Raw genomic sequence first — 57671 nt, forward strand, 5'->3', positions numbered from 1 at the left:
AAGAAGACCGGCGGCGGCGACCGGGCCCGGCCGTGGCGACTCCACGTCCTCGACCTGAAGACCATGCGCGAGCATCCCCTGGCGGAGACCCGCGGCGTGGACGACCAGGCGGCGTGGCTCGACGACGGCACGATCGCGTATGCGCTGCCGCGGGAGGACGGGCGGGGCACCGACATCTGGACGGTCCCCGCCGACGGCACGGGCCGGCCCCGTCTGCACGTGGCACGGGCGTCCTCCCCGACGCCGGTGCGGTGACGGGCGCGGGGGGCAACTCAAGCCCGTCCGGGGCCTTCCGGCCCCGCCAGGGGCGGGGCCGGAAGCCGCGGGCAGCCGCCACGCCCCTACGCCCGGGCCAACGCCCTGTGTACCGCCAGTCCGGCCATCGGCAGCAACAGCACCACGCCCACCGCGTTCAGCCACCCGTACCCCGCCTGCGCCACCACCAGGCCCGCCGCCGCGCCGCCCACGCCGGCCGCCGTGTTCATCGCCAGGTCGGACAGGCCCTGGACCGCCGCCCTCGTGGGCTGCGGGACGGACTCGGTGAGCAGCGTGGAACCGGAGACGAGTCCCGCCGACCAGCCGAGGCCGAGCAGGAACAGCCCCGCCGCGGTCTGTTTGTGGTTGCCGCCGGCGGTTCCGGCCAGCACCGCGGCCGCGCACAGCAGGCCCGCCGCCACCCCGATCACCGCGAGCCGTCCGACGCGGTCGGCGAGCCGGCCCATCACCGGCGAGAAGGCGTACATGCCCGCGATGTGGCCGCTGATCACCAGGCCGATCAGCTCGATGCCGGCCCCGTGGTGGCCGAGCGCGACGGGGGTCATCGACATGATCGACACCATGGCGGTGTGCGACACGGCCACGGTCACCAGCGCCAGCCGCGCCATGGGGGACTCGCGCACGGCGAGCAGCCCCGCCTTCAGCGACCGGCCTTCGGGGGAGCGGTCGGCCGGCGACATCGCCCGTGCCGTGAGCAGCGGGTCGGGCCGCAGGAGGACGAGTACGAGGACGGCGGAGACGAGGAACACCCCCGCCGCCCAGAGGAACGGACCCGCGGCAGGCGGGATGCCGAGGCCCGACACGCTGCGGCCGGCCGGTGAGGCGATGTTGGGTCCGAGCACCGCTCCGATCGTCGTCGCCCATACGACGGTGGAGATGGCCCGGCCGCGCCGCTCGGGCTCCGCCAGGTCGGCGGCCGCGAACCGGGCCTGCAGATTGGCTGACGACGCGGCTCCGAAGCCCGCCATCCCGACCAGCAGGAGCGGGAAGTGGCCGAGGACCGCGGCGACCACGACCAATCCCGCACCGAGCGCGCCGATGAGGTAGGCCAGCACCAGTCCGGGCCGGCGGCCCCGCGCGGTCATCAGGGCGGCCAGCGGCACGGAAAGGAGGGCGGTGCCGGCGACGGTGGCGGTCGGGGCGAGCCCGGCCAGGGCCTCGGTGCCGCTGACCTCGTGGGCGAGCACCGTGGCCAGTGCGATACCGGTGGCGACCCCGAGCCCGCCGAGGATCTGGCTGGCGATCAGCACAGCGTTGATGCGCCTGCGTATCGCGGGCAGTTCCTCCGCCGCCACGGCGGTCTTGGAAGCCTCGGGTATGTCAGGAGCGTCGGGCGGCATGGTCACCGACGCAGTGTCTCAGAACGGATCGCGGGGGCGGGCCTGCCCGTGAGATCCGGGAAGCAGCCCTTGTCAGGGGCCCCCTCCGCCCCCTCAGAACAGCGGCTGCGGCAGCACACCCTCAAGGGCCAGCAGCTGCCGTTTGGTCTCCAGCCCGCCGCCGAAGCCCCCGAGCCCGCCGTCCGTCTCGACCACCCGGTGGCACGGCACGACGACCGGCAGCGGGTTGGAGCCCATCGCCGCGCCCACCGCCTGTGCCGCGCCCGGCTGGCCGACGCGGGCCGCGAGCTCCCCGTATCCCACGACCGCGCCGTAACCCACGCCGGCCAGCAGTTCCCGCAGCACCTGCCGGTTGAAGCCGGCCGAGAGCGACCAGTCCAGCGGCAGGTCGAAGGTGCGCAGTGTGCCCGCGAAATAGGCCTGGAGCTGGCGTATCGGCTCGGCGAGCCGGCCCGCCGGGTCCTCGACGGGCTCGGCCCCCAGCCGGTCCGCCAGCTGCGCGGGCATCCGGTCCCGTACCGCCGGCCCGGCGTGGAAGGCCACGCTCACCAGGCCCTCGTCGGTCGCGGCGAGGAGCAGTGGGCCGATGTCCGTGCCGGTCACGGCCCACTCGAAGGTCTTCATACCGACCACCGTACGGCGGGCCACTGACAGTCGGGCCCTGCACGGCCGCCGTACGGTCACGGATGGCCGGGCGGCGTCGGTCAGCCGACGGCGTCCCGCACGATGTCGGGGTTGTTGGTGATGATCCCGTCCACGCCGAAGCCGGCCACGCGGGTGGCGGCCGCGGCATCGTTGACGGTCCAGGTGCTGACCCGCAGCCGCTTGCCGTGCGCGCCCTTGAGAGCGTGCACCGCGGCGACGTACTCGGCGCTGAGGGAGGCGTGCGGGGGGTTGATCTGGTCGGTGAACGCCGCGTACGAGGGCAGGTCGGCGACCGCCGGGGTGCCGAGGAAGCCGGTCGTGATGTCGGGGCGCTGCTGGTGCACCGCCCTGACGCTGTCCACGCCGAAGCTCTGGATGACGAGCCTGCTCCGCACGTGGCTCCGGTCGAGCCAGCCCTCCTGGCCCAGCACGCGCAGGGTGTCCCTCTCGATGCCGGGGTAGAGCTCCGGCTTCTTGATCTCCAGGAGCAGCTTCTGGTTGTTCTCGTCCACGCGTTCGAGGTACTGCTTCAGTGTCGGCACCCGGGCGCCCGCCCACTCGGCGCCGCGCCAGCTGCCCGCGTCCAGGGTGGCGATCTCCGCGGCGGTGAAGTCCTTCACCTTCCACGGCGCGCGGTCGGGGAAGCGCTGCTCCACGTCTGTGGTCCTCGCGAGTGAGTCGTCGTGCATGACGACGAGCTCCCCGTCCTCGGTGCGCTGGACGTCATTCTCGACCCAGGCGAAGCCCATCTCGTCGGCGAGGTCTATCGCCGCGAGGGTGTTCTCCGGTGCGTAGGCGGACGCGCCGCGGTGAGCGATCACCCGCGGAGTGTCCTCATGGCCGACGGCGGACTGCTCGGTTGCTGCCGCGGTGCCGGGCAGCACCAGCGCGGTGAGTCCCAGAGTCGTGGCGGCCAGTACAGCGACGGGGCGTGCGTACACGGATTCTTCCTCACGTCGTCGGATCACGGACGGGCCGAGAGTGGCATCTCCCGGCCAACGAGGCACAGGCGAAGTATGGCCACAAGGTGAACGGGCCCGCCCCCGGGCGGCCTTGGGCGTGGGGCCGAGTGGGCGGACGCGGTGCCCGGGTCGACAAATCTCTGTGAAGACGTCTGCCCGTACTTCCATGTGCGGTTCCGGGAGCCGTACGCTCGCCCAGAACCAGACGTTCCATCCAAGATCGCGGGGATCGTAGGGCGCCGGGGATCGCACGGGACGAAGGGTGCACGGGATGCAGGGCACGGTGGACGGTTTCGGCTACGGCCTCGTCACCCCGGTGGCGGCCTACCTCATGGCATGCCTCGGAGGAGCACTGGGACTGCGCTGCACCACGAGGTCCGTACGCGGGGAGGGCTCGTTCCGGCCGGGCTGGCTGGCGCTCGGCGCGACGGCGATCGGCTCGGGCGTCTGGAGCATGCATTTCATCGCGATGATGGGCTTCACCGTCGAAGAGGCCCCCATCGGCTACGACAAGGCGACGACCTTCGCCAGCCTCGCCGTGGGCATCGTGATGGCGGGCGTCGGGATCTTCATCGTCGGCCAACGCGGCGCGACCCGGATGTCCCTCGTCACCGGCGGGACGATCACCGGACTCGGAGTGGCCTCCATGCACTACCTGGGCATGAATGGCATACGACTGCCGGGACGCATCGAGTACGACACCCTCACGGTCGCCCTGTCCGTCGTGGTCGCCGTCGTCGCGGCCACCGCGGCGCTCTGGGCAGCGGTGTCCGTCCACGGCTTCATGGTCAGCCTGGGCGCCAGCCTGCTCATGGGCCTCGCCGTGAGCGGAATGCACTACACCGGGATGGCCGCCGTGAACGTCCACGTCCACGAAGCGGTGGACGCCGCGGTCGCCGGCGACACGCCGGCCGAACTCCTCGCCCCGATGCTCGTCGGCCCCGCCGTGTTCCTGCTGATCGCCGGCATCGCGGTCCTGTTCGACCCGCTGCTCGTGACCGGCGGTGCCGACCGGCCCGGGCGCGGCGACGGCAGGGCGCTGCGCCCCGACCTGCCCGCGCCGAGGGTCCGGCGGCCCCTCGCCCGGACCTCCGGACGGGGGCCCGGGCGGGACCCCTGGGGAGCGGACCGCCGCTGAGGCGGGCGGTCCGCCACCGTTCACGCCCCGACTGTCAGTGGGTGGTCGTACGGTTGTTGCATGCGGCCCGTTTCCAAGATCGAACGTACGGTGGCGCCTTTCGAGGTCGTCAGCCACTTCCAGCCCAGCGGCGACCAGCCGACGGCCATCGCCGAGCTGGAGCGACGCATCCGTGCCGGTGAGAAGGATGTCGTCCTGCTCGGAGCGACGGGCACGGGCAAATCGGCGACCACTGCCTGGATGATCGAGAAGCTTCAGCGGCCCACCCTGGTCATGGCACCGAACAAGACCCTGGCCGCCCAGCTGGCGAACGAGTTCCGCGAGCTCCTGCCGAACAACGCGGTGGAGTACTTCGTCTCGTACTACGACTACTACCAGCCCGAGGCGTACGTCCCGCAGTCGGACACCTACATCGAGAAGGACTCCTCGATCAACGAGGAGGTCGAGCGGCTGCGCCACTCCGCGACCAATTCCCTCCTCACCCGGCGCGACGTCGTCGTGGTCGCCTCCGTCTCCTGCATCTACGGCCTCGGCACCCCGCAGGAGTACGTGGACCGGATGGTGCAGCTCAACGTCGGCGACGAGATCGACCGCGACCAGCTGCTGCGCCGCTTCGTCGACATCCAGTACACCCGCAACGACGTGGCTTTCCAGCGCGGCACCTTCCGGGTGCGCGGCGACACCATCGAGATCTTCCCGGTCTACGAGGAGCTCGCTGTCCGGATCGAGATGTTCGGCGACGAGATCGAGGCGCTGTCCACGCTGCACCCGCTCACCGGCGAGATCCTCAGCGAGGACCGGTCGCTCTACGTGTTCCCCGCCAGCCACTACGTGGCGGGCCCCGAGCGTATGGAGAAGGCGGTCAACGGCATCGAGGCGGAGCTTGAACAGCGCCTCGCCGAGCTCGACAAGCAGGGCAAGCTGCTGGAGTCCCAGCGGCTGCGCATGCGGACCACGTACGACATCGAGATGATGCGCCAGATCGGCTCCTGCTCCGGCATCGAGAACTACTCGATGCACTTCGACGACCGCGAGCCCGGGTCCCCGCCGAACACCCTCCTCGACTACTTCCCCGAGGACTTCCTCCTCGTCATCGACGAGTCGCACGTCACGGTTCCGCAGATCGGCGCGATGTACGAGGGCGACGCGTCCCGTAAGCGCACACTCGTCGACCACGGCTTCCGGCTGCCGTCCGCCCTCGACAACCGCCCGCTGAAGTGGGAGGAGTTCACGGAGCGGATCGGCCAGACCGTCTATCTGTCGGCGACACCGGGCACCTACGAACTGTCCCGCGGCGACGGCTTCGTGGAGCAGATCATCCGCCCCACCGGGCTCATCGACCCGCAGGTCGTCGTCAAGCCCACCGAGGGCCAGATCGACGACCTCGTGCACGAGATCCGCGAGCGCACGGAGAAGGACGAGCGCGTCCTGGTCACCACACTCACCAAGAAGATGGCCGAGGACCTCACCGACTACTTCCTCGAGCTCGGCATCCAGGTCCGCTATCTGCACAGCGACGTCGACACGCTGCGCCGCGTCGAGCTGCTGCGGGAGCTGCGCTCCGGCGAGTACGACGTCCTGGTCGGCATCAACCTCCTGCGTGAGGGTCTCGACCTGCCGGAGGTGTCGCTGGTCGCGATCCTCGACGCCGACAAGGAGGGCTTCCTGCGCTCCGGCACCTCCCTGATCCAGACCATCGGCCGAGCGGCGCGCAACGTCTCCGGCCAGGTCCATATGTACGCGGACAAGATCACGCCGGCGATGGAGAAGGCCATCGAGGAGACCAACCGCCGCCGGGAGAAGCAGATCGCGTACAACACGGAGAAGGGCATCGACCCGCAGCCGCTCCGCAAGAAGATCAACGACATCGTCGCGACCATCGCGCGCGAGGAGATCGACACCGAGGAACTGCTGGGCACCGGCTACCGCCAGGCGAAGGCCGAAAAGCCGGGCAAGGCCGCCAAGGCGCCGGTCCCGTCCCTCGGCGCCGGAGCGGGCCGCAAGGGCGACATCCTCACGGACCGCCCCGCGGCCGAACTGGCCGGGATCATCGAAGAGATGACGGACCGGATGCGCGCGGCCGCCGCGGAGCTGCAGTTCGAGGTCGCCGCCCGACTGCGCGATGAGGTCGGCGAGTTGAAGAAGGAGCTGCGTCAGATGAAGGAGGCCGGGCTCGCCTGAGCCCGGTGGGCGGGATGTGACGGGCGCACACACCTGGTGTGTTGCAAGACCGACACAAAAACCGGCGACCTTGCCGCGCTGTCGGTGCGACTGCGTAGGGTGCTTGAACAACCGCACACATGGGCGGTGGCAATTCGCGAGAAGGGGACAGCGCGTGACGGTCAACATGACCAAGGGCCAGGCCATCAGCCTGCAGAAGAGTGACGGGGGCACCCTCACGGCGGTGCGGATGGGCCTCGGCTGGCAGGCAGCGCCCCGCCGCGGTCTGTTCGGCTCGCGCACCCGGGAGGTCGACCTGGACGCCTCCGCGGTGCTGTTCGCCGACAAGCAGCCGGTGGACGTGGTCTTCTTCCGCCACCTCGTCAGCGACGACGGCTCCGTCAAGCACACCGGTGACAACCTGGTCGGCGGCGCCGGTTCCGGCGGTGACGACGAGGCGATCCTCGTCGACCTGCAGCGGGTCCCGGTCCACATCGACCAGATCGTCTTCACGGTGAACTCGTTCACCGGCCAGACGTTCCAGGAGGTGCAGAACGCCTTCTGCCGCATCGTCGACGAGACCAACGGCCAGGAGCTGGCCCGGTACACCCTCGACGGCGGTGGCCAGTACACCGCGCAGATCATGGCGAAGGTGCACCGCGCCGGCGCCGGCTGGCAGATGACGGCCCTCGGCAACCCGGCCAACGGCCGTACGTTCCAGGACCTGATGCCCGCAATCCTGCCGCACCTGTAGGAACCGGCGGCATTCACAGTCGGACCGCAGCTCCCGGAGGCCCGGCCGCCGGGAGCTGCCCGCGTACCAACCGCAACAGCAGCGCACCGAGGGGACAGAGCGATGACGGCCGAGCTGGTCCGGGGGCAGAACCACCCCTTGCCCGACAGCCGACTTGAGATCCGCGTGTCGGCCGACCATCCGGTCGTCGCCTGCGCCACCTGCTCCGACGAGCGGGGGGCCGCGCGCGAGGAGTGGGTGGCCCGTCCCGGCGCCACCGGCCTGCCCGGTGTCGAGGTGCCGGAACGCGCCGAGCGGTCCCCCCGGTTCGCCGTCGACCTGGACGCGGTGCCCGCGGAGGTGCACCAGGTCAACGTGCTGCTCGCGCTCCCCGTGGGCGCCGGCGGCCCCGACCGCTTCGGAGTCACCGCCGCGCCCTTCGTGGCGGTCATCACCAAGGACGGCTCCGAGCTGGCCAGTTTCACCATCACCGGCCTGGACACCGAGACCGCGCTCGTCGCCGTCGAGCTGTACCGCCGGCAGGGTGCGTGGAAGGTCCGCGCGGTGGGCCAGGGATACGCGGGCGGGCTCGCCCAGCTGCTGGCGGACCAGGGCATGGCCCAGGCGGACCGGACGGCGGCGGCCATACAGGAGACCGCCGCGCCACGCGCGCACCGCGCGGAGCCGGCCCGGCTGCACACGGCCGCCGACGCCGCGGGAGCGGTGTCCGGCCCGGACCAGCCGTCCCCCGCGGACGCCACGCTCACCGGCGGCCTCACCGCCCCCCAGCCCGCCGCCGACTCCGCTCCACCGCAGGCACCCACGCCCGACGCCCCGCAGATGCCCGGCGGCCCCATCAACTACGCCCATCCGCGCAGGCAGTCGGCGCCGCCCCCGCCGGCCCCCGCGGCGCAGCCCGGGGAGCCCGGCCGGCCGCCCGCCCCGGTGGCGGGCGACGCGAGCGGCTGGTCCATGGAGGAGCGGCTCTACAACCAGGTCTGGGGCATGTTCGAGGACCTCGCCCGGGCCGTCGCGGCGTACCGCAGCGCCGTCGAGTTCGCCGAGTCCCGGATGGACAAGGAGCTCGACAGCGTCCTGTCCGACCCGCGCAGCCGCATCGGCAGCACCGGGGACGCCGCGAGGACCGCCGCACGGGCCAAGTGCGAGCAGCTGACCGACCAGGCCCGCCAGGTCCTCGACCGTGACCTCGCCCAGCTGGCCGCGGAGTCCGCGGTCGTCGAGCCCGCGCTGCCGCCCGCGTTCGCCCGCTGGGACAACCCCTGCTGGCACGCCTACCGCGTCCCCATGGAGATTCCGATGGCGCTGCGCCTCGGCGATCTCCATCTGCCGGAGAGCCCCGAGCTGCGGATCCCGTGCCTGGTGCGGCTGCCGCTGGAGCGCGGCCTGTGGGTGGACAGCGGCCGCTCGAGCTCGGACGCCGCGATGGCGCTGGACGAGGCGCAGCTGCGCCGGCTCGCGCTCGACTCGGCGGTCGCGCTCGCGGCCCGGCTGCTCGCCGTGTACCCGCCCGGCGAGTTCACCGTCCATGCCATCGACCCGGCCGGCTCGGCCGCCGCCTCACTGGCGCCGCTGGTCGACTCCGGGGCCCTCGCCGGTCCGCCGGCCGCGGGCGCTCAGGGCGTGAGCACCGTGCTCGCCAAGCTCACCGAGCGGGTCGACCTGGTGACGATGGCGGTGCGGGGCGGGGCAGCCGACTCGCTCCCCCCTGGCCTCGACACCGGCGAGCAGCTGCTGATCGTCAACGACTTCCCGCACGGTTTCGACGACCGGGCGGTCACCCAGCTTCGTTATCTGGCCGACGAGGGCCCGGCCGTCGGCGTCCATCTGATGATGGTCGCGGACCGGGAGGACGCCACGGCCTACGGTCCGGTCCTCGATCCGCTGTGGCGCTCGCTGCTGCGCGTCACACCGGTCCCCGACGACCACCTCGCCGACCCGTGGGTGCGGCACGCGTGGACGTACGAGCCGCTGACCGTGCCGGACGGCAGTGACGTGCTGCGGCAGGTGCTGACCCGCGTGACGGAGGCCCGGAGGTCCTGGAACCGCTGACCGAGCGGCGGGCTGCGCCGCCGACCTGGTGACTTGACCCTTCCTTTGCCTCGGCCTTTACCTTTCCTTGGCCTTTCATGTACGGTTCTTTACGCGGAGGGGAGTACTCCCGACTCGCGGCGTGCCCGTCAATACGGACCGACAGAGAGGTCCCGGGGCGCCGGCCCGTGGCACGGCCCGGGTGGAGGAGACCTCCGGCAGCGACGACGCTGATCAGTAGCCGTACGACGCCGGAGGCGCAGTGGACGTTTCAATGACCATCTGGGTGCTGACCATTCTCGGTCTCAGCGCCCTCATCGCGGTCGACTTCTTCATCGGGCGCAAGCCCCACGACGTGTCGATCAAGGAAGCCGGCATCTGGACCGTGGTCTGGATCGTGCTGGCCGCGCTCTTCGGTCTCGGCCTGCTGTTCGCCGGTGAGAGCCAGGCGTCGGGCGAGTTCTTCGCGGGCTTCATCACCGAGAAGTCGCTGAGTGTCGACAACCTCTTCGTCTTCGTCCTGATCATGGCGAAGTTCGCGGTGCCGTCGCATCTTCAGCAGCGGGTGCTGCTGATCGGTGTGCTCATCGCCCTGGTGCTGCGAGCCATCTTCATCGCGGCCGGTGCGGCGATCATCGCCAGCTTCTCCTGGGTCTTCTACATCTTCGGCGCGTTCCTGATCTACACCGCCTGGAAGCTCATCCAGGAGGCGCGGTCGGACGAGGAAGAGGAGGAGTTCGAGGAGAACAGGCTCCTCAAGTCGATCGAGCACCGCTTCGGCGTCGCCGACAAGTACCACGGCACCAAGCTCTTCATCCGTAACAACGGGAAGCGCGTCCTGACGCCGCTGATGGTCGTCATGCTCGCCATCGGCACCACCGATGTGCTCTTCGCGCTGGACTCCATCCCCGCGATCTTCGGTCTGACCCAGGACCCGTACATCGTGTTCACGGCCAACGCCTTCGCCCTGATGGGTCTGCGGCAGCTGTACTTCCTCATCGGCGGACTGCTCAGGAAGCTGGTCCACCTCAGCTACGGCCTCTCGGTGATCCTCGGATTCATCGGCGTGAAGCTGGTGCTGCACGCTCTGCACGAGAGCGGTGTGCACGTCCCCGAGATCTCCATCCCGGTCTCGCTGGCGGTCATCTGCGGCGTGCTCGTCATCACGACCATCACCAGCCTGATCGCTTCCAAGAAGCAGGCCGAGCGGGAGGCGGCGGAGGACGTGAAGAAGGACAGCGTCGAGGCCTGACGGACCGCGCGGCACCGCGGCACGCGGAGCACGCACCGGCGGGTGCGGACGGAAGCACCGTCCGCACCCGCCGTCGTCCGTTCCCGGCATCTCGTACCGTGACCCACGACAACACCCGGCCGGGACAAGGGATGTGACCGCCATCGCCGTACGGACAGACGCGAAGGAGCCGCTGCCCGCGCTGCGGCTGTACAGGGCCGCCCAGGAGCCGCTGGCCGCCGTCCTGCTGCTGCACGGAGGCCGCGCCGACGCACTGGAGCCACCGCCCGCCCTCAACCTCCCGCTCGCGCGGATGAAGCCGTTCGCGCGGGCCATAGGCCGTGCCACGGCCGGACAGCGGGTGGCGCTCGGCCGGGTCCGCTACGGCCACCGCGGCTGGAACGGGGAGCGCGCGGACGCGGCCCGTGACGCCCGCCTGGCTCTGGAAGAACTGGCCACGCTGACCGGGGCGGTGCCGACGGTCCTGGTGGGCCACTCCATGGGCGCGCGGGCCGCCCTGCACGCGGCGGGACACCCGCAGGTGAAGGCGGTCGTCGGGCTCGCCCCCTGGTGCCCGCCGGAGGACCCGGTCGACCACCTCGAAGGCAGGACCGTGGTACTGCTGCACGGCGACCGCGACCGGATCACCGACCCGGCGGAGACCTGGGCGTTCGCCGCACGGGCGCGAGCGGCGGGCGCCGACGTCCGCGAACTGCCGGTGCCCGGCGGCGACCACGCGATGCTCCGCGGCGCGGCCGGCTGGCACGCGCACACCACACGCCTGGTGCTCGAACTGATCGGCACCACCGGCTGACCGAGCTTGTGGGGACAGGCTCCGCGCCGGCCGTGGGGCCGGCGCGGAGCCCGGCGGTCTCACCAGCCGCGTGCGCGCCACTCGGCCAGGTGCGGACGCTCCTCGCCCAGACTGGTGTCCTTGCCGTGCCCCGGATAGACCCATGTCTCGTCGGGGAGACGGGCGAACAGCTTCTCCTCCACGCCGTCGAGCAGGCTCGTGAACGCCTTCGGATCGTCGTGGGTGTTGCCCACACCGCCCGGGAACAGGCAGTCACCGGTGAAGACGTGCGGGTGGCCGTGCGGGTCGTCGTAGACGAGCACGATCGAGCCCGGGGTGTGACCCACCAGGTGACGGGCGGTCAGCTCCACGCGGCCCACCCGGATCGTGTCGCCGTCGTCGACGGGCACGTCGGTGGGGACGGGGATGCCGTCCGCGTCATGACGCCCGGCGTAGGTGCGTGCGCCGGTCGCCCGCACCACCTCCTCCAGCGCCTGCCAGTGGTCGCCGTGCCGGTGGGTGGTCACGACCGCGGCGATGGAGTCGTCACCGATCAGCTGCAGCAGCGTGTCCGGATCGGCCGCGGCGTCGATCAGCAGCTGCTCGCCGGTGGCCCGGCAGCGCAACAGATAGGCGTTGTTGTCCATCGGTCCGACCGCGACCTTGGAGATCATCAGGTCGGCGAGTTCGTGCACGTCCGCCGGGCCGCCGACCTTCACCGCTCCGCTGTATGTCATGCGTCTCAGCCTATAGCGGGGGCAGTACGGGCAGCGGGCCTCCGGCGCACTCCAGGGCCGAGCCGTCACGGCGGCCGGACAACCAGCCCAGGACGTCGGCGGGGGAGCCGGAGACGGTGACCGGCGTCCCCTCGGAACCGCCCGTCCGCCACTCGCCGCCTGAGGCGAGGATCGTGGTCGGCGGCACGTCGGAGCGGCCGCTCCAGCGCTCTGCCAGGAACTCGGTCTCCCGCTCGGTGAAGTCCTTCGGCAGGTCCTCCAGCTCGTAGCCGGCTCCCAGGTCGACATGGTGCAGCTCGACCTCGACGAGGCGGCGGAACGGGACCCGGGCGGCCCGGTCGGTCACGCCGTTGCGCAGCTCCACGGTGCGCTCCCAGTCGCCGGAGGCGTGGCCGGCCTCCTGGAAGCGTTCTGCGGAGGCCCGCAGGTCGTCGAGCTGCTCGGGGAGCGGACGGGGCGCGTCGCGCTCGATGTCGGCGTCGCGCGCCTCACCTGTGACATACATCGGCCGGCCTTCGAGAACATTTACGAGCGCGTCGGCGTTACGGGAGATATGGGCCAGTACGTGCCCGCGGGTCCAGCCCGGCAGCCGTGACGGTCCGGCCACGGCCGCGTTGTCCAGTCCGGCGGCTGCGGTGAGGAGCCGGTCCGTCGCTTCACGTACAGAGCGCAGGTCGCTCACAGGATCGATCATGAGGTCGACCCTAGCCCCGCCCACTCGATCGGGTGAAGGTCTCGACCGACGGCCTGAAATCGAATGCGCGTGCTATACGCTCGGTGGAGGCATCCTTGAAAGTCAGGCATTCATCTTCTGGCGGCCCCCTAGGCTGGGAATCAGCCTCGGACGGGGGCTGTGCCTCCGCTTCTACTCAGAAAGGTGCGGACCGGCGTGGCCGACCGTCTCATCGTTCGTGGCGCTCGCGAGCACAACCTGAAAAACGTCTCGCTCGACCTCCCGCGTGACTCCCTCATCGTGTTCACCGGGCTCTCGGGGTCTGGCAAGTCGTCCCTCGCGTTCGACACGATCTTCGCCGAGGGGCAGCGTCGGTACGTCGAGTCGCTCTCCTCCTACGCCCGGCAGTTCCTCGGACAGATGGACAAGCCGGACGTCGACTTCATCGAGGGCCTCTCCCCGGCCGTCTCGATCGACCAGAAGTCCACCTCGCGCAACCCGCGCTCCACGGTCGGCACCATCACCGAGGTCTACGACTATCTGCGTCTGCTGTTCGCGCGCATCGGCAAGCCGCACTGTCCCGAGTGCCGCAGGCCCATCTCGCGCCAGTCGCCGCAGGCGATCGTCGACAAGGTGCTCGAGCTGCCCGAGGGCAGCCGCTTCCAGGTGCTCTCGCCGCTGGTGCGCGAGCGCAAGGGAGAGTTCGTCGACCTCTTCTCCGACCTGCAGACCAAGGGCTACAGCCGGGCGCGGGTCGACGGGAAGACCATCCAGCTCGCCGAGCCGCCCACGCTGAAGAAGCAGGAGAAGCACACCATCGAGGTGGTCGTCGACCGCCTCACCGTGAAGGACTCCGCCAAGCGCCGGCTCACCGACTCCGTCGAGACCGCCCTCGGGCTCTCCGGCGGCATGGTCGTGCTCGACTTCGTCGACCTCCCCGAGGACGACCCAGAACGCGAGCGGATGTACTCGGAGCACCTGTACTGCCCGTACGACGACCTGTCCTTCGAGGAGCTCGAGCCCCGCTCCTTCTCCTTCAACTCGCCCTTCGGCGCCTGCCCCGACTGCACCGGCATCGGCACGCGCATGGAGGTCGACCCCGAGCTGATCGTCCCCGACGAGGAGAAGTCCCTCGACGAGGGTGCGATCCACCCCTGGTCGCACGGCCACACCAAGGAGTACTTCGGCCGCCTGATCGACGGGCTCGCCCAGGCACTCGGCTTCTCCACGGACATGCCCTGGGCCGGGCTGCCCGCCCGCGCCAAGAAGGCCCTGCTCCACGGCCACAAGACCCAGCTCGAGGTCCGCTACCGCAACCGCTACGGCCGCGAGCGCGCCTGGACGACCCCGGCCTTCGAAGGGGCCGTGCAGTTCGTCAAGCGGCGGCACTCCGAGGCCGAGAGCGACTCCAGCAGGGAGCGCTTCGAGGGGTACATGCGCGAGGTGCCGTGCCCCACCTGTGAGGGCACCCGGCTCAAGCCGATCGTCCTCGCGGTCACCGTGATGGAGAAGTCCATCGCGGAGGTCTCCGCGATGTCCATCAGCGAGTGCGCCGAGTTCCTCGGCCGCCTCAAGCTGAACGCCCGCGACAAGAAGATCGCCGAGCGGGTCCTCAAGGAGGTCAACGAGCGGTTGCGCTTCCTCGTCGACGTCGGCCTGGACTACCTGTCGCTCAACCGCGCCGCCGGCACCCTGTCCGGCGGCGAGGCCCAGCGGATCCGGCTCGCCACCCAGATCGGCTCCGGCCTCGTCGGTGTGCTCTACGTCCTCGACGAGCCGTCCATCGGTCTCCACCAGCGGGACAACCACCGGCTGATCGAGACCCTCGTCCGCCTGCGCGACATGGGCAACACGCTCATCGTCGTGGAGCACGACGAGGACACGATCAAGGTCGCGGACTGGGTGGTCGACATCGGCCCCGGCGCGGGTGAGCACGGCGGCAAGGTCGTGCACTCCGGGTCGCTGAAGCAGCTGCTGTCCAACAAGGAGTCGATCACCGGGCAGTACCTGTCCGGGAAGCGGTCCATCCCTACCCCGGAGCTCCGCCGCCCGGTCGACCCGTCGCGCAGGCTGACCGTGCACGGCGCCCGGGAGAACAACCTCCAGGACATCGACGTCGCGTTCCCGCTCGGCGTCCTCACGGCCGTCACCGGGGTCTCCGGATCCGGAAAGTCGACCCTGGTCAACGACATCCTCTACACCCACCTCGCGCGCGAACTGAACGGCGCGAAGTCGGTGCCGGGCCGTCACACCCGGGTCGACGGCGACGACCTCGTCGACAAGGTCGTACATGTCGACCAGTCGCCCATCGGCCGCACCCCGCGGTCCAACCCGGCGACGTACACCGGCGTCTTCGACCACGTCCGCAGGCTCTTCGCGGAGACGATGGAGGCCAAGGTCCGCGGCTATCTGCCCGGCCGGTTCTCCTTCAACGTCAAGGGCGGCCGCTGCGAGAACTGCTCCGGCGACGGCACCATCAAGATCGAGATGAACTTCCTGCCGGACGTCTACGTCCCGTGCGAGGTCTGCCACGGAGCGCGGTACAACCGCGAGACGCTGGAGGTCCACTACAAGGGCAAGTCCATCGCCGAGGTCCTGGACATGCCGATCGAGGAGGCGCTGCACTTCTTCGAGGCCGTCCCGACGATCTCCCGCCATCTGCGCACCCTCAACGAGGTGGGACTCGGTTACGTGAGGCTCGGCCAGTCCGCGCCGACGCTGTCGGGCGGTGAGGCGCAGCGTGTGAAGCTGGCGTCCGAACTGCAGAAGCGGTCCACCGGCCGCACGGTGTACGTCCTGGACGAGCCGACCACCGGTCTGCACTTCGAGGACATCAGCAAGCTGATCAACGTCCTGTCCGACCTCGTCGACAAGGGGAACTCGGTGATCGTCATCGAGCACAACCTCGATGTCATCAAGACGGCGGACTGGGTCGTGGACATGGGCCCGGAGGGCGGCAGCGGCGGCGGGCTGGTGATCGCGGAGGGCACACCCGAGCAGGTCGCCGGCGTCCCGGCGAGCCACACCGGCAAGTTCCTGCGCGACATCCTCGACGCGGACCGGATCAGCGACGCGGCGGCGGCGGTGCCGGCGGCGCGTAAGCCGGCGAAGGCGGCGAAGGTGGGGGCGTCGGTGGCGAAGCCTGCGAAGAAGACAGCGGCACGGGCGGCGCGGAAGGGGTGACGACGGGGGGTCTGCTGCATCGGGCCGTTTCCCCACCCCGCCCCTTCCCGGAACGGGGGCTCCTCCCCCTACGCCTGGCGGCGTGGGGGGACCCCCACCGGGCCCCCGCGCCTCGAATGACGGCGAGGCTGAAGTTGCCGGGCAACTTCAGCCTCGCCTTCATTTGCCCCGTGCAGCGGACCCGCACCGACCCGCCCGACGTCGCGGCGATCTCCGCCGGTATCGTCGGGTCTGTCGGGGCAGCGATGCCACCGGCCGAACCGGATCACACCCGACTCGACCCACCCATGGAGTCCCCCATGTCCCCGACCGCCCGCCGTACCGTCCTGAAGGGCGCCGCCGTCGCCGGGGCCGCCGGGCTGGGGGTCGTCGGATGTTCCACCGACTCCAAGCTGGGGCACGCGGAGGTACCCACCCCCACTGCGCCCGTGGACCTGGGTCCGGCGGACGCCGTTCCCGTCGGCGGGACCAAGCTGTACCGGGAGCAGCGTCTGATGGTGCACTGCCCCGCCGAGGGCCAGTACAAGGCCTTCAGCGCCCAGTGCACCCACGCCGGCTGCGTCCTCGACAAGGTGGAGGGCGGCGAGGGCAACTGCCCCTGCCACGGCAGCCGTTTCGATGTGACGACCGGCAAGGCGCTGAAGGGCCCGGCCACCGTGCCGCTGCCCGAGGTGCCGGTCAGGGCCGAGGGCGGCAAGCTCGTCGCGGGTCCCGGCGCGTAACGCCGCAGGACGGACGCCCGCGGGACGGGCTCAGTCCCAGTCCCAGGCGATGCCCAGGACCCCCGGGCGGACCCCCTGCTCCACGAGGTGCACCGTGCGGTGCCGCGCACCGGGCGTGAGTTCCGTGCGGGCGCCCCGCGGCGCCCCTGTCGTGGCCCGGGAGAAGCGGTGGCACCGTTCCGGCAGGGCACCCTGCTCGAAGCGCACCTGCAGCATGTAGTGCCCGCCCGCGGAGCTGAAGCCGCGTGCGTACTCGGTGCTCGGGCCGCCGGTGCCGTCCTCGAAGCCGTAGCCGAAGACGTATGTCTCGCCCTCCCGCAACGGGGCGTCGAAGAGCAACTCGGCGACCACGACGCCGCTGGCCCGGTCCCACCGCACCCGGCCCGGGCGGCAGTTCTCCAGGGCGCTCACCTCGACGGCCGCCGGGTCGCAGCCCGTCCCGCCGCGGTGGACGGCGAGACAGCGGTCGACGCCGTCGCGGTGGGCGCGCACGACCTGCTGCGAGTCACGTCCCAGAAGCTGCCGCCCGGCACCGATCCGCACCCGTTCCTGGTGTCCGATGGTGTGCAGGCCCCGGCCCTCGGGGGAGCGTAGACCGGTGAGGAGCCGTTCCGCCGCGTCCAAGGAGTCCACGAGCGCGTGGTGGGAGCTGCCGGCGGGCCGCTCGGTCTCCGCCGTCGCGCCGTCCTCGCCGCTGCCGAGCAGCCGCACCAGGGAGCGGGCGGGGAGGCCGAGGACCTCCTCCAGGGCTCGCACCGCCCGTAGCGACTCGGGGCGCTGCGGGCGCCGGGCACCCTGCTGCCAGTAACTGAGACTCGTCACGCCGACCTTGATCCCCCGGTGGGCGAGGTGGTGCTGCACGCGCTGGAGCGGCAGGCCCCGTACGGCGAGGGCGGCGCGGAGCGCGAGATGGAAGGGGCCGGTGTTCAGCACCCGCGCCAGGTCGGCCTCGGTGTGACCCATGGATTCCTCCGGGGACGTGGAGCGCCGGACGGAAGTGTTCACATCCGGATCGGGCCGTTCACAGCGGCGCGTAACCCCGCATTGAAGCGTGTTGACCTGCCCGCGACAAGAGCCGTCGGGCCATCGGCGTCCGGCGCCCCCGTGGCGGGACAAGGAGGGGCGATCACGTCCCCGACGGGAGGGGCCGGGCTGTCACTGTCCGCCAGTAGGGTGGACGGCATGGCCGACCCCTCCAGCTACCGCCCCAAGCCGGGACAGATCCCCGACTCACCGGGGGTCTACCGGTTCCGCGACGAGCACCGCCGGGTGATCTACGTCGGCAAGGCCAAGAGCCTGCGCCAGCGCCTCGCCAGCTACTTCCAGGACCTGGCGAATCTGCACCCGCGCACGCGCACCATGGTGACCACCGCGGCCTCCGTGGAGTGGACGGTCGTCTCCACCGAGGTGGAGGCGCTTCAGCTGGAGTACTCCTGGATCAAGGAGTACGACCCCCGGTTCAACGTCAAGTACCGCGACGACAAGAGCTATCCGTATCTGGCGGTCACCCTCGACGAGGAGTTCCCGAGGGTGCAGGTCATGCGCGGCGCCAAGCGCAAGGGCGTGCGGTACTTCGGTCCTTACGGGCACGCCTGGGCCATCCGCGAGACCGTCGACCTGATGCTGCGCGTCTTCCCCGTGCGCACCTGCTCCGCGGGCGTCTTCCGCAACCACGTGCAGAAGGGCCGCCCCTGCCTGCTCGGTTACATCGGCAAGTGCTCGGCGCCCTGCGTGGGCCGCGTCACCCCCGAGGAGCACCGCGAACTGGCCGAGGAGTTCTGCGACTTCATGGCCGGACGCGCCGGCACCTACATCCGCCGCCTCGAGAAGCAGATGATGGCCGCCGCCGAGGAGATGGAGTACGAGAAGGCCGCCCGGCTGCGGGACGACATAGAGGCCCTCAAGCGCGCCCTCGAGAAGAACGCGGTGGTGCTGGCCGACGCGACCGACGCCGACCTCATCGCGCTCGCGGAGGACGAGCTGGAGGCCGCCGTGCAGATCTTCCACGTCCGCGGCGGCCGCGTCCGCGGCCAGCGCGGCTGGGTCACCGACAAGGTCGAGAACGTGGACACGGCCGGCCTGGTCGAGCACGCGCTCCAGCAGCTGTACGGCGAGGAGAGCGGCGACGCCGTCCCCAAGGAGGTCCTGGTCCCCGCCCTGCCGGAGGACACGGAGGCCGTCACCGAGTGGCTGGCCGGCCGGCGCGGCGCGGCCGTCTCCCTGCGCGTTCCGCAGCGCGGCGACAAGAAGGCCCTGATGGAGACCGTCGAGCGCAACGCGCTCCAGGCCCTCGGGCTGCACAAGACCAAGCGCGCCAGCGATCTGACCACACGCTCCCGCGCCCTGGAGGAGATCGCCGAGGCGCTCGGCCTGGACTCGGCGCCGCTCCGCATCGAGTGCTTCGACATCTCGCACCTCCAGGGCGAGGACGTGGTGGCGTCCATGGTCGTCTTCGAGGACGGCCTCGCCCGCAAGAGCGAGTACCGCCGCTTCCAGATCAAGGGTTTCGAGGGGCAGGACGACGTCCGGTCCATGCACGAGGTGGTCACCCGGCGTTTCAAGCGCTATCTCGCGGAGAAGGACCGCACCGGAGAGTGGATCGGCGGCGACGACCCGGCGCACGAGGCGCTGGAGGACGACGGCCGGCCCAAGAAGTTCGCGTACCCGCCGCAGCTGGTCGTCGTCGACGGCGGGCAGCCGCAGGTCGCCGCGGCCAAGCGCGCCCTGGACGAGCTCGGGATCGACGACGTAGCGGTCTGCGGTCTCGCCAAGCGGCTCGAGGAGGTCTGGCTGCCGCACGAGGACGATCCCGTGGTCCTGCCGCGTTCGAGCGAGGGCCTGTATCTCCTCCAGCGGGTGCGTGACACGGCTCACGACTTCGCCATCCGCTATCAGAGGTCCAAGCGGTCCAAGCGCATCAGGACCAGCCCACTGGACGCGGTCCCCGGTCTCGGGGAGACCAGGAAGCAGGCCCTGATCAAGCATTTCGGCTCGGTCAAGCGTCTGCGGCAGGCGACAATCGAGCAGATCTGCGAGGTTCCCGGCATGGGCCGCAAGACCGCCGAGTCGGTGGTGGTGGCGCTGGCGCAGTCGGCGGCGCCCGCGCCCGCCGTGAACACCGCGACAGGAGAGATCATTGAAGACAGCGACGGGGGCAGCACGACATGACTGAGCACGACGGAGACGGAGCAGCAGACGTGAGTACGGGCAACGGCACCGAGCCCCGTGAGACCGCGGCGGACGTGGCCATCCCGGAGCTGGTGATCATCTCCGGTATGTCGGGCGCGGGCCGCAGTACGGCAGCCAAGTGCCTGGAGGACCTCGGCTGGTTCGTCGTCGACAACCTGCCGCCCGCCCTGATCCCCACGATGGTGGAGCTCGGCGCTCGCTCCCAGGGCAACGTCGCCCGGATCGCGGTCGTCGTCGACGTACGCGGCCGGCGTTTCTTCGACAATCTCCGCGAGTCCCTGGCCGACCTGGACGCCAAGCAGGTCACGCGCCGGATCGTTTTCCTGGAGTCCTCCGACGACGCCCTGGTGCGCCGTTTCGAGTCGGTCCGGCGCCCGCACCCGCTGCAGGGCGACGGCCGGATCGTCGACGGCATCGCGGCCGAGCGCGACCTGTTGCGGGAGCTGCGCGGCGACGCCGACCTGGTGATCGACACCTCCGGCCTGAACGTCCACGAGCTGCGCGCCAAGATGGACGCCCAGTTCGCGGGCGACGAGAAGCCCGAGCTGCGGGCCACGGTGATGTCGTTCGGCTTCAAGTACGGCCTGCCCGTCGACGCGGACCTCGTCGTGGACATGCGCTTCCTGCCGAACCCGCACTGGGTGCCGGAGCTGCGTCCCTTCACCGGCCTGAACGACGAGGTGTCGAACTACGTCTTCAACCAGCCCGGCGCCAAGGAGTTCCTCGACCGCTACACGGAGCTGCTCCAGCTGATCGCCGCCGGGTACCGCCGTGAGGGCAAGCGCTATGTGACCGTCGCCGTCGGCTGCACCGGCGGCAAGCACCGCTCGGTCGCCACCTCGGAGAAGCTCGCCGCCCGTCTGTCCGCCGCCGGTGTCGAGACCGTCGTCGTCCACCGGGACCTGGGGCGCGAGTGACCGGACGCAACCTCCGGCTGCGACGGCTGCGCAGAACCACGCGCACGCCGTCGGCCCGGAAGCGCGGAGCCCAGCCCAAGGTCGTCGCCCTCGGCGGCGGGATGGGGCTGTCCGCCTCCCTCACGGCCCTGCGCCGTATCACCGGCGACCTCACGGCGGTCGTCACGGTCGCCGATGACGGTGGTTCCAGCGGCCGGCTCCGTGAGGAACTCGGCGTGCTGCCGCCCGGCGACCTGCGAAAGGCCCTGGCGGCGCTGTGCGGCGACGACGACTGGGGTCAGACCTGGGCGCGGGTCATCCAGCACCGTTTCCAGTCCCAGGGCGAGCTGCACGAGCACGCCGTCGGCAATCTGCTGATCGTGGCGCTGTGGGAGCAGTTCGGCGACCATGTCCAGGCACTGGACCTGGTCGGCAAACTGCTCGGCGCGCACGGGCGGGTGCTGCCCATGTCGGCCGTGCCACTCGAGCTCCAGGCGCTGGTGCGCGGGCACGACCCGAGCCGCCCGGACGAGGTGGACACCGTGCGCGGCCAGGCGACCGTGGCGCTCACGCCGGGTGAGGTGCAGTCCGTGCATCTCGTGCCGAACGACCCGCCGGCCGTCCCGGAGGCCGTGGAGGCCGTGCTGGACGCCGACTGGGTGGTCCTCGGTCCCGGCTCCTGGTTCTCCTCGGTGATTCCGCACCTTCTCGTGCCCGAGCTGCTCGACGCGCTGGTGCAGACCAAGGCCCGCCGGGTGCTCTCGCTCAATCTCGCGCCCCAGCCCGGAGAAACTGAGGGCTTCTCCCCGCAGCGTCATTTGGAGGTTTTGGGACGACACGCGCCTAAACTCGCCCTGGACGTGGTGCTGGCCGACGAGGCCGCAGTGCCCGACCGCGAGTCCCTCGCCGACGCCGCCAAGCGGCTGGGCGCCGCGGTCGAGCTGGCTCCGGTGGCCTCTCCCGACGGACTTCCGAAGCACGACCCGGAGCTGTTGGCCGCCGCGTACGACCGTATTTTTCGGATGCATGGAAGGATCGGCCCATGGCGATGACGGCAGCGGTGAAGGACGAGATCTCCCGGCTCCCCGTCACCCGGACCTGCTGCAGAAAAGCGGAGGTCTCGGCCATCCTGCGGTTCGCGGGCGGTCTGCACCTGGTGAGCGGCCGCATCGTGATCGAGGCGGAGCTGGACACCGGCATCGCCGCGCGTCGGCTCAAACGGGACATCCTGGAGATCTTCGGCCACAGCTCGGAGCTGATGGTCATGGCGCCCGGCGGTCTGCGCCGCGGCTCCCGTTTCGTCGTGCGGGTGGTGGCGGGCGGTGACCAGCTCGCCCGCCAGACGGGTCTGGTCGACGGCCGGGGGCGCCCGATCAGGGGCCTGCCGCCCCAGGTGGTCTCGGGTGCGACGTGCGACGCGGAAGCCGCCTGGCGGGGCGCGTTCCTGGCGCACGGTTCGCTGACCGAGCCCGGCCGGTCGTCCTCCCTGGAGGTCACCTGCCCGGGGCCGGAGGCGGCCCTCGCGCTGGTGGGCGCCGCCCGTCGGCTCTCGATCGCCGCGAAGGCGCGCGAGGTGCGGGGCGTGGACCGGGTGGTGGTCCGTGACGGTGATGCGATCGGCGCGCTGTTGACGCGGCTCGGGGCCCACGAGTCGGTGCTGGCGTGGGAGGAGCGGCGGATGCGGCGCGAGGTGCGCGCCACCGCCAACCGCCTGGCCAACTTCGACGACGCCAATCTGCGCCGCTCGGCCCGTGCGGCCGTGGCGGCGGGCGCCCGGGTGCAGCGTGCTCTGGAGATCCTCGGCGAGGAGGTGCCCGAGCATCTCGCGGCCGCGGGCCGGCTGCGCATGGAGCACAAGCAGGCCTCGCTGGAGGAGTTGGGGGCCCTCGCCGACCCGCCGCTGACCAAGGACGCGGTCGCGGGCCGGATCCGCCGCCTGCTGGCGATGGCGGACAAGCGCGCCCAGGACCTGGGTATCCCGGGTACGGAGTCGAATCTGACGGAGGAGATGGCCGACGGTCTGGTCGGCTGACGCTCCTGGCATGTAGCTCGACAGCTTTACTGCCGACGCCTCTTGAGGCGTCGGCAGTGTCGTTTCCCGGCCCGCGTGGGCCGATCCGGCCCTATTGACATGATCATGGAGAGTCATGAGCCTGTCGCATGCCCGTCATCACGGCGGACACGAGCACTTTCCTGGCAGACAACAGCAAGGGGGGCTTATGAGACGCAGAGCGAGATCGATCCTCGCCGCTGCCGCACTCCTGGTCGCAGGAGTATCGGCAGCGCCGATCGCGCAGGCCGATTCCGGGGGCGGGAACGGCGACGAACTCGCCGTATGGCATGCGGAAGTGAGCAAGGAACAGGTCCCGTTGATCCTCGCGGCGGGCACCGACGGCCATGAGCTGGGCGAGCAGATCCCGGACAAGGGCACCGCCACCATCGAGCTCCACCTCACCGAGCGGCAGGCCGGCGAACTGCGTGAGCAGGGCGTCGACATCACCGAGCACACCCTCTCCGCCAAGACGGAGAAGCACCTCGCCGCCGCAGGCGACGGTGTCTTCCGCCCGTACAGCGGCGAAGGCGGCCTCAAGGACGAGATCCTCGCCACCGCCAGGGCCCATCCGGCCCTCACCAAGGTCGTGAGCATCGGCCGGACCGTCAAGGGTCAGGACATCCTCGCCCTCAAGGTCTCCAGGGGCGCGGACAGGTACCGCGACGGCTCCAGGCCCGCCACCCTCTACATGTCCAACCAGCACGCCCGGGAGTGGATCACCCCGGAGATGACCCGGCGGCTGATGCACCACTACCTCGAGGGCTACGGCAAGGACCCGCGGATCACGAAGATCGTCGACTCCACCGAGCTGTGGTTCGTCCTGTCGGCCAACCCCGACGGCTACGACCACACATTCACCGGCACCGAAGAGCGCCAGTGGCGCAAGAACCTCCGCGACAACAACGGCGACGGGCGGATCACCGCGGGCGACGGCGTCGACCTCAACCGCAACTTCGCCTACAAGTGGGGCTACGACAACGAGGGGTCCTCGCCCGACCCGTTCGACGAGACCTACCGCGGCACCGGCCCCGGATCCGAGCCGGAGACCAAGGCCATCGACCGCTTCCAGAAGCGCATCGGCTTCCAGTACGGCATCAACTACCACTCCGCCGCCCAGCTGCTGCTGTACGGAGTCGGCTGGCAGGTCGCCACACCCACCCCCGACGACGTCCTCTACCGGGCCCTCGCGGGCACGCCGGGCAACTCCGCGATCCCCGGCTACCGGCCCCAGCTCTCCTCCGAGCTCTACACCACCAACGGCGAGGCCGACGGCCACGCGGCCAACGTCAACGGGATGATGATGTACACCCCCGAGATGTCGACCTGCGCCACCGCCTCGCGCGTCGACCCCGACGACGAGTGGAACGCCGCGGACTGCGCGTCCATCTTCACCTTCCCCGACGACGAGGAACTGATCCAGCAGGAGTTCGCCAAGAACATCCCCTTCGCGCTCTCCGTGGCCGAGACCGCGGCCCATCCCGACCAGCCGTCCTCCTCGCTGGGCCTCACGGCCGCGGACTTCACCCCCGACACCTTCGCCACGTCCTACGCACGGGGCGAGGACCAGGAGGTCTCCGTCACCGCCCGCAGGTCACTGCGCGACAAGGAGCTCAACTACCGCATCAACGGCGGCCGCACGCACGGCGCGGAGCTGCACCCGTGGAAGGGCGGCGAGCGGTTCGGCGGCGAGGACAACCTCCACTTCGACGAGTACCGCGCCGAGGTCGAGGGCGCAGGGCCGGGCGACCGGGTCGAGGTGTGGTTCACCGGCAGGACCAGGAGCGGCGAGCGCACCGCCAGCGAGCACTTCACGTACAAGGTCGCGGAACGGCCGCGCGGGGACACGCTGGTGATCGCGGAGGAGGGCGGCACGGCCGCCGCCGCGCACAGCGCCGCCTACACCCGCGCCCTGGCCGCCAACGGCCACCGCAGTGCCGTCTGGGACGTCGCCACGCAGGGCGCCCCGCACCCGCTCGCGGTCCTCGGTCACTTCCGGACCGTCGTTTGGTACTCGGGCGCGGCCGAGCCGTCCTGGGCGACCACGCAGGCCGTACGGGCCTACCTCAACGAGGGCGGAAAGCTCGTCTCCATGGGCGAGCGCGCCGGCGGTGACGCCGACCTCGGCGGGGCGCTGAGCGACGACTTCTCGCAGTACTACCTCGGAGCATCCGGACGGGCCTCGCTCGCCGGAGTGACCGGCTTCCTCGGCACCGGACGCCTCACCGGCGCCTCCGGCGCCCTCGGGGGCGTCCCGGGCAACCCGCTGGACGCGGCCGGCGCCTACACGATCACCTCGGACACCCTGCCGCCGGACGAGTTCCCGCGGTTCGACAGCGCCGCCGCGGGTGACTACCCGGGCGCCAGGATGCCGTTCTCGCCGTACGGCGGTGAGTGGTACGCGGCGGTCACCCACCGCAACTCCTCGTGGGCGCGGCTGTCCCGCACGATCGATCTGACCGGCACGGCGGCCGCCGACCGGCCCGCCCTGGACATGCGGCTGAGCTTCGACACGGAGCCCGGCTACGACAACGCCGTCGTCGAGGTCCACACCGTGGGCCAGGACGACTGGACGACGCTCCCGGACGCCGGCGGCGGCACCTCCACCGAGGTCCCGGCCCAGTGCGACGGCGGCTTCTACATCGATCAGCACCCGTTCCTGCGGCACTACCTCACCCTCGGCGAGGACGCGTGCACGGCGAGCGGTACCACCGGCGCGTGGAACGCCTTCACCGGGGCGTCCGACGGCTGGCGGGCGGCCTCCTTCGACCTGAGTGCCTACGCGGGCAAGCAGATCGAGGTCTCCGTCTCCTATGTCACCGACCCGAGCGAAGGCGGCCGCGGTGTCTTCGTCGACGACACCCGGCTCGTCACCGGCGGCGTGGAGCAGCCCATCGAGGGCTTCGAGACCTCGCTGGAGCCCTGGGCGGCAGCCGGCCCACCTGAGGGCAGCCCCGCCCTGCGGGGGAACTGGGAGCGCAGCCAGGACCTGTATCCGTCCGCGTCGGCGGTGAGCACGCGCGACAGTGTGCTGATCGGTTTCGGCCTCGAGCACGTGCGAACGGCGTCCGACCGTGAGCGGATCGTCGCCGCGGCACTCAGGGCGCTGCGGCGCTGAGAAGAGCCGTGACCGGGCGCGGGGCGACGCTTTGAACGCCCCGCGATCCGGTGCGGGACACGGTGGCCGGAATTCCTACTGGCGGGTACGGGCCACCGTGTTGCACACACGGCATCTCGATGTCACTACGGGGCCTTCAGGGGGGTAGGGTCGTAGGCGGTCGGGGACATCCCATACAACTCGCCGGCGTCGAAAACCGGCGTACCAACGAGGAGATCGGTTCGTGACGATCCGCGTAGGCATCAACGGCTTTGGCCGCATCGGTCGTAACTACTTCCGCGCGCTGCTGGAGCAGGGTGCAGACATCGAGATCGTGGCTGTCAACGACCTGGGTGACACTGCGACCACGGCCCACCTGCTGAAGTACGACACCATCCTCGGCCGTCTCAAGGCCGAGGTGAGCCACACCGCCGACACCATCACGGTCGACGGCCACACCATCAAGGTGCTCTCCGAGCGCAACCCCGCCGACATCCCGTGGGGCGAGCTGGGCGTCGACATCGTCATCGAGTCGACGGGCATCTTCACCAAGAAGGCCGACGCCGAGAAGCACATCGCCGGCGGCGCCAAGAAGGTCCTCATCTCGGCTCCGGCCAAGGACGAGGACATCACCATCGTGATGGGCGTCAACCAGGACAAGTACGACGCCGCCAACCACCACGTCATCTCCAACGCCTCCTGCACCACCAACTGTGTGGCGCCGATGGCCAAGGTTCTGGACGAGAACTTCGGCATCGTCAAGGGTCTGATGACCACGGTCCACGCGTACACCAACGACCAGCGGATCCTGGACTTCCCCCACTCCGACCTGCGTCGCGCCCGCGCCGCCGCGGAGAACATCATCCCCACGACCACCGGTGCCGCCAAGGCCACCGCCCTGGTCCTGCCGAAGCTGAAGGGCAAGCTGGACGGCATCGCGATGCGCGTCCCGGTCCCGACCGGTTCGGCCACCGACCTGGTCGTCGAGCTCGAGCGTGAGGTCACCAAGGACGAGGTCAACGCCGCGTTCAAGAAGGCCGCCGACGACGGCGACCTGAAGGGTGTCCTCTTCTACACGGAGGACCCGATCGTGTCCTCGGACATCGTCGGCGACGCCGCGTCCTGCACCTTCGACTCCTCGCTGACCATGGTCCAGGAGGGCAAGTCGGTGAAGATCCTCGGCTGGTACGACAACGAGTGGGGCTACTCCAACCGCCTCGTGGACCTTACGGTCTTCGTGGGCAACCAGCTCTGATCAGCAGCGCCTGATCTGATCTGCACCTGATCTGCAACGAGAGCACAAAGATGTGAGCAACAGGGCTCGGGCAGCGCAAAGTGGCGCCGTTCGAGCCCTGTCGCGCGTGCAGCCCTCCGAGGAGCCGTAAAAACATGAAGACCATCGACCAGTTGCTGGCCGACGGGGTCGCGGGCAAGCGGGTATTCGTCCGCGCCGACCTCAACGTGCCGCTCGACGGCACGACCATCACCGACGACGGCCGCATCCGGGCCGTGCAGCCGACCATCGCCAGGCTGGCGGAGGCCGGGGCCCGGGTCGTCGTCGCCTCGCACCTGGGCCGCCCCAAGGGCGCCCCGGACCCCGCCTTCTCGCTGGCCCCGGCCGCCGCCCGGCTCGGGGAGCTGCTCGGCACGCACGTGGAGTTCGCGACCGACACCGTCGGTGAGTCCGCCGCGGCCGCTGTCGCCAACCTCGAGGACGGCCGGGTCGCCGTCCTGGAGAACCTCCGCTTCAACCCCGGCGAGACCTCCAAGGACGACGCCGAGCGCGGCGCCTTCGCGGACCGGCTCGCCTCCCTCGCCGATGTGTACGTCGGCGACGGCTTCGGCGCCGTGCACCGCAAGCACGCCTCCGTGTTCGATCTCCCGGCCCGGCTGCCGCACGCCGCAGGCTTCCTGATCGACACCGAGGTCGGCGTCCTCAAGAAGCTCACGGAGGACGTCAGCCGGCCCTACGTCGTCGTGCTCGGCGGCGCCAAGGTCTCCGACAAGCTCGGGGTCATCGACCACCTGCTGGAGAAGGCCGACCGCATCCTCATCGGCGGCGGCATGGCGTACACCTTCCTCAAGGCCCAGGGCCACGAGGTCGGCATCTCGCTGCTCCAGGAGGACCAGGTCCCGGCCGTGCTCGAGTACCTGGAGCGCGCCAAGGCCAAGGGTGTGGAGTTCGTGCTCCCCGTCGACGTGCTGGTCTCGTCCGAGTTCCCGGACCTGAAGACCAAGGCGCCGGCCAACCCCACCGTCGTCGCCGCGGACGCCATCCCCGCCGACCAGGAGGGTCTGGACATCGGTCCGAAGACCCGCCAGCTGTACGCCTCGAAGCTCGCCGACGCGGCCACCGTCTTCTGGAACGGCCCCATGGGCGTCTTCGAGCACCCCGACTACGCCGAGGGCACCAAGGCCGTTGCCCAGGCGCTCGTCGACTCCCCGGCCTTCTCCGTGGTCGGCGGCGGCGACTCCGCCGCTGCCGTGCGGATCCTGGGCTTCGACGAGAAGGCGTTCGGCCACATCTCGACCGGCGGCGGCGCGAGCCTCGAATATCTCGAAGGCAAGACGCTTCCCGGCCTTGCCGCACTGGAGGACTGACCCCGCATGACTGCTACTGACCAGGGCCGCATCCCGCTGATGGCGGGCAACTGGAAGATGAACCTCAACCACCTCGAGGCCATCGCTCACGTCCAGAAGCTCGCCTTCGCGCTGGCCGACAAGGACTACGACGCCGTAGAGGTCGCCGTCCTGCCGCCCTTCACCGACCTTCGGTCCGTCCAGACCCTGGTCGACGGCGACAAGCTGAAGATCAAGTACGGCGCCCAGGACATCTCGGCGCACGACTCCGGCGCCTACACCGGCGAGATCTCCGGCCCGATGCTGGCCAAGCTGAAGTGCACCTTCGTCGCGGTGGGCCACTCGGAGCGCCGCCAGTACCACGCCGAGACCGACGAGATCTGCAACGCCAAGGTGAGGGCGGCCTTCAAGCACGGCCTGACCCCGATCCTGTGCGTCGGCGAGGGCCTCGACATCCGCAAGGCCGGCAACCAGGTCGAGTACACGCTCGCCCAGCTCGACGGCGGTCTGAAGGATGTCCCGGCCGAGCAGGCCGAGACCATCGTGATCGCCTACGAGCCGGTGTGGGCCATCGGCACCGGCGAGGTCGCCACCCCCGAGGACGCGCAGGAGGTCTGCGGTGCGATCCGCGGCCGTCTCGCGGAGCTGTACTCCCAGGAGCTGGCCGACAAGGTCCGGATCCAGTACGGCGGCTCGGTGAAGGCGGGCAACGTCGCCGCGATCATGGCCCAGCCCGACGTGGACGGCGCCCTGGTCGGCGGGGCGGCGCTGGACGTGGACGAGTTCGTCAAGATCGTCCGGTTCCGCGACCAGTGAGTATGCGGTAGCGCCGATCCGGCGTACCCTTGCGGGGGCCTGCGGCTCACACATCGAGCCCGGGCCCCCGTCGTCCGTATTGAGTCCAAGAGAATTGCCAGGAAGTAGGGTCCAGCCGTGGTTATGGGATTCTCGATCGCCCTGATCATTTTCAGCGGGCTGCTGATGTTGCTCGTGCTGATGCACAAGGGGAAGGGCGGCGGTCTTTCCGACATGTTCGGTGGCGGAATGCAGTCCTCTGTCGGCGGCTCCTCCGTGGCCGAGCGGAACCTCGACCGCATCACCGTCGTGGTCGGTCTGCTGTGGTTCGCGTGCATTGTCGTACTTGGTCTGCTGATGAAGCTGGACAGCTGACCCACCGATTCCCCGTCCCGAGCTGGGGTGTAACTCCAATCACTGGACGAGCGTTGGGCCTTACGTAGACTGGGGCACTCGCGGCGCAGCCGCTGTGAGACGCTGTGCAGCACCATCACGCAGGGAGTTACGACCGTGGCAAGTGGCAACGCGATCCGGGGAAGCCGGGTCGGAGCGGGGCCGATGGGCGAGGCAGAGCGAGGCGAGTCCGCGCCGCGCCTCCGCATCTCCTTCTGGTGCTCGAACGGGCACGAGACGCAGCCGAGCTTCGCCAGTGACGCACAGGTCCCCGACACGTGGGACTGCCCGCGGTGCGGGTTCCCGGCCGGCCAGGACCGGGACAATCCGCCGGACCCGCCGCGCACGGAGCCGTACAAGACGCACCTCGCGTACGTTCGCGAGCGGCGCAGCGACGCGGACGGCGAGGCGATTCTCGCGGAAGCGCTCGCCAAACTGCGGGGCGAGATCTAGTTCTTGAGTCCGGCCGCCACCCGAAAAGGGTGACGGCCGGACTTGTCTTTACCGGGCCGCTTCTCGTGCGCCGCCCCGCCGACGCCTCACCGACCGGCCTGATCAATTAGGTTGGAACCGCAGCGGGGCATGCAGGCAGGTACGAGAAGAAGTGGGCTGATGTCCGAGATGAACGCAGGCAAGACCAGGCTCAACCGGATGCCCGAGTGGACCGCTCTCGGCAAGCACCGCGAGCAGCTGGGCGGGACGCATCTGCGGGAGCTGTTCGCGGCGGACGCGGAGCGCGGCAGCAAGTACACCCTCCAGGTGGGTGATCTGTACCTGGACTACTCCAAGCACCTGATCACCGACGAGTCGCTGGCCCTGCTGCGCGAACTGGCCGCCGCCACCGACGTCGCCGGGCTGCGCGACGCCATGTTCCGCGGCGAGAAGATCAACACCACCGAGGACCGGGCGGTCCTGCACACGGCCCTGCGTGCCCCGCGGGACGCCGTCATCGAGGTCGACGGCGAGAACGTGGTGCCGGACGTCCACGCGGTGCTGGACAGGATGGCCGCCTTCTCGGAGCGGATCCGCTCCGGCGAGTGGACCGGCCACACCGGCAGGCGCATCAGGAACATCGTCAACATCGGTATCGGCGGCTCCGACCTCGGGCCCGCGATGGCGTACGAGGTGCTCCGGTCCTACACCGAGCGGGACCTGACGTTCCGTTTCGTCTCGAACGTCGACGGCGCCGATCTCCACGAGGCCGTAAGGGATCTCGACCCGGCGGAGACGCTCTTCATCATCGCCTCGAAGACCTTCACCACCATCGAGACGATCACCAATGCCACCTCCGCCCGCGAGTGGCTGCTCACGAACCTCCGGGTCGGCCCCGACGCGGTCGCCAAGCACTTCGTCGCCCTGTCCACCAACGCCGAGAAGGTCTCCGACTTCGGCATCGACACGGCCAACATGTTCGAGTTCTGGGACTGGGTCGGTGGCCGCTACTCGTACGACTCCGCGATCGGCCTGTCCCTGATGATCGCGATCGGCCCCGAGCGGTTCCGCGAGATGCTCGACGGCTTCCACCTCGTCGACGAGCACTTCCGCACCGCGCCCCCCGAGGCCAACGCCCCGCTCCTGCTGGGCCTTCTGGGCGTCTGGTACGGGGCGTTCTTCGACGCCCAGTCGCACGCGGTGCTGCCCTACTCGCACTACCTGTCCAAGTTCACCGCGTACCTCCAGCAGCTCGACATGGAGTCCAACGGCAAGTCGGTCGACCGTGACGGCAATCCGGTCGACTGGCAGACCGGCCCCGTCGTGTGGGGCACCCCCGGCACCAACGGCCAGCACGCGTACTACCAGCTGATCCATCAGGGCACGAAGGTCATCCCCGCGGACTTCATCGGCTTCGCCAAGCCGGTCCCCGGGCTGCTCGCCGGACTCGTCCCGCAGCACGACCTGCTGATGGCCAACTTCTTCGCCCAGACGCAGGCCCTCGCCTTCGGCAAGACGCCCGAGGAGGTCAGGGCGGAAGGCGTCGCGGAGGACCTGGTGCCGCACAAGACGTTCAAGGGGAACCACCCGACGACGACGATCCTCGCGGAGGACCTCACGCCCTCCGTACTGGGCCAGTTGATCGCCCTCTACGAGCACAAGGTGTTCGTGCAGGGCGCGATCTGGAACATCGACTCCTTCGACCAGTGGGGAGTCGAGCTCGGCAAGGTCCTCGCGAAGAAGATCGAGCCGGTGCTGACCGAGGGCAGGGGCGGCGAGCAGCTCGACAGCTCCACCGCGACGCTGGCCGGCAAGTACCGGACACTGCGCGGCCGGTGACCTGATGGCGGGGGAGAACACGGTGCGGCTGCGGCCGCCGAACAACCGGCTGAACGAACGGGCCGTCAACTGGTGGCGCGCGCAGGTCCTGCTGACCGCCGCCGTACCGGCTCTCGTGCTGTCCGTGCTGGGCGCGTTCATCGAGCCCGCCCGCACCTGGCTGCTGGTCCCGGCAGGCGTGATCGCCGTCGTCGGGCTCGCCTGCACCGCGTTCTTCCCCGCCTGGTGGTACCGCGTACACCGCTGGGAGGTCACCGACGACGCGGTGTACGTACGCACCGGGGCGTTGTGGCAGGAGTGGCGGATCGCACCCATGTCCCGCATCCAGACCGTGGACACGGTCAGAGGGCCGCTCGAGCAGGCGTTCAGGCTCGCCACCGTCACGGTGACCACCGCCTCCGCCAAGGGCGCCGTCAGGATCGAGGGACTCGACCACGAGGTCGCCGCCGAACTCGCGGAGAGCCTGACCCTGATCACCCGGGCCACGCCCGGGGACGCGACATGAGCACACCGGAAGAGGAGTGGCGGCGGCTCGACGGACGCACGGTCGTGGTGACCGCCCTGGTCATGGCCGGCTTCGCGGCCGGCGCCGGGCTCCCCGCTCTCCTCGGGCTCGCGGGTGGCATGCCGCTGTGGAAGGCCCTCGGCTGGGTGCTGGCGGGGGCGGCCCTGGTCATCGGCGCCGGCACCGCCGCCGACCTGGTCCGCTGGCAGCGCACCCGCTACCGCATCGGACCGGAGCGGGTCGAACTCCACACCGGGCTGGTCCTGGTCAAGCGCCGTTCGCTGGCCCGCGAACGCATCCGGAGCGTCGACCTCACCGCCAACGTGCTGCTGCGCGTCCTCGGACTCGTCAAGGTCCGCATCGGCACGGGCGAACACGCCGTGGGCGGTGAGTCCACGCTCGAACTCGACGCCGTCGGCCGGGCGGAGGGGGAACGGCTGCGGCTCGAGCTGCTCGCCAGGACCACCCCGCGGGAGGCGGCCACCCACCCCGACGGCGAACTCGCCGTCCTCGATCCGGCCTGGATCCGCTACGCGCCGGTCTCCTTCGTCGCCCCACTGCTCGGCGGCGCGGCGGCGGGCGCGGTGATGCAGGTCAGCCAGTGGTTCGGGGCACAGGCCGAGGTCATCGACTGGGTGGGGGACCGCTTCCAGGACACCCCCCTCGTATGGGTGATCGTCACCCTGGCCGCCGTCGCCCTCGTCGCCGGTGTCGTCGGCGCGCTCGGGCTCTGGATCGAGATGTGGTGGAACTACCGGCTCGAACGGGAGCCCGGCGGCACACTGCGGGTGCGGCGAGGCCTGTTCACGTCACGCTCGATATCCATCGAGGAACGCCGGCTGCGCGGCGTCGACCTGGTCGAGCCGCTGGGCATCCGACTCTTCGGCGCCGCGAGGCTGGACGCCGTCGCCACCGGGCTCGTCAAGGACGAGAAGGACAAGCACGCCGACATCAACGTCCTGCTGCCCGCGGTGCCGCGGGCGCTGGCCGACGAGGTCGCCGCCCAGGTGCTCCGCGACTCCGCCTCCCCGACGCGGCAGTCCCTCCTGACGCCCCACCCACGGGCCGCTCGCGGCAGACGGCTGCGCCGGGCACTGAGCGCGGCGCTGCTGCCCGCGGCGGTCCTCGCGCCCCTCGGCGCGCTGCTCACGCCCGTGCTCCTGTGGATCGCGGTCGCCTGGGCGGCGGTCGGGGTTCCCGTCGCGGTGCTCCTCGCGCTCGACGCGTACCGGGCGCTCGGCCACGGGATCGCAGGCGACTACCTCGTCACCCGCTCCGGCACCGTCCGCCGCAGCACGGTCGCACTGCAGCGGACGGGCGTGATCGGCTGGACGGCCCGCCGCTCCGTCTTCCAGCGCCGCGCGGGCCTGATCACGCTGATGGCGACGACGGCGGCGGGCGCGGGCGCGTACGGCGTCTACGACGCCGCGGAGGGGGAGGGCCTGACGTTCGCGTCGGAGGCGGTGCCGGGGCTGCTGGAGCCGTTCCTGGAGCGCGACTCGGACCCGGCTCCCTGACGCGGCTGCACCTGGCTGTACCGGCGGGCCGCACCGGGACGTCTCGCCCGAGCCGGACCCGTACGACGCCTTGAATCCACCGGCCTCAGCCATCGGCTCCCGACAGACCGGACTCCCCATGAACCGCCCGGCGCGCGCTCACCCCGGCGGCGGGGCAGCGGTGCGGCTCTCGGCAGGCGCGCCCGCTCAGCGCGACGGCGACACCAGGCCCAGCTCGTAGGCGATGATGACCAGTTGGACCCGGTCGCGGGCCGCCAGCTTGGTGAACAGCCGTCCCACGTGGGCCTTGGCCGTGGCCGGGCTGATGCAGAGCCGGTCGGCGATCTCGCCGTTGGACAGGCCACGGCCGATGAGGGTGAGCACCTCGCGTTCCCGGTCGGTGACGCCCCCGATCGCCCCGTGCCGGGGCGCCGCCGCGGGCTCCGGCCGGGCGGCGAACTCCTCGATGAGACGGCGGGTCACGCTCGGCGCGATCAGGGCGTCGCCGGCGGCGACCACGCGGATGGCGGTGAGGATGTCGTCCAGGTCCATGTCCTTCACCAGGAACCCGCTCGCGCCCGCGCGCAGCGCGCCGTAGACGTACTCGTCGTCGTCGAAGGTGGTGAGTACGAGGACGCGTGCCGCGCTCGGGCCCGCGAGGATCCGTGCGGTCGCCTCGATGCCGTCCATGCCGGGCATCCGGATGTCCATCACCACCACGTCGGGCCGGACGTCCTGGGCCAGTTGGACCGCCTGTGCGCCCGTGCCCGCTTCTCCCACGATCTCCAGGGCGGGGCAGTCCGAGATGAGAACGCGCAACCCGGCGCGCACCAGCGGCTGGTCGTCGACGAGCAGTACACGCACGGGGTGAGGAGTCATCGCACGCCCGCCGGAACCGGCAGGCGCACCGCCACGCGGAAGCCCCCTTCAGGGCGAGGCCCTGCGGTGAACCGGCCGTGCAGCAGGACGGCCCGTTCGCGCATCCCGGTGATGCCGTATCCGGTGCCCGCGGTCGCGGAGCCGTTGCCGTCGTCGGTGATCTCGAGGGACAGTTCGTCCTCCTGGTAATCGATGACCACCTGACACTCCTGAGTACCCGCGTGACGCACCACGTTGGTGATGCCCTCCTGGATGATGCGGAAGGCGGACAGTTCGACGTCCACGGGGAGCGGGCGCCGTTCTCCCCGCCACTCCACCTCCACCCGGACACCGCCCTCCAGTGTGGTCGCGACCAGCCGGTCGACGTCCGCCAGGCCGGGGGCAGGGGCCAGCGGCGCCCTTTCCGGTTCGGCCTTGCGGAGCGCGCCGAGCATGCGTCGCAGCCCCGCCAGGGTGTCCCTGCTGGTGGTCTCGATGGAGGCCAGTGCGTTGCGGGCCTCCGCAGGCTGGGTGTCGATGACCCGGCGGCCGGTACCGGCCTGGATGGCGATGACGCCGATGCTGTGGGCGACCATGTCGTGCAACTCCCGGGCGATTCGAAGCCGTTCGGCGGTGACCGCCCGGTCGGCGGCCTGGGCCCGTACCGTTTCCGCGTGCTCGCGGCGTTCCTGGACGAGATGGCCGGTCGTCCCGGCGAGGGCGAGCATCAGGACGAGGACCACGACGGCTGAGACGAAGGCGTCCGACCCGCTCCGGTAGTGGCCCACGGCGGCGATCTGCACGGCGATGGTCACGGCCGCGGCGGCGAGCGCCGTCCGGAGCGTCCGGGTGGCGGCAATGCCGCAGACCGCGAGATCGGTGACCAGCGCCTGCAGGTATCCGATCTGCCACGCGGGTGCCGATGAAGCGAAGGGGAAGGCCGCGGCCAGTTTGGAGGCTGCAAGCACGGTCGCGGCGAACGAACCGGCAAGCATCAGCACCAGGGCCGGCCACGGCCGGTGCCGCAACAGTGGAAACGCCAGTACCGACAGCGCGGCCGGCAGGAGGAGTCGCGCACCGGTGGGTTCGCGCTCGACCAGCACCGCGACGTACAGCAGGAACGGGTAGGCGAGCGCCCCGCACCAGGCCAGGGCCCGCAGTGGTGTCGACGGTGGGCGCCACGAGCGGGGGACACGCGGTGAGACGCTCATGCCGCGATCATAAGTACGGGGCCGGAGCGCGAGCATCGGCCCTGCGGCGTACGCCCCGGGGCTACGGCCGGCCTGCGGGTGTGGCCCTCGGGCCGATGCCGCGGGGGCCGCGCCCACGGGACGGTGGCCCGGTGATCGAAGTCAACGAACTGACGAAGCGATACGGCCCCAACACCGCCGTCGACGGCCTGACCTTCACGGTCCGCCCCGGCCACGTCACCGGGTTCCTCGGCCCCAACGGCGCCGGCAAGTCCACCACACTACGGATGATCCTCGGCCTGAACACCCCCACCAGCGGCACCGTCGTCGTCGACGGAGTGCCGTTCCGCGGACGTGCGCGCGGCCTGCGGCACGTCGGGGCACTGCTCGACGCGCACGATGTGCACGGCGGACGCAGCGCGCGGGCGCACCTGTCGGCGCTCGCGCACGGCAACGGGCTGCCACGGCGCCGGGTGGACGAGGTCCTGGCGGAGGTGGGGCTGAGCGCCGCGGCCCGGCGCCGTATCGGAGGTTTCTCGCTGGGGATGAAGCAACGACTCGGCATCGCCGGCGCGTTGCTCGGTGACCCGCCGGTGCTGCTGTTCGACGAACCGCTCAACGGGCTGGACCCGGAGGGCGTGCTGTGGGTACGCGGCCTCTTCCGGCGGCTGGCCGACGAGGGCCGTACGGTGCTGGTCTCCAGCCATCTGATGGGGGAGATGGAGCACACGGCGCAACAACTGGTCGTCATCGGCCGCGGCGAGCTGATCGCCACGGAGAGCCTCGCGAAGTTCGCCGCCCGCGGCTCCCGGCAGGGTGTGACGGTCCGTACGCCCGACGTCGCCGGACTGACGTCCGCTCTCACCACGGCGGGGGCGACCGTCCGGCACGAGGACGACGGTTCGTGCACGGTGACAGGCCTGAACGCGCGGCGCATCGGCGAACTCGCCCATCATCACCGCGTCCTGCTGCACGAACTCACCACCCGGGCCGCCTCGTTGGAAGAGGCGTTCATGGGACTGACGGCCGACAGCGTGGAATACGGCTCGGGAGGAGCCCGATGACCGTCCCACGGACCACCACCGCGAAGGCGGTCCCCGGGCCGCGGGTGTTCGCGGCCGTCGCCGAAGTCCCTGCCCGGTTCCGGGATCTCCTCGTTGCCGAGTGGATCAAACTCTGGTCGCTGCGCTCCACCTACTGGGTCCTCGGAGGCAGCGCGCCGGTCGTCGTCGGGATCAACGTCAATTCCGCCTGGTCCAACGCCGACCGGCTGGCGCAGCAGTACGGCCGGCCGGCCGCCCCGCCTCCCGGCATGCCCGAGAAGCCGGAGATGCTGTTCGATCCACTGGGAACCGCGTTCGTCGACCCGGCATGGCAGCTCCTCATGGTCGTCGCCGGGAGCGTCGGCGCCATCGCGGTCTTCGGCGAGTACACCAGCGGTCTGATCCGGACCACTTTCGCCGCCGTACCGGCGCGACGGGCGGTGATGGCGGCCAAGGCGACCGTGATGACCGCGGTCATGCTCGTCCTCGGCGTGGTCGTCGCAGGCGCGTCGTTCGGCGTGACCCAGGCGATCCTGCGCGACCACCACGGCCTGTCCCTCGGCGATCCCGGGGCTCTGCGGGCCGTCGCCGCCGCCGCGCTGCTGGCCCCGCTGTGCGCCCTCGTCGGTATGGCCCTCGGGGCCCTCGTCCGCCACGCCGCGGGTACCGTCGTCGCGGTCGTCGGTGTACTCCTGTTGCTGCCGGCGCTCTTCCAGGGTGAGACCTACCGGTGGGTGAAGGAGATCGGCAACGCGATGCCGCTATCGGCCTGGCAGGCCCTGGTGCGGAACCCCGAACGCGACTACTCCATGAGCAAGTACCCGGTGTCGGTCACCGAGGCGTGGATCGTCTTCGGCGCATGGTCGCTCCTCGCGGCGATCGTCGCGGTGGCCGTCGTGCATCGCCGCGACGTCTGAGCGGCCCGCGGCGGGACGGAGCGGGACCGCCGCAGCCGCCCGGTCCGCCCGCCGCCGGAGCGAGCGGCCCGGGCCGCCGCACGGCGCTTTCCGGGGTCGCCGCAACACGTGGTCGCGGTGAGGGAAGCGTGGGCGGGCCGGGCCTCGGCCGCATCGATCAGGCGGAAGCCGGGACGTACAGCTCGCGCGGCAGCTCGGACGCCGCCGCCGCGTCCAGCAGCCACAGCGTCCGAGCCCGCCCGTACGCTCCCGCCGCCGGCGCCTGGATCTCGCCCGCTCCGGACAGCGCGATCTCCGCCGCCTTCGCCTTGTCCTCGCCCGCCGCGAGCAGCCACACCTCACGTGCCGCGCGGATCGCCGGCAGCGTGAGCGAGATGCGGGTCGGCGGCGGCTTGGGCGCACCGTGGACCCCGACGACCGTGCGTTCCGTCTCGCGGACCGCCGGGAGTTCGGGGAACAGGGACGCCACATGCGTGTCGGGTCCGACGCCCAGCATCAGGACGTCGAACGTCGGCACCGGACCGTGGTCCTCGGGGCGCGCCGCCGCGGCGAGTTCCGCCGCGTAGGCGGCGGCCGCCGCGTCCACGTCGGAGCCGTACGGGCCGTCCGACGCGGGCATGGCGTGCACCCGCGACGGGTCCAGCGGTACGGCGTCGAGCAGCGCCTCACGCGCCTGCGTGACATTGCGCTCCGGGTCGTTCGACGGCAGGAACCGCTCGTCGCCCCACCACAGATCGAGCCGCGACCAGTCGATGGCGTCCCTGGCCGGGGACGAACTGAGCGCGGTCAGCAGCCCGTTGCCGTTGCGGCCGCCGGTGAGGACCACGGACGCCGAGCCGCGCGCGGCCTGTGCGTCCACGATCTTCGTGATCAGCCGGGCCGCGGCCGCCTGTGCCATCAGCTCCTTGTCGCGGTGCACGACGAGCTGCGGAGCGGCGGTCATTGGGCTGCCGCCTTCTTCGCGGAGGCGGCCTTCTTGGCCGCCGGCGCCGCCTTCTTCCCGGCCGGGGCCGGGTCCGGTGCGGACTCCGCCGCGGCCGGCGTGGCCGCGCCGAGGCGCTCCACCCCGTACCGGAGCGCCGACGAGTAGGTGTCGTCCGGGTCGAGCCGGCGCAGTTCCTCCGCGATCAGCTCGGCCGTCTCGCGCCGCTTCAGCGCCACCGCACGGTCCGGCTGGCCCTCGATGGACAGCGTGGCGAGCGACCCGTCCGGCCGGTCGAGCACGATCGGTCCGCAGTCGGACTCCAGCCGTACGGAGGTGAGGCCGGGCCCGGCCGACGAGGACCGCTTCACCGGGACGTCGAGCCGGTCCGCGAGCCACATCGCGAGCAGCTCGCAGCTCGGGTTGAACTCCTCGCCCTCCACCTCGACGGAGGTGACCTTGCAGGTGACCTGGTCCAGCGCCGCCGCGAGCATCGAGCGCCACGGCGTGATCCGGGTCCAGGACAGGTCGGTGTCGCCGGGGGTGTAGGCCTCCGCGCGGGCCGCGAGCTCACGCACCGGCTGCTCGGCGGCGTAGGTGTCGGTCACCCGGCGCTGGGCGAGCGAGCCCAGCGGGTCGTTGGCCGGGTCGGTCGGCGCGTTGACCGGCCACCAGACGACGACGGGGGCGTCCGGCAGCAGCAGCGGCAGCACCACGGACTGGGCGTGGTCGACGACCTCGCCGTACAGGCGCAGCACGACCGTCTCGCCGGTGCCCGCGTCCGCGCCCACCCGCACCTCGGCGTCGAGCCTGGCCTTCGCACGGTCACGCGGGGAGCGTGAGACCCGCTTGATGACCACGAGGGTGCGCGAAGGGTGCTCGCGGGACGCCTCGTTGGCGGCCTTCAGTGCGTCGTAGGCGTTCTCCTCATCGGTCACGATGACCAGGGTGAGGACCATGCCGACGGCCGGGGTGCCGATCGCTCGGCGGCCCTGCACCAGCGCCTTGTTGATCTTGCTGGCCGTGGTGTCCGTAAGGTCGATCTTCATGGCCGACGCCAGCTCCGTCCGTCTCGTGCGAGCATTTCGTCCGCCTCGTCCGGGCCCCAGGTGCCGGCCGTGTACTCGGCCGGCTTGCCGTTCGCGTCCCAGAACTGCTCGATCGGGTCGAGGATCTTCCAGGACAGCTCGACCTCCTCCACCCGCGGGAAGAGGTTGGAGTCGCCGAGCAGCACGTCGAGGATGAGTCGCTCGTAGGCCTCGGGGCTGGACTCGGTGAACGACTCGCCGTACGCGAAGTCCATCGAGACGTCCCGGACCTCCATCGAGGTGCCCGGCACCTTGGAGCCGAACCGCATGGTCACGCCCTCGTCCGGCTGGACGCGGATGACCAGGGCGTTGTGCCCGAGCTCCTCGGTCGCCGTGGAGTCGAAGGGGGAGTGCGGGGCGCGCTGGAAGACGACCGCGATCTCGGTGACGCGCCGACCGAGCCGCTTGCCGGTGCGCAGATAGAAGGGGACGCCCGCCCACCTGCGGTTGTCGATCTCCAGCTTGATCGCGGCGTAGGTGTCGGTCTTCGACCTGGGGTCGATACCGTCTTCCTGGAGGTAGCCGACGGCCTTCTCGCCGCCCTGCCAGCCCGCGGTGTACTGCGCGCGGACCGTGTTCTGCGCCAGGTCCTTGGGGAGCTTCACCGCGCCGAGGACCTTGGTCTTCTCCGCCGCGAGGGCGTCCGCGTCGAAGGAGGCGGGCTCCTCCATCGCGGTCAGCGCCAGCAGCTGGAGCAGGTGGTTCTGGATCACGTCACGGGCGGCGCCGATGCCGTCGTAGTAGCCGGCCCGGCCGCCGATGCCGATGTCCTCGGCCATCGTGATCTGCACATGGTCGACGTACGACCGGTTCCAGATGGGCTCGAAGAGCGTGTTGGCGAACCGCAGCGCCAGGATGTTCTGAACGGTCTCCTTGCCCAGGTAGTGGTCGATGCGGAAGACCTCGTTCGGCGGGAAGACCTCGTGCACCACCTGGTTGAGCTCCTTGGCGGAGACCAGGTCGTGACCGAACGGCTTCTCGATGACCGCGCGCCGCCAGGAACCTTCCTTCTGGTCCGCCAGCCCGTGCTTCTTCAGCTGCTGGACGACCTTGGGGAAGAACTTCGGCGGCACGGAGAGGTAGAACGCGAAGTTGCCACCGGTGCCCTGCACCTTGTCGAGATCCTCGATGGTGGACTTGAGTTGCTCGAACGCGTCGTCGTCGTCGAAGGTGCCCTGGACGAACCGCATGCCCTGGATGAGCTGCTGCCAGACCTCCTCACGGAACGGCGTGCGCGCGTGCTCCTCGACCGCGTCGTGGACCTCCTGCGCGAAGTCCTCGTGGGCCCACTCGCGCCGGGCGAAGCCGATGAGCGAGAAGCCCGGCGGCAGCAGCCCCCGGTTCGCGAGGTCGTAGACGGCTGGCATCAGCTTCTTGCGCGAAAGGTCGCCCGTGACGCCGAAGATGACCAGGCCCGACGGCCCCGCGATACGCGGGAGCCGTCGGTCTGCAGCATCACGGAGCGGGTTGGCTCCGCCAATACCGGACAAGTCGCTCAGTCCTCCGAGGGTGCGAGGCGCTTGAGCTCGGCCTCGGTCGACTTGAGCAGGTCGGTCCAGGACGCCTCGAACTTCTCGACGCCCTCGTCCTCGAGCTGCTGGACGACCTCGTCGTAGGAGATCCCGAGCTTCTCCACGGCCTCGAGCTCCGCGCGGGCCTGCTCGTAGGTGCCACGGACGGTGTCGCCGGTGATCTGCCCGTGGTCGCCGGTCGCGATCAGCGTGGCTTCCGGCATGGTGTTCACGGTGCCGGGGGCGACCAGCTCGTCCACGTACAGGGTGTCCTTGTACGCCTTGTCCTTGACGCCGGTCGAGGCCCACAGCGGGCGCTGCTTGTTGGCCTGCGCCTTGTCGAGCGCGGCCCAGCGGTCGGAGGAGAAGACCTCCTCGTACGCCTCGTAGGCGAGCCGGGCGTTGGCCAGGGCCGCCTTGCCGCGGGCCTCCTTGGCCTCGGGGGTGCCCAGCGCGTCCAGCCGCTTGTCGATCTCGGTGTCCACGCGGGACACGAAGAACGAGGCCACCGAGCGGATCTTGGACAGGTCCAGGCCCGCGGCCTTCGCCTTCTCCAGACCGGCCAGGTAGGCGTCCATGACCTCGCGGTAGCGCTCCAGCGAGAAGATCAGCGTGACGTTGACGCTGATGCCGAGGCCGATGACCTCGGTGATCGCCGGCAGGCCCGCCTTGGTCGCCGGGATCTTGATGAAGGTGTTCGGACGGTCCACCAGCCAGGCGAGCTGCTTGGCCTCCGCGATGGTCGCCTTGGTGCTGTGCGCGAGACGCGGGTCGACCTCGATGGAGACCCGGCCGTCCTGGCCGCCCGTCGAGTCGAACACCGGGCGCAGCACGTCGGCGGCGTCACGGACGTCCGCCGTCGTGATCATGCGGATGGCTTCCTCGACGGTCACCTTGCGGGCCGCGAGGTCCTCCAGCTGCTGGTCGTAGCCGTGGCCGTCCGAGATCGCCTTCTGGAAGATCGACGGGTTGGTCGTGACACCCACGACGTGCTGCTGGTCGATCAGCTCGGCGAGGTTGCCGGAGGTGATCCGGGTGCGGGACAGGTCGTCCAGCCAGATCGCGACGCCTTCGTCGGAGAGGCGCTTGAGTGCGTCTGTCATGAGAGTTGCATCTCCTACTTGTCGTGTACCGGCGTCAGCGCGCGGCGGCTTCGATCGATTCCCGCGCTGCGGCGGCCACGGCCTCGGCGGTGAAACCGAACTCACGGAAGAGGACCTTGCCGTCCGCGGAAGCGCCGAAGTGCTCCAGCGAGACGATGCGTCCGGCGTCACCGACGTAACGGTGCCACGTGAGACCGATGCCGGCCTCGACCGCGACTCGTGCCTTGAGCGACGGGGGAAGCACCGAGTCCCGGTACCCCTGGTCCTGCTCCTCGAACCACTCGACCGAGGGCATCGAGACCACGCGGGCCGGGATGCCGGCCGCCTGGAGCTGCTCGCGGGCGCCGACGGCCAGCTGGACCTCGGAGCCGGTGCCGATCAGCACGACCTGGGCGTCGCCGCCCTCGGCCTCGAAGAGCACGTAGCCGCCCTTGGCCGCGTCCTCGTTGCACTCGTAGGTCGGCACACCCTGGCGGGTCAGCGCGAGGCCGTGCGGGGCGCCCTTGCCGAACTCCTTGGTGTACCGCTTGAGGATCTCGCGCCAGGCGATCGCGGTCTCGTTGGCGTCGGCCGGGCGCACGATGTTCAGGCCCGGGATGGCGCGCAGCGAGGCCAGGTGCTCCACCGGCTGGTGGGTCGGGCCGTCCTCGCCGAGGCCGATCGAGTCGTGCGTCCACACGTAGGTGACCGGCAGGTGCATCAGGGCGGAGAGCCGCACGGCATTGCGCATGTAGTCGGAGAACACCAGGAAGGTGCCGCCGTAGACGCGGGTGTTGCCGTGCAGCGCGATGCCGTTCATGACCGCGGCCATCGCGTGCTCGCGGATGCCGAAGTGGATCGTCCGGCCGTACGGGTCGGCCTCCGGCAGCGGGTTGCCCGCGGGGAGGAACGACGACGTCTTGTCGATCGTGGTGTTGTTCGAGCCGGCCAGGTCGGCGGAGCCGCCCCACAGCTCGGGCACGACGGCGCCGAGCGCCTGGAGGACCTTGCCGGACGCGGCGCGGGTGGCGACACCCTTGCCGGTCTCGAACTCCGGCAGCGCGTCCTCCCAGCCCTCGGGAAGCTCGCCCGAGCGGATCCGGTCGAACTCGGCGGCGCGCTCCGGGTTGGCCGTACGCCATGCGGCGAACGTCTTCTCCCACTCGCCACGGGCCTCACGGCCGCGGTCGAGAGCGCCACGGGTGTGCCCGAGGACCTCGTCGGAGACCTCGAAGCTCTGCTCCGGGTCGAAGCCCAGGACGCGCTTGGTGGCCGCGACCTCCTCGGCGCCCAGCGCCGAGCCGTGCGCGGCCTCGGTGTTCTGGGCGTGCGGGGCGGGCCAGGCGATGATCGAGCGGGCCGCGATGAACGACGGGCGCTCGGTCTCGGCCTGCGCGGCCTTCAGGGCGTTGTACAGGCCGACCGGGTCGAGGTCGCCGTTCTCCAGCTGCTGGACGCGCTGGACGTGCCAGCCGTACGCCTCGTAGCGCTGGAGGGTGTCCTCGGAGACGGCCGTCTCCGTGTCGCCCTCGATCGAGATGTGGTTGTCGTCCCACAGCAGGACCAGATTGCCGAGCTTCTGGTGGCCGGCCAGCGAGGAGGCCTCCGCCGAGATGCCCTCCTGGAGGCAGCCGTCACCGGCGATGCACCAGACCGTGTGGTCGAAGGGGGACGTGCCCGGCTCGGCGTCCGGGTCGAACAGGCCGCGCTCGTAGCGGGCGGCCATGGCCATGCCCACGGCGTTGGCGACACCCTGGCCGAGCGGCCCCGTCGTCGTCTCGACGCCCGTGGTGTGGCCGTACTCCGGGTGGCCGGGGGTCTTCGAGCCCCAGGTGCGGAACGCCTTCAGATCGTCCAGCTCCAGGCCGTAGCCCGCCAGGTAGAGCTGGATGTAGAGCGTCAGCGACGAGTGTCCGGCGGACAGGACGAACCGGTCACGGCCGGTCCAGTCGGCGTCCGCGGGGTCGTGCCGCATCAGCTTCTGGAAGAGCACGTACGCGGCGGGGGCCAGGCTCATGGCCGTACCCGGATGGCCGTTGCCGACCTTCTGTACGGAATCCATGGCCAGGACGCGGACGGTGTCGACTGCCCGCTGGTCCAACGCGGTCCACTCGAGGTCTGTGGTGGTCGGCTTGGTGCTCACCCTGAGTCAGGGCTCCTCTCCACATGTCGAATCCCGGTGACAGAGGCGTGTACCGGGCGCTGTCGAGCCTACCCTCGCAGCAACGCGCTCCTTTTCGGTCACGCGTCTTTCCAATTGGACACTGCCAGGGTGCGGGCGCCGGGTGTTCCCCGCCTGTCGGCGATGTATACGCCCGGCGTCGGGCCGGCGCTCAACACGAGTCGACCCCCGCGAAGATCGGCGTACGGGCAGCGTCTAGAGTGGCGTGGTACGCGCAAGTCTTACCGGGTCTTCACTGCACCCACGGCCCTTCGGGCGTGGGAGGCACTCCCAGAGACTTGCTGGGATTTCTCTGTCAGGGGTGTGCGTGACGGCCGTCGAGTCCCGACCCGCGGGGGTCGTCCTGGCTACCGGCCCGGGGGGCCATCGGCCGTTCGGGGCCCGCGCCAAGGCGTTCGTGGCACTGACCAAGCCGCGGATCATCGAGCTGCTGCTCATCACCACCGTTCCGGTGATGTTCCTCGCCGAGCAGGGCGTTCCCGACCTGTGGCTCGTGCTCGCCACGTGCCTGGGCGGGTACCTCTCCGCCGGCGGCGCCAACGCGCTCAACATGTACATCGACCGCGACATCGACGCCTTGATGGACCGCACTTCGCAGCGGCCGCTCGTCACCGGCATGGTGTCGCCGCGCGAGGGCCTCGTCTTCGGTCTGACCCTCGCCGTGGTCTCCACGCTCTGGTTCGGGCTGCTGGTCAACTGGCTGTCGGCCGCGCTGTCGCTCGGCGCACTGCTCTTCTACGTCGTCGTCTACACGATGATCCTGAAGCGCCGCACCGCGCAGAACATCGTCTGGGGCGGCATCGCCGGCTGCATGCCGGTCCTGATCGGCTGGTCCTCCGTCACCAACTCGATGTCCTGGGCCGCCGTCATCCTGTTCCTCGTCATCTTCTTCTGGACGCCGCCGCACTACTGGCCGCTGTCGATGAAGGTGAAGGACGACTACGCGAGGGTCGGCGTGCCGATGCTCCCGGTCGTCGCGGGCAACAGGGTCGTCGCCCGGCAGATCGTCCTCTACAGCTGGGTCATGGTCGCCGTCTCGCTGCTGCTGACCCCCCTCGGCTACACCGGCTGGTTCTACACGGCGGTCGCGCTGGTCTCCGGCGGCTGGTGGCTGTGGGAGGCGCACGCGCTGCAGAGCAGGGCCAAGGCGGGCGAGACGGGCGGCAAGCTCAAGGAGATGCGCCTCTTCCACTGGTCCATCACCTATGTGTCGCTGCTGTTCGTGGCCGTCGCGGTGGACCCGTTCCTGCGCTGACGGCAGCCGCCGCCCGCAAGGTGGCCGAGGCCACTCGGTTCTGCCGTCGCCAGTCGATCTACCCGCGAGTAGCATGCGGTTCATGGCAGAAACCAAGGTTGAAGAGACCGCTTCCTCGCCGGCCGCCGACGCCCGCGCCGAGCGCAGGGCCGCGAAGCTCGCCAAGCAGATCAAGGCCTTCGCCGGCGCACACGGCGGCGCCGAGGGCCAGCTCGCCTACATCGGCCAGATGGGCACCCGGATCGTGCTCGTCGGCGAGGACGGCGCCTGGGGCGACCTCGTGGCGCCGAACCACACCGTCGCCGTCAGCGCCGCGGAGAAGTCCGGGATCACGCTCCACGAGTCCTTCGACGGCGACTTCGCCGCGAAGGTCCGCACCGGCCCGTACGAGTGGAGCCGCATGGCCGGCATCCAGGTCGGCGGCCCTTCCAATGCCTGACCAACACCTCACGCGGTGCTCACCCGTTAGGACTGTGGAAGCACGGTCCTAGACAGGGAGCTCCCGATGATCGACGCCGCGTCCTCTGTGCGTCTGGTCGACCAGTACTGCCACGGGGTGCTCCGCACGGAACTGGGCCTCGGCACCTTCGAGACGTACCTGGGCCCCGCCGCCGGGGCCCCGCCGGCCTCCGGCACCACCTTCTTCGACACCCAGACCGGTTTCGCGGTCCGGCGCTGGTGCCCGCCGCTCCTGGGGCTCGAACCGCACTGCCCGCCCGCCCACTACCTGGCCCGCCGCCGCGAGCTCGGAGTGGTCGAGGCGGGCAGACGCCTTCTGCGGGGCACCGGCATCGCCACCTACCTCGTGGACACCGGCCTGCCCGGGGACCTCGCGGGCCCCGCGGAACTCGCCGCGGCCGGGGCGGCCCAGGCCCGCGAGATCGTCCGCCTCGAACTGCTCGCGGAGCAGGTCGCGGACACCTCCGGAACCGTCGAATCCTTCCTCGCGAACCTCGCGGAGGCCGTCCACGGGGCGGCAGGCTCGGCCGTCGCCTTCACCACCGTCGCCGCCGGGCGGCTGGCGGACCGGCCGGAGCCACCGGGACCCGGCGAGGTGCGCGGAGCGGCCGGCCGCTGGCTCGCCGGCCGCCGGGTGGGCGACCCGGTCACCGATCCGGTCCTGCTGAGGCACCTGCTGTGGGCCGCCCTCGCCACCGGCCTGCCGCTGCAACTGCACATCGGCGTACAGGACCCGATGCCGCTCGCGGGGTTCGCCGCGGCGACCGCCGGCCTCGGCACGGACCTGGTCCTGCTGCACGGCTACCCGCACCACCGCAGCGCCGCGCACCTGGCCGGCGCGTACCCGCACGTCTACGCCGACCTCGGCCCCGCGCTCGTGCAGACCGGGGCGAGGGCGGCGGCGGTCCTGGCGGAGATCCTCGAACTCGCCCCCTTCGGCAAGCTCCTGTTCTCCAGCGGCGCACGGGGCCTGCCGGAGCTTCATGTCGTCGGGGCGCGGTCCTTCCGCGACGCGCTCGGCCGGGTGCTCGGCGGCTGGGTCGCGGACGGCGCCTGGTCGCGGGGCGACGCGGAGCGGGTGGCGACGATGCTGGCGGCGGGGAACGCGGGGCGGGTGTACGGTCTGCCCGCCTGACGCCGTGCCTGTCCCCTCCCCACCCCTTCCCGCTGCATCGATGTGCGGCTCCGCCGCGGGGGGCTCCGCCCGGGCCCGCCACCGCGCTGCGCGCGGTGTGTCCGGGGGCTCCGCCCCTACGCCTGGCGGCGTGGGGGACCCCCACCGCACCCCCGCGCCTCAAACACCGGCGAGGCTGAAGTTGCCTGGCAACTTCAGCCCGCCCGGGGGCACCTCCCACGGCCGCCAGGCCGTAGGGGGAGATTGAGGGCACCGCGCGAAGCGCGGTACCGCCCGCAAGGCGGTACCGGGTCCGGGGCCTGCCCCGCCACGCGGCGGAGCCGCACATCGGTACAGCGGGAAGGGCCGGGTAGGGGACAAGCGCGCCGGCGGAGGCGCGTCAGGCCGAGGTCAGAGCGTCCGCGTCCCGCGGCGTCGTGGTCGGCAGCGGCAGCGCCTCCCGCTCCCGCAGGCTCAGCGCCAGCCTCAGCACCGCGATCCACATCAGCGAGGAGCCGAACATGTGCGCGCCGACCAGCAGCTCCGGCACCCCGGTGAAGTACTGGACGTAGCCGAGCACGCCCTGAAGCAGCACCACCAGCAGCAGGTCACGCGCCCGGGCGCGGGTGTCGTCGGGGGCGTCGACCACGCGCAGGACGAGCCACATCGCGACGGCCAGCGCACACACCACCCACGCGGCGATCGCGTGGATGTGCGCGGCGGCGGCCCAGTCCCACGGCATCCGCGGGACGTCGCTGCTGTCGCCCGCGTGCTTGCCGGAGCCGGTCACCGTGGTGCCGAGGGTGATCAGCACCGCGGAGACCGCCACGATCGCCCAGGACAGCTTGCGGACCGGCCGCGGGACCCGCGGCCGAGGTGCGCCGTCGCCTTCATGTGTGCGCACCCAGGTCACGGTCGCGACCGTGAGCAGCGCGTTGGCCAGCAGGAAGTGGCCGGCCACGGACCACGGGTTGAGGCCCGCCCACACCGTGACGCCGCCGATGACGGCGTTCCCCATGACGATCCAGAACTGGGCCCAGGCCAGCCTGGTCAGACCGCGCCGCCGGGGCTTCACGGCGCGCACCGCGATGATCGCCCAGCCGACGGCCGCCGAAAGGACGTACGTCAGCATCCGGTTGCCGAACTCGATCGCGCCGTGGAGGCCCTGCTCGGGTGTGGCGAAGAGGCTGTCGTCCGTGCACTTGGGCCAGGTGTCGCAGCCGAGGCCGGAGCCGGTGAGCCGTACGGCGCCGCCGGTGACGATGATGACGACGGTCATCACGATGGCTGAGAGCGCGGCGCGCCGCAGGATTTTGGGCGACGGTGTCCAGCGCTGGGCGATATAGGCGAGGGGGGTCTGCACGGCCCCTATCGTAAGCGGGCCCTTGTGCACGGTTTCACGAGGGGTCCGCGGAGGACACGGGGGAGGGGGACGGCGGGGGCGTCGACGCTCCCGCCGACGGCTTCCCGGGCGCCGGCGCGGAGGCCGTGCGGAAGCGGGAGCCGTCGAGGTGGTCCTCCTCGTCCCACCACAGTGCGAAACGCCACGAAGTGGGCTCCGGCGGCACGTCGGGCGAGTGGAGGAAGGCGTCCGTCAGTTCGGCGGCCACCGCCTCGGCCGTGCAGTCGGTCACCGCGTCCATACCGCGCCAGGGGTGCGCCAGCGGTTCCCAGGAGCCGTCGGCCCGGCGCACGTCGAACCGCCAAACGGCCCGCCACGAGTTGGCGCGCAGGATCCGGTCCACCTCGGCGCGCTCCAGTCCGAGGCCCTGCGCGACCGCTTCCGGCGCCACGCCGTCGATCCGCGCGGACAGGACCGCGAGCGGCAGCAGCCGCCGCGGCAGCAGTTCGCGTTTGTGCAGCTGGGTGAGGCCGCCTTCGAAGGGGCAGCGGCGCAGGCGGCGTTCGAGCTGGTCTCCGAGGTGCTCGAGCATCGCGGCGTGGGCGCGCTCCGCCGGGTCGGGCGGCTGCCAGAGCGCCTGGAACTCCCGTTCCGCCCGTACGGCCCATTCGGCCGCGTCCACCGGCCTGCCGAGCTCCTCCAGCCGGTCGCCGAGGAAGACGTGTGCCTGGGCGAGACCTTCCCGGTTGACCGGGTGGGAGAGGTCGAGCCGCTCCCACACGGCGATCGCCCGGTGCGTGGACTCCACCGCGGCGAGTCCGGCCAGGCGGTCCTCGGTGCACGGCTGTTCGCCGTGCGGCCGGAAGGCGTAGCGGGGCAGGCCCATTTCGTCGCTGAGCGGCTCGGCGAGGTACACCGACTGGCTGATCAGCGCCCGCGCGTACCAGCGGGCGTGCTCGTCGTCGTGCCGGGCGGGCTCCGCGCAGTGCCGGACGGCCTTCTCGACGGCGCTCAGCGCGTCGGCGCGCCGGCCGGTGTCGAAGTGGTGGCGGGCCAGGTCCCCGTACCGCAGGCTCAGCCGTGCGGAGAGGGTTAGGTCGCCCTCCGCGTGCGGGGCGAGGGCGGAGATCAGATCGGTGAGCATCCGCATCCGCGTCCCGGGCGAGGACGCGGGCCTGCCGGTCCTGACCTTCGCCCACTCCGCGTCCAGCCGCAGCGCGGCAGCTCGCTCCATCCAGGCCTCCCACCGTGCGCTCCGTGCGGGTCTCGGCAGGGTCGTCCCGGCGCGCGTGTCACTCCCAGCGGAAGGTCCGGGCGGCCGCGCCCAGTCCGAGCACCGCCCAGAGGGCGAGGATGCCCAGATTGCCCCACGGCATGCCCGCTCCGTGCCCGAGGACGTCACGAAGTCCGTCGGAGAGTGCGGAGATGGGCAGAAGTCCCAGCACGGACGCGACGCCGTCGGGGAACCTGTCCAGCGGCACGATCACCCCGCCGCCGACGAGCAGCAGCAGGAAGACGAGGTTGGCGGCAGCGAGGGTGACCTCGGCCTTGAGGGTGCCGGCCATGAGCAGGCCGAGGCCGGAGAAGGCGGCGGTGCCGAGGACGAGCAGCAGCACTGCGGCGAGCGGACTGCCCTGCGGCGACCAGCCGAGCGCGAACGCGATGACGGTCAGCAGGACCACCTGGAGGATCTCCGTGACGAGCACGGAGAGCGTCTTGGCGGTCATCAGGGCCCAGCGGGGGATCGGTGAGGCGCCGAGCCGCTTGAGCACCCCGTAGCGGCGCTCGAACCCGGTGGCGATGGCCTGGCCGGTGAAGGCGGTGGACATCACGGCCAGCGCGAGGACACCGGGGGCGAGGAAGTCGACCGCCCGTCCCTCCCCGCCATTCGTCTCCGTCGGCACAGCGACGATGTCGACGGTGGAGAACAGCACGAGCAGCAGCGACGGGATGACGACGGTGAGCAGCAGCTGCTCACCGTTGCGCAGCAGCATCTTCGTCTCGAAGGCGGCCTGCGAGACGATCATGCGACCCAGTGGTGCGGCGCCCGGCGCCGGTGTGTACGTGCCGGCGCTCATCCGCGCAGCTCCTTGCCCGTCAGCTCGAGGAAGACGTCCTCGAGGGTGTGCCGCTCCACCGAGATGCCGTGCGGCAGTACGCCGTGCTGGGCGCACCAGGAGGTGACCGTCGCCAGGAGCTGCGGATCGACCTCGCCGGTGATCCGGTACTCGCCCGGTGTGAGCTCCGCGGCCGCCGAGCCGTCGGGGAGCGCCTTCAGCAGGGAGCCGACGTCGAGGCCCGGGCGTCCGGTGAAGCGCAGGGTGTTCTCCGCGCCGCCGCGGCACAGCTCCTCCGCGCTGCCCTGGGCGACCACCCGGCCGGCGTCGATGATCGCGATGTGGTCGGCGAGTTCCTCGGCCTCGTCCATGAAGTGCGTGGTCAGCACGGTGGTGACGCCGTCCGCGCGCAGTTCGCGGACGAGCTCCCAGGTGGCGCGCCGGGCCTGGGGGTCGAGGCCGGCGGTGGGTTCGTCGAGGAAGACAAGGTCGGGGCGGCCGACGACGGCCATGGCCAGCGCGAGGCGCTGCTGCTGGCCGCCGGAGAGCCGCCGGTATGTCGTGCGCCCGCAGCTGCCGAGGCCGAGGCGTTCGATCAGGGCTTCCACGTCCAGGGGGCGGGCGTGCAGGGAGGCCATGTGGCGGAGCATCTCGCCGGCGCGGGCGCCGGAGTAGACACCGCCCGACTGGAGCATCACACCTATGCGGGGCCGCAGTCGCGCGGCGTCGGCGACCGGGTCGAGGCCGAGGACCCGCACGGTGCCGGCGTCGGCGCGGCGGTAGCCCTCGCAGGTCTCGATCGTGGTGGTCTTGCCGGCCCCGTTGGGCCCGAGGACGGCGGTCACGGAGCCGGGTGCGACATCGAGGTCCAGGCCGTCCACGGCGGCCTTGGGTCCGTACCGCTTGACCAGGCCCCGGATCCGGACGGCAGGCTCGCTCAGCATGCCGGGAAGTCTAGGCGGGCGTCCTGGGCGACCGTCCCGCGGGTCCCGGGGGCAGGTCCGGGTGGGCGCGCGGCCCAGGGGGCCTCACCAGGGCTTCATTCCTGCGGTTGATCATTTCCGCAGGTCAGCTTAGGTATGCCTAAGTGATGTACGGCACCGGGTGATGATCGGGACGCCGCTTGTCACTCTCCGAAGAATTACGCAACAATGGCGTTGTGAAAAACCTCGGCGACGCTCCTCAGGAGGAACTCGCGACCGGTGAGCGCTCCACGCGCAACCGCGTCGCGCGCTCCATCCTGGACCACGGACCGTCCACCGTGGCCGATCTCGCAGGGCGTCTGGGTCTGACCCAGGCGGCCGTCCGCCGGCACCTCGACTCCCTCGTCTCCGAGAACGTCGTGGAGGCGCGCGAGCAGCGTGTCTACGGCGCCCGCACCCGCGGCAGGCCCGCCAAGGTGTTCGCCCTGACCGACTGCGGACGGGACGCCTTCGACCAGTCGTACGACACGCTGGCCGTGGACGCCCTGAGGTGGATCGAGGAGAACGCCGGAGGCGAGGCGGCCGTCGCCGCCTTCGCCCGGGACCGGATGGAGGCGCAGGCCGTGGCCTACCGCGCGGCCGTCGAGGCCGCGGCGCCCGAGGAGCGTACGGAAGCGCTCGCGAAGGCCCTGAGCGCCGACGGGTACGCTGCTACGGCCCGCAGCGCGCCGGTCGGAGAGCAGCTCTGCCAGCACCACTGCCCGGTCGCCCACGCGGCCGAGAAGTACCCGCAGCTGTGCGAGGCGGAGACCGAGGTCTTCTCGCGACTGCTCGGGACACACGTGCAGCGGCTCGCCACCATCGCCCACGGCGACGGCGTCTGCACCACGTTCATCCCGCGCGGTGCGCCCCAGGGCGGCACCTCGCCGCCACCGGGCGACCCGCCTGGCGACAGCACCACACAGACCCGCACCACACCATCAGCTTCTGCAAGCACGGCCGGGAGGAACCCCGCATGACTCTCCCCACGGAGACTGCCCACCCCGAACTCGAGGGCCTGGGTAAGTACGAATTCGGCTGGGCCGACTCCGACGCGGCGGGTGCCGCGGCCAAGCGCGGTCTCTCCGAGGACGTCGTCCGCGACATCTCCGCGAAGAAGAACGAGCCGGAGTGGATGCTGAAGCTGCGGCTGAAGGGTCTGCGCCTCTTCGACAAGAAGCCGATGCCCAGCTGGGGCTCCGACCTCTCCGGCATCGACTTCGACAACATCAAGTACTTCGTGCGCTCCACCGAGGCCCAGGCCGCCTCGTGGGAGGAGCTGCCCGAGGACATCAAGAACACCTACGACAAGCTCGGCATCCCGGAGGCGGAGAAGCAGCGCCTGGTCGCCGGTGTCGCCGCACAGTACGAGTCCGAGGTCGTCTACCACCAGATCCGCGAGGACCTGGAGGAGCAGGGCGTCATCTTCCTCGACACGGACACCGCTCTGAAGGAGCACCCGGAGCTCTTCCAGGAGTACTTCGGCACCGTCATCCCGGTCGGCGACAACAAGTTCGCGTCGCTGAACACGGCCGTGTGGTCCGGCGGGTCGTTCATCTACGTCCCCAAGGGCGTCCACGTGGACATCCCGCTGCAGGCCTACTTCCGTATCAACACGGAGAACATGGGCCAGTTCGAGCGGACGCTGATCATCGTCGACGAGGACGCCTACGTCCACTACGTCGAGGGCTGCACCGCGCCGATCTACTCCTCGGACTCGCTGCACAGCGCCGTGGTCGAGATCATCGTCAAGAAGGGCGGCCGCTGCCGCTACACGACCATCCAGAACTGGTCGAACAACGTCTACAACCTGGTCACCAAGCGCGCCGTGGCGTACGAGGGCGCGACCATGGAGTGGGTCGACGGCAACATCGGCTCCAAGGTGACCATGAAGTACCCGGCCGTCTACCTGATGGGCGAGCACGCCAAGGGCGAGACCCTGTCCATCGCCTTCGCCGGCGAGGGCCAGCACCAGGACGCCGGCGCCAAGATGGTCCACATGGCCCCGAACACCTCGTCCAACATCGTCTCCAAGTCGGTGGCGCGAGGCGGCGGCCGTACGTCCTACCGCGGTCTGATCGAGATCGGCGAGGGCGCGCCGGGCGCGAAGTCCAACGTGCTCTGCGACGCTCTCCTGGTCGACACGATCTCCCGCTCGGACACCTACCCGTACGTCGACGTCCGCGAGGACGACGTCTCCATGGGACACGAGGCGACCGTCTCCAAGGTCTCGGAGGACCAGCTCTTCTACCTGATGAGCCGCGGTATGACGGAGTTCGAGGCGATGGCGATGATCGTGCGCGGCTTCGTCGAGCCGATCGCCAAGGAACTCCCCATGGAGTACGCGCTGGAGCTCAACCGGCTGATCGAGCTGCAGATGGAGGGCTCGGTGGGCTGACGCCCTCCGGGACCGCAAGCAGCGACTGACTTCTGACGTAGGAAGAGAGCAAGACGACAGCCATGGCTGAGGCTCAGAACATCCCGGTGGGCTCCACCACCGCCGGCTCGATCGCGGTGGCCGCCGAGTCGACCGTCGCCACCCGTATGAGTGCGCCCCCGTCCTTCGACGTGGCGGACTTCCCGGTCCCGCACGGCCGTGAGGAGGAGTGGCGGTTCACGCCGCTGGAGCGCCTCGCCGGTCTGCACGACGGCACCGCCGCCGCGACCGGCACCGGGATCAAGGTCGACATCGAGGCCCCCGAGGGCGTCACCGTCGAGACCGTCGGCCGCGACGACGCGCGGCTCGGCAAGGCCGGCACCCCGGTGGACCGGGTCGCCGCCCAGGCGTACTCCTCCTTCGAGCAGGCCACGGTCGTGACCGTGCCGAAGGAGACCCAGCTCGCCGAGCCGATCCGCATCGCGGTGCACGGAGAGGGCGGCACGGCCTTCGGCCACCAGGTCGTCGAGCTCGGCGCCTTCGCGGAGGCGGTCGTGGTCATCGACCACACCGGCGACGCCGTGCTCGCGGCGAACGTCGACTACATCCTGGGCGACGGCGCCAAGCTGACCGTCGTCCTGGTCCAGGACTGGGACGACAAGGCCGTCCACATCGCCCAGCACAACGCGCTGGTCGGCCGGGACGCCTCCTTCAAGTCGGTCGTGGTCACCTTCGGCGGCGACGTCGTGCGGCTCCACCCGCGGGTCTCCTACGCCGGCACCGGCGGTGAGGCCGAGCTCTTCGGTCTGTACTTCACCGACAAGGGCCAGCACCAGGAGCACCGCCTCCTCGTCGACCACAACATGCCGCACTGCAAGTCCAACGCCGTCTACAAGGGCGCGCTGCAGGGCGACGACGCGCACGCGGTGTGGATCGGCGACGTGCTCATCCGCGCCGTGGCCGAGGGCACCGACACCTACGAGATGAACCGCAACCTGGTCCTCACGGACGGCGCGCGGGTCGACTCGGTGCCGAACCTCGAGATCGAGACCGGCGAGATCGCCGGCGCCGGTCACGCGTCGGCCACCGGCCGCTTCGACGACGAGCAGCTGTTCTACCTGATGGCCCGCGGCATCCCGGAGGCCGAGGCCCGGCGCCTCGTCGTCCGCGGCTTCTTCGCCGAGCTGGTCCAGCAGATCGGTCTGCCGGACGTCGAGGAGCGCCTGCTCGCCAAGATCGACGCCGAGCTGGAGGCGTCGGTTCTGGAGGCGTCCGCCTGATGGCCTTCGTCAAAGCCTGTGCGCTGAGCGAGCTGGAGGAGGACACCCCGAAGCGGGTGGAACTCGACGGCACGCCGGTGTCCGTGGTGCGCACGGAGGGCGAGGTGTTCGCCATCCACGACATCTGCTCGCACGCCAACGTCTCCCTCTCGGAGGGCGAGGTGGAGGACTGCCAGATCGAGTGCTGGCTGCACGGCAGCGCCTTCGACCTCCGTACCGGCAAGCCGTCGGGCCTTCCCGCGACGCGCCCCGTCCCCGTATACCCCGTCAAGATCGAAGGGGACGATGTGCTCGTCTCCGTCACCCAGGAGTCCTGAGTCACCCATGGCAACGCTTGAAATCCGCGACCTGCACGTTTCCGTCGAGGCCGACAACGCCACGAAGGAGATCCTCAAGGGCGTCGACCTGACCGTGAAGCAGGGCGAGACCCACGCCATCATGGGCCCCAACGGCTCCGGCAAGTCGACCCTCGCCTACTCCCTGGCCGGTCACCCCAAGTACACGATCACCAGCGGCACCGTCACCCTGGACGGCGAGGACGTCCTGGAGATGACCGTCGACGAGCGCGCCCGCGCCGGCGTCTTCCTCGCCATGCAGTACCCGGTCGAGATCCCCGGCGTCTCGGTCTCCAACTTCCTGCGCACCTCCGCCACCGCCATCCGCGGCGAGGCCCCCAAGCTGCGTACCTGGGTGAAGGAGGTCAAGGAGGCCATGGAGCGCCTCAACATGGACCCCGCCTTCGCCGAGCGCAACGTCAACGAGGGCTTCTCCGGCGGTGAGAAGAAGCGCCACGAGATCCTCCAGCTCGAGCTGCTCAAGCCGAAGATCGCGGTCCTCGACGAGACCGACTCCGGCCTGGACGTCGACGCGCTGCGGATCGTCTCCGAGGGCGTCAACCGCGTCCGCGAGAGCGGCGAGGTCGGCACCCTGCTGATCACGCACTACACGCGCATCCTGCGCTACATCAAGCCCGACCACGTGCACGTCTTCGCGAACGGCCGGATCGTCGAGTCGGGCGGCCCCGAGCTCGCCGACAAGCTGGAGAACGAGGGCTACGAGGCATACACCACCAAGGGAGGCGTCACCGCGTGATCACACTGCCGGGCCTCCTGGACACAGAGGCGATCCGTAAGGACTTCCCGATCCTCGATCGGGTGCTCCACGACGGCAAGAAGCTCGTCTACCTGGACAACGCGGCGACCTCGCAGACGCCGCGCCAGGTGATCGACGTACTCAGCGAGTACTACGAGCAGCACAACGCCAACGTCCACCGCGGCGTGCACGTGCTCGCCGAGGAGGCCACGGCGCTGTACGAGGGCGCCCGCGACAAGGTCGCCGCCTTCATCAACGCGCCGAGCCGTGACGAGGTGATCTTCACCAAGAACGCCTCGGAGTCGCTCAACCTCGTCGCCAACATGCTGGGTTGGGCCGACGAGCCCTACCGCGTGGACAGCGACACCGAGGTCGTCATCACGGAGATGGAGCACCACTCCAACATCGTCCCGTGGCAGCTGCTGTCGCAGCGCACCGGCGCGAAGCTGAAGTGGTTCGGCCTCACCGACGACGGCAGGCTCGACCTGTCGAACATCGAAGAGGTCATCACCGAGAAGACGAAGATCGTCTCCTTCACGCTGGTCTCCAACATCATGGGCACGGTCAACCCGGTCGAGGCGATCGTCCGCCGGGCGCAGGACGTCGGCGCGCTGGTGCTGATCGACGCCTCGCAGGCCGCGCCGCACATGGTGCTGGACGTGCAGGCGCTTCAGGCCGACTTCGTGGCCTTCACCGGCCACAAGATGTGCGGCCCGACCGGTATCGGTGTGCTGTGGGGCCGGCAGGAGCTCCTGGAGGACCTGCCGCCGTTCCTGGGCGGTGGCGAGATGATCGAGACCGTCTCGATGCACTCGTCCACCTACGCTCCGGCGCCGCACAAGTTCGAGGCGGGTACGCCCCCGATCGCCCAGGCCGTCGGCCTCGGCGCGGCCGTGGACTACCTGAGCTCGATCGGCATGGACAAGATCGCCCAGCACGAGCACGCGCTCACCGAGTACGCGGTGAAGCGGCTGCTGGAGGTCCCCGACCTGCGGATCATCGGCCCCGCCACGGCCGAGGACCGCG

50 protein-coding genes (2 of these 50 only partly in view) are annotated in these 57671 nt (G+C 70.8%); 33 read left to right on the forward strand and 17 right to left on the reverse strand.

Translation table 11 applies throughout. The features are described 5' to 3' along the window. On the forward strand, positions 1-255 hold the final stretch of the coding sequence (locus ACTMTU_RS17535) for a TolB family protein (protein WP_441264401.1). Its footprint begins 768 nt before the window's first position; only the last 255 of its 1023 coding nucleotides appear in the window; its start codon lies beyond the left edge, outside the window; its stop codon occupies positions 253-255. Between the two features lie 86 nt (positions 256-341). On the opposite strand, the gene ACTMTU_RS17540 is transcribed toward ACTMTU_RS17535, so the two are convergent. From ACTMTU_RS17540 to ACTMTU_RS17550, 3 genes are all read right to left on the reverse strand, one after another. Next, on the reverse strand, positions 342-1616 hold the full coding sequence (locus ACTMTU_RS17540; RefSeq protein WP_441264469.1) for an MFS transporter: 1275 nt from the start codon (positions 1614-1616) through the stop codon (positions 342-344). Between the two features lie 93 nt (positions 1617-1709). Then, on the reverse strand, positions 1710-2240 hold the full coding sequence (locus tag ACTMTU_RS17545) for a methylated-DNA--[protein]-cysteine S-methyltransferase (protein ID WP_441264402.1): 531 nt from the start codon (positions 2238-2240) through the stop codon (positions 1710-1712). A gap of 80 nt (positions 2241-2320) precedes the next feature. Next, entirely contained in the window at positions 2321-3202 is an 882-nt protein-coding gene (locus ACTMTU_RS17550) for a glycerophosphodiester phosphodiesterase (RefSeq protein ID WP_441264403.1), read from the reverse strand. Between the two features lie 292 nt (positions 3203-3494). On the opposite strand from ACTMTU_RS17550, the gene ACTMTU_RS17555 reads away from it, so the two are divergent. The 6 genes from ACTMTU_RS17555 to ACTMTU_RS17580 all read left to right on the forward strand — a co-directional run bounded on the left by ACTMTU_RS17555 (position 3495) and on the right by ACTMTU_RS17580 (position 11348). After that, positions 3495-4361, forward strand: coding sequence for an MHYT domain-containing protein (locus tag ACTMTU_RS17555; protein WP_441264404.1), 867 nt, complete (start codon positions 3495-3497; stop codon positions 4359-4361). 60 nt (positions 4362-4421) lie between these two features. Further along, the gene (gene uvrB / locus ACTMTU_RS17560) at positions 4422-6542 is read left to right on the forward strand and encodes an excinuclease ABC subunit UvrB (RefSeq protein WP_441264405.1); all 2121 of its coding nucleotides are present in this window, start codon (positions 4422-4424) and stop codon (positions 6540-6542) included. A 154-nt stretch (positions 6543-6696) separates the two neighbouring features. Next, the gene (locus ACTMTU_RS17565; RefSeq protein WP_005318943.1) at positions 6697-7275 is read left to right on the forward strand and encodes a TerD family protein; all 579 of its coding nucleotides are present in this window, start codon (positions 6697-6699) and stop codon (positions 7273-7275) included. Positions 7276-7377: 102 nt separating this feature from the next. After that, complete coding sequence (locus tag ACTMTU_RS17570) at positions 7378-9324, forward strand: TerD family protein (RefSeq protein WP_441264406.1); 1947 nt, start codon at positions 7378-7380, stop codon at positions 9322-9324. A gap of 241 nt (positions 9325-9565) precedes the next feature. Then, positions 9566-10555, forward strand: a complete 990-nt coding sequence (locus tag ACTMTU_RS17575) for a TerC/Alx family metal homeostasis membrane protein (RefSeq protein WP_441264407.1) — start codon at positions 9566-9568, stop codon at positions 10553-10555. A gap of 133 nt (positions 10556-10688) precedes the next feature. Next, positions 10689-11348, forward strand: a complete 660-nt coding sequence (locus tag ACTMTU_RS17580; RefSeq protein WP_441264408.1) for an alpha/beta hydrolase — start codon at positions 10689-10691, stop codon at positions 11346-11348. A gap of 59 nt (positions 11349-11407) precedes the next feature. Here ACTMTU_RS17580 and ACTMTU_RS17585 read toward each other — a convergent pair whose 3' ends face one another. After that, the gene (locus ACTMTU_RS17585; protein WP_441264409.1) at positions 11408-12064 is read right to left on the reverse strand and encodes an MBL fold metallo-hydrolase; all 657 of its coding nucleotides are present in this window, start codon (positions 12062-12064) and stop codon (positions 11408-11410) included. Between the two features lie 10 nt (positions 12065-12074). After that, the gene (locus ACTMTU_RS17590) at positions 12075-12758 is read right to left on the reverse strand and encodes a maleylpyruvate isomerase family mycothiol-dependent enzyme (RefSeq protein ID WP_441264410.1); all 684 of its coding nucleotides are present in this window, start codon (positions 12756-12758) and stop codon (positions 12075-12077) included. A 195-nt stretch (positions 12759-12953) separates the two neighbouring features. Here ACTMTU_RS17590 and uvrA point away from each other — a divergent pair, with 195 nt between their 5' ends. Together uvrA and ACTMTU_RS17600 are read left to right on the forward strand one after the other, a co-directional pair. Next, on the forward strand, positions 12954-15920 hold the full coding sequence (gene uvrA, locus ACTMTU_RS17595; protein ID WP_441264411.1) for an excinuclease ABC subunit UvrA: 2967 nt from the start codon (positions 12954-12956) through the stop codon (positions 15918-15920). 299 nt (positions 15921-16219) lie between these two features. Continuing rightward, positions 16220-16642, forward strand: a complete 423-nt coding sequence (locus ACTMTU_RS17600; RefSeq protein WP_441264412.1) for a Rieske (2Fe-2S) protein — start codon at positions 16220-16222, stop codon at positions 16640-16642. 30 nt (positions 16643-16672) lie between these two features. Here the strand turns inward: ACTMTU_RS17600 and ACTMTU_RS17605 are convergent, their stop codons facing one another. Then, positions 16673-17605 (reverse strand): hypothetical protein, encoded by a 933-nt coding sequence (locus ACTMTU_RS17605; protein ID WP_441264413.1) that lies wholly within the window; start codon positions 17603-17605, stop codon positions 16673-16675. 219 nt (positions 17606-17824) lie between these two features. Here ACTMTU_RS17605 and uvrC point away from each other — a divergent pair, with 219 nt between their 5' ends. The 13 genes from uvrC (at position 17825) to ACTMTU_RS17670 (ending at position 33935) form a co-directional block, all read left to right on the forward strand. Continuing rightward, the gene (gene uvrC / locus ACTMTU_RS17610; protein WP_441264414.1) at positions 17825-19810 is read left to right on the forward strand and encodes an excinuclease ABC subunit UvrC; all 1986 of its coding nucleotides are present in this window, start codon (positions 17825-17827) and stop codon (positions 19808-19810) included. Next, positions 19807-20748 carry an RNase adapter RapZ gene (gene rapZ, locus ACTMTU_RS17615; RefSeq protein ID WP_441264415.1) on the forward strand — a complete coding sequence of 314 codons (942 nt, stop codon included), beginning with the start codon at positions 19807-19809 and terminating at the stop codon, positions 20746-20748. The genes uvrC and rapZ overlap by 4 nt, the downstream gene beginning before the upstream one ends. After that, a complete protein-coding gene (locus ACTMTU_RS17620) occupies positions 20745-21779 on the forward strand; it encodes a gluconeogenesis factor YvcK family protein (RefSeq protein ID WP_441264416.1) in 1035 nt (344 codons plus the stop codon). The genes rapZ and ACTMTU_RS17620 overlap by 4 nt, the downstream gene beginning before the upstream one ends. Further along, positions 21770-22759: a DNA-binding protein WhiA gene (whiA, locus tag ACTMTU_RS17625; protein WP_005318962.1), complete on the forward strand. Its 990-nt coding sequence runs from the start codon at positions 21770-21772 to the stop codon at positions 22757-22759. Before ACTMTU_RS17620 ends, whiA begins: the two co-directional genes overlap by 10 nt. 187 nt (positions 22760-22946) lie before the next feature. Next, positions 22947-25895, forward strand: a complete 2949-nt coding sequence (locus ACTMTU_RS17630) for a M14 family zinc carboxypeptidase (RefSeq protein ID WP_441264417.1) — start codon at positions 22947-22949, stop codon at positions 25893-25895. A 223-nt stretch (positions 25896-26118) separates the two neighbouring features. Next, positions 26119-27129, forward strand: coding sequence for a type I glyceraldehyde-3-phosphate dehydrogenase (gene gap, locus ACTMTU_RS17635; RefSeq protein WP_441264418.1), 1011 nt, complete (start codon positions 26119-26121; stop codon positions 27127-27129). 134 nt (positions 27130-27263) lie between these two features. Then, a complete protein-coding gene (locus ACTMTU_RS17640; protein WP_441264419.1) occupies positions 27264-28475 on the forward strand; it encodes a phosphoglycerate kinase in 1212 nt (403 codons plus the stop codon). 6 nt (positions 28476-28481) lie between these two features. Next, positions 28482-29270 carry a triose-phosphate isomerase gene (gene tpiA / locus ACTMTU_RS17645; RefSeq protein ID WP_441264420.1) on the forward strand — a complete coding sequence of 263 codons (789 nt, stop codon included), beginning with the start codon at positions 28482-28484 and terminating at the stop codon, positions 29268-29270. 123 nt (positions 29271-29393) lie between these two features. Continuing rightward, positions 29394-29624, forward strand: a complete 231-nt coding sequence (gene secG, locus ACTMTU_RS17650) for a preprotein translocase subunit SecG (RefSeq protein WP_005318972.1) — start codon at positions 29394-29396, stop codon at positions 29622-29624. Positions 29625-29759: 135 nt separating this feature from the next. Further along, the gene (locus ACTMTU_RS17655; RefSeq protein ID WP_003957010.1) at positions 29760-30095 is read left to right on the forward strand and encodes an RNA polymerase-binding protein RbpA; all 336 of its coding nucleotides are present in this window, start codon (positions 29760-29762) and stop codon (positions 30093-30095) included. A 168-nt stretch (positions 30096-30263) separates the two neighbouring features. Next, on the forward strand, positions 30264-31913 hold the full coding sequence (gene pgi, locus ACTMTU_RS17660; protein ID WP_441264470.1) for a glucose-6-phosphate isomerase: 1650 nt from the start codon (positions 30264-30266) through the stop codon (positions 31911-31913). Between the two features lie 4 nt (positions 31914-31917). Then, a complete protein-coding gene (locus ACTMTU_RS17665) occupies positions 31918-32418 on the forward strand; it encodes a PH domain-containing protein (protein ID WP_441264421.1) in 501 nt (166 codons plus the stop codon). Then, the gene (locus ACTMTU_RS17670; RefSeq protein WP_441264422.1) at positions 32415-33935 is read left to right on the forward strand and encodes a PH domain-containing protein; all 1521 of its coding nucleotides are present in this window, start codon (positions 32415-32417) and stop codon (positions 33933-33935) included. The genes ACTMTU_RS17665 and ACTMTU_RS17670 overlap by 4 nt, the downstream gene beginning before the upstream one ends. A 186-nt stretch (positions 33936-34121) precedes the next feature. On the opposite strand, the gene ACTMTU_RS17675 is transcribed toward ACTMTU_RS17670, so the two are convergent. Both ACTMTU_RS17675 and ACTMTU_RS17680 read right to left on the reverse strand, forming a co-directional pair. Further along, a complete protein-coding gene (locus ACTMTU_RS17675) occupies positions 34122-34793 on the reverse strand; it encodes a response regulator (protein ID WP_441264423.1) in 672 nt (223 codons plus the stop codon). Continuing rightward, a complete protein-coding gene (locus ACTMTU_RS17680; RefSeq protein ID WP_441264424.1) occupies positions 34790-35983 on the reverse strand; it encodes a sensor histidine kinase in 1194 nt (397 codons plus the stop codon). Before ACTMTU_RS17680 ends, ACTMTU_RS17675 begins: the two co-directional genes overlap by 4 nt. Positions 35984-36114: 131 nt before the next feature. Here ACTMTU_RS17680 and ACTMTU_RS17685 point away from each other — a divergent pair, with 131 nt between their 5' ends. Both ACTMTU_RS17685 and ACTMTU_RS17690 read left to right on the forward strand, forming a co-directional pair. Further along, positions 36115-37026 carry an ATP-binding cassette domain-containing protein gene (locus tag ACTMTU_RS17685; protein ID WP_441264425.1) on the forward strand — a complete coding sequence of 304 codons (912 nt, stop codon included), beginning with the start codon at positions 36115-36117 and terminating at the stop codon, positions 37024-37026. Continuing rightward, positions 37023-37922, forward strand: coding sequence for an ABC transporter permease (locus tag ACTMTU_RS17690; protein WP_441264426.1), 900 nt, complete (start codon positions 37023-37025; stop codon positions 37920-37922). Before ACTMTU_RS17685 ends, ACTMTU_RS17690 begins: the two co-directional genes overlap by 4 nt. 157 nt (positions 37923-38079) lie before the next feature. Here ACTMTU_RS17690 and pgl read toward each other — a convergent pair whose 3' ends face one another. Genes pgl through tkt form a run of 5 tightly spaced genes read right to left on the reverse strand, consistent with a single transcriptional unit; the run spans position 38080 to position 44668 of the window. Then, a complete protein-coding gene (gene pgl, locus ACTMTU_RS17695) occupies positions 38080-38865 on the reverse strand; it encodes a 6-phosphogluconolactonase (protein ID WP_441264427.1) in 786 nt (261 codons plus the stop codon). Next, positions 38862-39893, reverse strand: a complete 1032-nt coding sequence (gene opcA, locus ACTMTU_RS17700) for a glucose-6-phosphate dehydrogenase assembly protein OpcA (RefSeq protein WP_441264428.1) — start codon at positions 39891-39893, stop codon at positions 38862-38864. Before opcA ends, pgl begins: the two co-directional genes overlap by 4 nt. Continuing rightward, positions 39890-41413, reverse strand: coding sequence for a glucose-6-phosphate dehydrogenase (zwf, locus tag ACTMTU_RS17705; protein WP_441264471.1), 1524 nt, complete (start codon positions 41411-41413; stop codon positions 39890-39892). The genes opcA and zwf overlap by 4 nt, the downstream gene beginning before the upstream one ends. 14 nt (positions 41414-41427) lie before the next feature. Next, a complete protein-coding gene (tal, locus tag ACTMTU_RS17710; protein WP_441264429.1) occupies positions 41428-42546 on the reverse strand; it encodes a transaldolase in 1119 nt (372 codons plus the stop codon). Between the two features lie 34 nt (positions 42547-42580). After that, positions 42581-44668 (reverse strand): transketolase, encoded by a 2088-nt coding sequence (tkt, locus tag ACTMTU_RS17715; protein ID WP_364600482.1) that lies wholly within the window; start codon positions 44666-44668, stop codon positions 42581-42583. Between the two features lie 340 nt (positions 44669-45008). Between tkt and ACTMTU_RS17720 the strand changes: the two genes are divergently transcribed. From ACTMTU_RS17720 to ACTMTU_RS17730, 3 genes are all read left to right on the forward strand, one after another. Next, on the forward strand, positions 45009-45962 hold the full coding sequence (locus ACTMTU_RS17720) for a heme o synthase (protein WP_373465267.1): 954 nt from the start codon (positions 45009-45011) through the stop codon (positions 45960-45962). 82 nt (positions 45963-46044) lie between these two features. After that, the gene (locus tag ACTMTU_RS17725; protein WP_441264430.1) at positions 46045-46401 is read left to right on the forward strand and encodes a hypothetical protein; all 357 of its coding nucleotides are present in this window, start codon (positions 46045-46047) and stop codon (positions 46399-46401) included. Positions 46402-46467: 66 nt separating this feature from the next. Next, positions 46468-47556, forward strand: a complete 1089-nt coding sequence (locus tag ACTMTU_RS17730; protein WP_441264431.1) for an amidohydrolase family protein — start codon at positions 46468-46470, stop codon at positions 47554-47556. Positions 47557-47935: 379 nt separating this feature from the next. Here ACTMTU_RS17730 and ACTMTU_RS17735 read toward each other — a convergent pair whose 3' ends face one another. From ACTMTU_RS17735 to ACTMTU_RS17750, 4 genes are read right to left on the reverse strand one after another with little or no spacing between them, the layout of a single operon-like run. Beyond that, a complete protein-coding gene (locus ACTMTU_RS17735; protein ID WP_441264432.1) occupies positions 47936-48928 on the reverse strand; it encodes a COX15/CtaA family protein in 993 nt (330 codons plus the stop codon). A gap of 4 nt (positions 48929-48932) precedes the next feature. Next, on the reverse strand, positions 48933-50111 hold the full coding sequence (locus ACTMTU_RS17740; protein ID WP_441264433.1) for a hypothetical protein: 1179 nt from the start codon (positions 50109-50111) through the stop codon (positions 48933-48935). A gap of 58 nt (positions 50112-50169) precedes the next feature. After that, positions 50170-50955, reverse strand: a complete 786-nt coding sequence (locus tag ACTMTU_RS17745; protein WP_441264434.1) for an ABC transporter permease — start codon at positions 50953-50955, stop codon at positions 50170-50172. Continuing rightward, the gene (locus ACTMTU_RS17750) at positions 50952-51878 is read right to left on the reverse strand and encodes an ABC transporter ATP-binding protein (protein WP_441264435.1); all 927 of its coding nucleotides are present in this window, start codon (positions 51876-51878) and stop codon (positions 50952-50954) included. The genes ACTMTU_RS17745 and ACTMTU_RS17750 overlap by 4 nt, the downstream gene beginning before the upstream one ends. A 215-nt stretch (positions 51879-52093) precedes the next feature. Between ACTMTU_RS17750 and ACTMTU_RS17755 the strand changes: the two genes are divergently transcribed. The 6 genes from ACTMTU_RS17755 to ACTMTU_RS17780 form a co-directional block, all read left to right on the forward strand. Further along, complete coding sequence (locus tag ACTMTU_RS17755) at positions 52094-52876, forward strand: helix-turn-helix transcriptional regulator (protein ID WP_441264436.1); 783 nt, start codon at positions 52094-52096, stop codon at positions 52874-52876. Further along, positions 52873-54294 (forward strand): Fe-S cluster assembly protein SufB, encoded by a 1422-nt coding sequence (gene sufB, locus ACTMTU_RS17760; RefSeq protein ID WP_005319002.1) that lies wholly within the window; start codon positions 52873-52875, stop codon positions 54292-54294. Before ACTMTU_RS17755 ends, sufB begins: the two co-directional genes overlap by 4 nt. Positions 54295-54356: 62 nt before the next feature. Continuing rightward, positions 54357-55553: a Fe-S cluster assembly protein SufD gene (sufD, locus tag ACTMTU_RS17765; RefSeq protein WP_441264437.1), complete on the forward strand. Its 1197-nt coding sequence runs from the start codon at positions 54357-54359 to the stop codon at positions 55551-55553. Further along, positions 55553-55870, forward strand: coding sequence for a non-heme iron oxygenase ferredoxin subunit (locus ACTMTU_RS17770; RefSeq protein ID WP_005319006.1), 318 nt, complete (start codon positions 55553-55555; stop codon positions 55868-55870). The genes sufD and ACTMTU_RS17770 overlap by 1 nt, the downstream gene beginning before the upstream one ends. Before the next feature lie 7 nt (positions 55871-55877). After that, positions 55878-56645, forward strand: coding sequence for a Fe-S cluster assembly ATPase SufC (gene sufC, locus ACTMTU_RS17775; protein ID WP_441264438.1), 768 nt, complete (start codon positions 55878-55880; stop codon positions 56643-56645). Then, positions 56642-57671: the 5' portion of a cysteine desulfurase gene (locus ACTMTU_RS17780; RefSeq protein WP_159693147.1), read on the forward strand. It continues 227 nt past the right edge of the window; the window shows 1030 of its 1257 coding nt (coding positions 1-1030); its start codon is at positions 56642-56644; the stop codon falls past the right edge of the window. Before sufC ends, ACTMTU_RS17780 begins: the two co-directional genes overlap by 4 nt.

It is taken from the genome of Streptomyces sp. OZ13 (assembly GCF_052068155.1).
Taxonomy (GTDB): domain Bacteria; phylum Actinomycetota; class Actinomycetes; order Streptomycetales; family Streptomycetaceae; genus Streptomyces.

Bases quoted from the DNA above. Each gene is read 5' to 3' on its own strand.
- ACTMTU_RS17540 (WP_441264469.1), bottom strand. From the start codon at position 1,616: ATGCCGCCCGACGCTCCTGACATACCCGAGGCTTCCAAGACCGCCGTG.
- ACTMTU_RS17545 (WP_441264402.1), bottom strand. From the start codon at position 2,240: ATGAAGACCTTCGAGTGGGCCGTGACCGGCACGGACATCGGCCCACTG.
- ACTMTU_RS17555 (WP_441264404.1), top strand. From the start codon at position 3,495: ATGCAGGGCACGGTGGACGGTTTCGGCTACGGCCTCGTCACCCCGGTG.
- uvrB (WP_441264405.1), top strand. From the start codon at position 4,422: ATGCGGCCCGTTTCCAAGATCGAACGTACGGTGGCGCCTTTCGAGGTC.
- ACTMTU_RS17570 (WP_441264406.1), top strand. From the start codon at position 7,378: ATGACGGCCGAGCTGGTCCGGGGGCAGAACCACCCCTTGCCCGACAGC.
- ACTMTU_RS17585 (WP_441264409.1), bottom strand. From the start codon at position 12,064: ATGACATACAGCGGAGCGGTGAAGGTCGGCGGCCCGGCGGACGTGCAC.
- ACTMTU_RS17590 (WP_441264410.1), bottom strand. From the start codon at position 12,758: ATGATCGATCCTGTGAGCGACCTGCGCTCTGTACGTGAAGCGACGGAC.
- ACTMTU_RS17600 (WP_441264412.1), top strand. From the start codon at position 16,220: ATGTCCCCGACCGCCCGCCGTACCGTCCTGAAGGGCGCCGCCGTCGCC.
- ACTMTU_RS17605 (WP_441264413.1), bottom strand. From the start codon at position 17,605: ATGGGTCACACCGAGGCCGACCTGGCGCGGGTGCTGAACACCGGCCCC.
- uvrC (WP_441264414.1), top strand. From the start codon at position 17,825: ATGGCCGACCCCTCCAGCTACCGCCCCAAGCCGGGACAGATCCCCGAC.
- rapZ (WP_441264415.1), top strand. From the start codon at position 19,807: ATGACTGAGCACGACGGAGACGGAGCAGCAGACGTGAGTACGGGCAAC.
- whiA (WP_005318962.1), top strand. From the start codon at position 21,770: ATGGCGATGACGGCAGCGGTGAAGGACGAGATCTCCCGGCTCCCCGTC.
- ACTMTU_RS17630 (WP_441264417.1), top strand. From the start codon at position 22,947: ATGAGACGCAGAGCGAGATCGATCCTCGCCGCTGCCGCACTCCTGGTC.
- ACTMTU_RS17640 (WP_441264419.1), top strand. From the start codon at position 27,264: ATGAAGACCATCGACCAGTTGCTGGCCGACGGGGTCGCGGGCAAGCGG.
- tpiA (WP_441264420.1), top strand. From the start codon at position 28,482: ATGACTGCTACTGACCAGGGCCGCATCCCGCTGATGGCGGGCAACTGG.
- secG (WP_005318972.1), top strand. From the start codon at position 29,394: ATGGGATTCTCGATCGCCCTGATCATTTTCAGCGGGCTGCTGATGTTG.
- pgi (WP_441264470.1), top strand. From the start codon at position 30,264: ATGAACGCAGGCAAGACCAGGCTCAACCGGATGCCCGAGTGGACCGCT.
- ACTMTU_RS17665 (WP_441264421.1), top strand. From the start codon at position 31,918: ATGGCGGGGGAGAACACGGTGCGGCTGCGGCCGCCGAACAACCGGCTG.
- ACTMTU_RS17670 (WP_441264422.1), top strand. From the start codon at position 32,415: ATGAGCACACCGGAAGAGGAGTGGCGGCGGCTCGACGGACGCACGGTC.
- ACTMTU_RS17675 (WP_441264423.1), bottom strand. From the start codon at position 34,793: ATGACTCCTCACCCCGTGCGTGTACTGCTCGTCGACGACCAGCCGCTG.
- ACTMTU_RS17680 (WP_441264424.1), bottom strand. From the start codon at position 35,983: ATGAGCGTCTCACCGCGTGTCCCCCGCTCGTGGCGCCCACCGTCGACA.
- ACTMTU_RS17690 (WP_441264426.1), top strand. From the start codon at position 37,023: ATGACCGTCCCACGGACCACCACCGCGAAGGCGGTCCCCGGGCCGCGG.
- pgl (WP_441264427.1), bottom strand. From the start codon at position 38,865: ATGACCGCCGCTCCGCAGCTCGTCGTGCACCGCGACAAGGAGCTGATG.
- opcA (WP_441264428.1), bottom strand. From the start codon at position 39,893: ATGAAGATCGACCTTACGGACACCACGGCCAGCAAGATCAACAAGGCG.
- tal (WP_441264429.1), bottom strand. From the start codon at position 42,546: ATGACAGACGCACTCAAGCGCCTCTCCGACGAAGGCGTCGCGATCTGG.
- ACTMTU_RS17725 (WP_441264430.1), top strand. From the start codon at position 46,045: ATGGCAGAAACCAAGGTTGAAGAGACCGCTTCCTCGCCGGCCGCCGAC.
- ACTMTU_RS17730 (WP_441264431.1), top strand. From the start codon at position 46,468: ATGATCGACGCCGCGTCCTCTGTGCGTCTGGTCGACCAGTACTGCCAC.
- ACTMTU_RS17740 (WP_441264433.1), bottom strand. From the start codon at position 50,111: ATGGAGCGAGCTGCCGCGCTGCGGCTGGACGCGGAGTGGGCGAAGGTC.
- ACTMTU_RS17745 (WP_441264434.1), bottom strand. From the start codon at position 50,955: ATGAGCGCCGGCACGTACACACCGGCGCCGGGCGCCGCACCACTGGGT.
- ACTMTU_RS17750 (WP_441264435.1), bottom strand. From the start codon at position 51,878: ATGCTGAGCGAGCCTGCCGTCCGGATCCGGGGCCTGGTCAAGCGGTAC.
- sufB (WP_005319002.1), top strand. From the start codon at position 52,873: ATGACTCTCCCCACGGAGACTGCCCACCCCGAACTCGAGGGCCTGGGT.
- sufD (WP_441264437.1), top strand. From the start codon at position 54,357: ATGGCTGAGGCTCAGAACATCCCGGTGGGCTCCACCACCGCCGGCTCG.
- ACTMTU_RS17770 (WP_005319006.1), top strand. From the start codon at position 55,553: ATGGCCTTCGTCAAAGCCTGTGCGCTGAGCGAGCTGGAGGAGGACACC.
- sufC (WP_441264438.1), top strand. From the start codon at position 55,878: ATGGCAACGCTTGAAATCCGCGACCTGCACGTTTCCGTCGAGGCCGAC.